The sequence below is a fragment of the Rhizobium sp. O111 genome (genome assembly GCF_055616315.1).
Genome location: NZ_JBSHXL010000003.1, coordinates 1071814 through 1126534, shown reverse-complemented (window position 1 = coordinate 1126534; position 54721 = coordinate 1071814). Strand labels below are relative to the sequence as shown.

General features: G+C 56.8%; 61 protein-coding genes and 5 pseudogenes (2 of these 66 running past the window's edge). 34 read left to right on the top strand and 32 right to left on the bottom strand.

All coding sequences use genetic code 11. From position 1 onward, the window contains the following. From ltrA to ACVTFQ_RS31415, 3 genes and pseudogenes are all read right to left on the bottom strand, one after another. A protein-coding gene (gene ltrA, locus ACVTFQ_RS31425) for a group II intron reverse transcriptase/maturase (protein ID WP_113177758.1) crosses the window boundary here: on the bottom strand, window positions 1-61 show its beginning. 1631 nt of this gene lie to the left of the window's left edge; the window shows 61 of its 1692 coding nt (coding positions 1-61); the start codon lies at window positions 59-61; its stop codon lies beyond the left edge, outside the window. A gap of 573 nt (window positions 62-634) precedes the next feature. Beyond that, window positions 635-886: pseudogene (locus ACVTFQ_RS31420) on the bottom strand (ArdC-like ssDNA-binding domain-containing protein); the annotation flags it as partial. Between the two features lie 218 nt (window positions 887-1104). Then, window positions 1105-1992 (bottom strand): LysR family transcriptional regulator, encoded by an 888-nt coding sequence (locus tag ACVTFQ_RS31415; protein ID WP_470424590.1) that lies wholly within the window; start codon window positions 1990-1992, stop codon window positions 1105-1107. 244 nt (window positions 1993-2236) lie between these two features. Between ACVTFQ_RS31415 and ACVTFQ_RS31410 the strand changes: the two genes are divergently transcribed. From ACVTFQ_RS31410 to ACVTFQ_RS31355, 12 genes are all read left to right on the top strand, one after another. Next, the gene (locus ACVTFQ_RS31410; protein ID WP_111565155.1) at window positions 2237-2437 is read left to right on the top strand and encodes a transcriptional regulator; all 201 of its coding nucleotides are present in this window, start codon (window positions 2237-2239) and stop codon (window positions 2435-2437) included. 790 nt (window positions 2438-3227) lie between these two features. Beyond that, window positions 3228-4301, top strand: a complete 1074-nt coding sequence (gene rfbB / locus ACVTFQ_RS31405) for a dTDP-glucose 4,6-dehydratase (protein WP_470424589.1) — start codon at window positions 3228-3230, stop codon at window positions 4299-4301. Next, window positions 4298-5182, top strand: coding sequence for a glucose-1-phosphate thymidylyltransferase RfbA (rfbA, locus tag ACVTFQ_RS31400; RefSeq protein WP_470424588.1), 885 nt, complete (start codon window positions 4298-4300; stop codon window positions 5180-5182). Before rfbB ends, rfbA begins: the two co-directional genes overlap by 4 nt. Next, on the top strand, window positions 5182-5970 hold the full coding sequence (locus tag ACVTFQ_RS31395; RefSeq protein WP_111565159.1) for an ABC transporter permease: 789 nt from the start codon (window positions 5182-5184) through the stop codon (window positions 5968-5970). Before rfbA ends, ACVTFQ_RS31395 begins: the two co-directional genes overlap by 1 nt. A gap of 5 nt (window positions 5971-5975) precedes the next feature. Beyond that, a complete protein-coding gene (locus ACVTFQ_RS31390) occupies window positions 5976-6728 on the top strand; it encodes an ABC transporter ATP-binding protein (protein WP_470424587.1) in 753 nt (250 codons plus the stop codon). 36 nt (window positions 6729-6764) lie between these two features. Further along, window positions 6765-8141, top strand: coding sequence for a glycosyltransferase family 61 protein (locus ACVTFQ_RS31385; protein WP_470424586.1), 1377 nt, complete (start codon window positions 6765-6767; stop codon window positions 8139-8141). A 193-nt stretch (window positions 8142-8334) separates the two neighbouring features. Then, window positions 8335-8754 (top strand): sugar 3,4-ketoisomerase, encoded by a 420-nt coding sequence (locus ACVTFQ_RS31380; protein WP_470424585.1) that lies wholly within the window; start codon window positions 8335-8337, stop codon window positions 8752-8754. Next, entirely contained in the window at window positions 8751-9842 is a 1092-nt protein-coding gene (locus ACVTFQ_RS31375; protein WP_470424584.1) for a DegT/DnrJ/EryC1/StrS family aminotransferase, read from the top strand. Before ACVTFQ_RS31380 ends, ACVTFQ_RS31375 begins: the two co-directional genes overlap by 4 nt. 156 nt (window positions 9843-9998) lie before the next feature. Beyond that, on the top strand, window positions 9999-11492 hold the full coding sequence (locus tag ACVTFQ_RS31370) for a hypothetical protein (RefSeq protein WP_470424583.1): 1494 nt from the start codon (window positions 9999-10001) through the stop codon (window positions 11490-11492). After that, the gene (rfbC, locus tag ACVTFQ_RS31365) at window positions 11489-12040 is read left to right on the top strand and encodes a dTDP-4-dehydrorhamnose 3,5-epimerase (protein ID WP_470424582.1); all 552 of its coding nucleotides are present in this window, start codon (window positions 11489-11491) and stop codon (window positions 12038-12040) included. The genes ACVTFQ_RS31370 and rfbC overlap by 4 nt, the downstream gene beginning before the upstream one ends. Further along, complete coding sequence (gene rfbD / locus ACVTFQ_RS31360; RefSeq protein WP_470424581.1) at window positions 12037-12924, top strand: dTDP-4-dehydrorhamnose reductase; 888 nt, start codon at window positions 12037-12039, stop codon at window positions 12922-12924. The genes rfbC and rfbD overlap by 4 nt, the downstream gene beginning before the upstream one ends. A 93-nt stretch (window positions 12925-13017) precedes the next feature. Continuing rightward, window positions 13018-13722 carry a galactosyltransferase-related protein gene (locus tag ACVTFQ_RS31355; protein WP_470424580.1) on the top strand — a complete coding sequence of 235 codons (705 nt, stop codon included), beginning with the start codon at window positions 13018-13020 and terminating at the stop codon, window positions 13720-13722. A gap of 4 nt (window positions 13723-13726) precedes the next feature. Here the strand turns inward: ACVTFQ_RS31355 and ACVTFQ_RS31350 are convergent, their stop codons facing one another. From ACVTFQ_RS31350 to ACVTFQ_RS31340, 3 genes are all read right to left on the bottom strand, one after another. Continuing rightward, the gene (locus ACVTFQ_RS31350; protein ID WP_470424579.1) at window positions 13727-14281 is read right to left on the bottom strand and encodes a GNAT family N-acetyltransferase; all 555 of its coding nucleotides are present in this window, start codon (window positions 14279-14281) and stop codon (window positions 13727-13729) included. A 154-nt stretch (window positions 14282-14435) separates the two neighbouring features. Further along, window positions 14436-15734, bottom strand: a complete 1299-nt coding sequence (locus ACVTFQ_RS31345; protein WP_470424578.1) for a CDP-glycerol glycerophosphotransferase family protein — start codon at window positions 15732-15734, stop codon at window positions 14436-14438. Continuing rightward, the gene (locus ACVTFQ_RS31340) at window positions 15691-16326 is read right to left on the bottom strand and encodes a methyltransferase domain-containing protein (RefSeq protein WP_470424577.1); all 636 of its coding nucleotides are present in this window, start codon (window positions 16324-16326) and stop codon (window positions 15691-15693) included. Before ACVTFQ_RS31340 ends, ACVTFQ_RS31345 begins: the two co-directional genes overlap by 44 nt. Window positions 16327-16506: 180 nt before the next feature. On the opposite strand from ACVTFQ_RS31340, the gene ACVTFQ_RS31335 reads away from it, so the two are divergent. After that, window positions 16507-16830, top strand: coding sequence for a hypothetical protein (locus tag ACVTFQ_RS31335; protein WP_470424576.1), 324 nt, complete (start codon window positions 16507-16509; stop codon window positions 16828-16830). Window positions 16831-17207: 377 nt separating this feature from the next. On the opposite strand, the gene ACVTFQ_RS31330 is transcribed toward ACVTFQ_RS31335, so the two are convergent. Both ACVTFQ_RS31330 and ACVTFQ_RS31325 read right to left on the bottom strand, forming a co-directional pair. Next, window positions 17208-17507: a type II toxin-antitoxin system TacA family antitoxin gene (locus tag ACVTFQ_RS31330; RefSeq protein ID WP_470424575.1), complete on the bottom strand. Its 300-nt coding sequence runs from the start codon at window positions 17505-17507 to the stop codon at window positions 17208-17210. Window positions 17508-18048: 541 nt separating this feature from the next. After that, window positions 18049-18519, bottom strand: coding sequence for an Hsp20 family protein (locus ACVTFQ_RS31325; protein ID WP_470424574.1), 471 nt, complete (start codon window positions 18517-18519; stop codon window positions 18049-18051). 571 nt (window positions 18520-19090) lie between these two features. On the opposite strand from ACVTFQ_RS31325, the gene ACVTFQ_RS31320 reads away from it, so the two are divergent. Together ACVTFQ_RS31320 and ACVTFQ_RS31315 are read left to right on the top strand one after the other, a co-directional pair. Beyond that, window positions 19091-19393 (top strand): hypothetical protein, encoded by a 303-nt coding sequence (locus ACVTFQ_RS31320; RefSeq protein ID WP_470424573.1) that lies wholly within the window; start codon window positions 19091-19093, stop codon window positions 19391-19393. Between the two features lie 240 nt (window positions 19394-19633). Then, complete coding sequence (locus tag ACVTFQ_RS31315; protein ID WP_112436819.1) at window positions 19634-19852, top strand: hypothetical protein; 219 nt, start codon at window positions 19634-19636, stop codon at window positions 19850-19852. A 10-nt stretch (window positions 19853-19862) separates the two neighbouring features. Here the strand turns inward: ACVTFQ_RS31315 and ACVTFQ_RS31310 are convergent, their stop codons facing one another. Further along, window positions 19863-21125 (bottom strand): MFS transporter, encoded by a 1263-nt coding sequence (locus tag ACVTFQ_RS31310; protein ID WP_470424572.1) that lies wholly within the window; start codon window positions 21123-21125, stop codon window positions 19863-19865. Window positions 21126-21230: 105 nt separating this feature from the next. On the opposite strand from ACVTFQ_RS31310, the gene ACVTFQ_RS31305 reads away from it, so the two are divergent. Beyond that, window positions 21231-21671, top strand: a complete 441-nt coding sequence (locus ACVTFQ_RS31305) for a winged helix-turn-helix transcriptional regulator (RefSeq protein WP_470424571.1) — start codon at window positions 21231-21233, stop codon at window positions 21669-21671. 652 nt (window positions 21672-22323) lie between these two features. Here the strand turns inward: ACVTFQ_RS31305 and ACVTFQ_RS31300 are convergent. Then, entirely contained in the window at window positions 22324-22527 is a 204-nt protein-coding gene (locus ACVTFQ_RS31300) for a hypothetical protein (RefSeq protein WP_146618566.1), read from the bottom strand. Between the two features lie 539 nt (window positions 22528-23066). Here ACVTFQ_RS31300 and ACVTFQ_RS31295 point away from each other — a divergent pair. Further along, a pseudogene (locus ACVTFQ_RS31295) lies at window positions 23067-23428 on the top strand (ArsR/SmtB family transcription factor). After that, on the top strand, window positions 23421-24632 hold the full coding sequence (gene arsK / locus ACVTFQ_RS31290) for an arsenite efflux MFS transporter ArsK (protein ID WP_470424570.1): 1212 nt from the start codon (window positions 23421-23423) through the stop codon (window positions 24630-24632). Before ACVTFQ_RS31295 ends, arsK begins: the two are co-directional and overlap by 8 nt. Before the next feature lie 2 nt (window positions 24633-24634). Here the strand turns inward: arsK and arsH are convergent, their stop codons facing one another. From arsH to ACVTFQ_RS31260, 6 genes and pseudogenes are all read right to left on the bottom strand, one after another. Next, complete coding sequence (arsH, locus tag ACVTFQ_RS31285; RefSeq protein ID WP_112950520.1) at window positions 24635-25345, bottom strand: arsenical resistance protein ArsH; 711 nt, start codon at window positions 25343-25345, stop codon at window positions 24635-24637. Next, on the bottom strand, window positions 25338-25766 hold the full coding sequence (arsC, locus tag ACVTFQ_RS31280; protein WP_470424569.1) for an arsenate reductase (glutaredoxin): 429 nt from the start codon (window positions 25764-25766) through the stop codon (window positions 25338-25340). The genes arsH and arsC overlap by 8 nt, the downstream gene beginning before the upstream one ends. After that, window positions 25681-26040 carry a GNAT family N-acetyltransferase gene (locus tag ACVTFQ_RS31275; RefSeq protein WP_162724704.1) on the bottom strand — a complete coding sequence of 120 codons (360 nt, stop codon included), beginning with the start codon at window positions 26038-26040 and terminating at the stop codon, window positions 25681-25683. The genes arsC and ACVTFQ_RS31275 overlap by 86 nt, the downstream gene beginning before the upstream one ends. Then, window positions 26028-26390 (bottom strand): ArsR/SmtB family transcription factor, encoded by a 363-nt coding sequence (locus ACVTFQ_RS31270; RefSeq protein WP_111565187.1) that lies wholly within the window; start codon window positions 26388-26390, stop codon window positions 26028-26030. Before ACVTFQ_RS31270 ends, ACVTFQ_RS31275 begins: the two co-directional genes overlap by 13 nt. Window positions 26391-27196: 806 nt before the next feature. After that, window positions 27197-27958, bottom strand: a complete 762-nt coding sequence (locus ACVTFQ_RS31265) for a thermonuclease family protein (protein WP_112950522.1) — start codon at window positions 27956-27958, stop codon at window positions 27197-27199. Window positions 27959-28203: 245 nt separating this feature from the next. After that, window positions 28204-29019, bottom strand: a pseudogene (locus ACVTFQ_RS31260) (radical SAM protein); the annotation flags it as partial. A 145-nt stretch (window positions 29020-29164) separates the two neighbouring features. Here ACVTFQ_RS31260 and ACVTFQ_RS31255 point away from each other — a divergent pair. The 6 genes and pseudogenes from ACVTFQ_RS31255 to ACVTFQ_RS31230 all read left to right on the top strand — a co-directional run. Continuing rightward, window positions 29165-29377: a DUF2249 domain-containing protein gene (locus ACVTFQ_RS31255; protein ID WP_470424568.1), complete on the top strand. Its 213-nt coding sequence runs from the start codon at window positions 29165-29167 to the stop codon at window positions 29375-29377. Between the two features lie 475 nt (window positions 29378-29852). Further along, a complete protein-coding gene (locus tag ACVTFQ_RS31250; RefSeq protein WP_112950045.1) occupies window positions 29853-30119 on the top strand; it encodes a hypothetical protein in 267 nt (88 codons plus the stop codon). A gap of 905 nt (window positions 30120-31024) precedes the next feature. Continuing rightward, window positions 31025-31384 (top strand): hypothetical protein, encoded by a 360-nt coding sequence (locus tag ACVTFQ_RS31245; RefSeq protein WP_112950048.1) that lies wholly within the window; start codon window positions 31025-31027, stop codon window positions 31382-31384. Window positions 31385-31396: 12 nt separating this feature from the next. Next, a complete protein-coding gene (locus ACVTFQ_RS31240; protein ID WP_470424567.1) occupies window positions 31397-31843 on the top strand; it encodes a pyridoxamine 5'-phosphate oxidase family protein in 447 nt (148 codons plus the stop codon). Window positions 31844-31894: 51 nt separating this feature from the next. After that, window positions 31895-32467: a DUF1003 domain-containing protein gene (locus tag ACVTFQ_RS31235; protein WP_112720532.1), complete on the top strand. Its 573-nt coding sequence runs from the start codon at window positions 31895-31897 to the stop codon at window positions 32465-32467. Window positions 32468-32634: 167 nt separating this feature from the next. Beyond that, window positions 32635-33195, top strand: a pseudogene (locus ACVTFQ_RS31230) (IS5 family transposase); the annotation flags it as partial. Here ACVTFQ_RS31230 and ACVTFQ_RS31225 read toward each other — a convergent pair. Both ACVTFQ_RS31225 and ACVTFQ_RS31220 read right to left on the bottom strand, forming a co-directional pair. Next, the gene (locus ACVTFQ_RS31225) at window positions 33173-33520 is read right to left on the bottom strand and encodes a hypothetical protein (protein ID WP_162724641.1); all 348 of its coding nucleotides are present in this window, start codon (window positions 33518-33520) and stop codon (window positions 33173-33175) included. The pseudogene ACVTFQ_RS31230 and the gene ACVTFQ_RS31225 sit on opposite strands and share 23 nt — an antisense overlap. A gap of 184 nt (window positions 33521-33704) precedes the next feature. After that, window positions 33705-35213: an integrase catalytic domain-containing protein gene (locus tag ACVTFQ_RS31220; RefSeq protein ID WP_470424566.1), complete on the bottom strand. Its 1509-nt coding sequence runs from the start codon at window positions 35211-35213 to the stop codon at window positions 33705-33707. 987 nt (window positions 35214-36200) lie between these two features. On the opposite strand from ACVTFQ_RS31220, the gene ACVTFQ_RS31215 reads away from it, so the two are divergent. Then, on the top strand, window positions 36201-36533 hold the full coding sequence (locus tag ACVTFQ_RS31215; protein WP_470424565.1) for an ArsR/SmtB family transcription factor: 333 nt from the start codon (window positions 36201-36203) through the stop codon (window positions 36531-36533). A 191-nt stretch (window positions 36534-36724) separates the two neighbouring features. Here the strand turns inward: ACVTFQ_RS31215 and ACVTFQ_RS31210 are convergent, their stop codons facing one another. The 3 genes from ACVTFQ_RS31210 to ACVTFQ_RS31200 form a co-directional block, all read right to left on the bottom strand. Next, on the bottom strand, window positions 36725-36895 hold the full coding sequence (locus ACVTFQ_RS31210; protein ID WP_162725335.1) for a hypothetical protein: 171 nt from the start codon (window positions 36893-36895) through the stop codon (window positions 36725-36727). Window positions 36896-37547: 652 nt separating this feature from the next. Beyond that, window positions 37548-37754, bottom strand: coding sequence for a hypothetical protein (locus ACVTFQ_RS31205; RefSeq protein ID WP_470424564.1), 207 nt, complete (start codon window positions 37752-37754; stop codon window positions 37548-37550). Between the two features lie 30 nt (window positions 37755-37784). Continuing rightward, window positions 37785-37982 (bottom strand): hypothetical protein, encoded by a 198-nt coding sequence (locus tag ACVTFQ_RS31200; RefSeq protein ID WP_112950055.1) that lies wholly within the window; start codon window positions 37980-37982, stop codon window positions 37785-37787. Between ACVTFQ_RS31200 and ku (ACVTFQ_RS31195) the strand changes: the two genes are divergently transcribed. From ku (ACVTFQ_RS31195) to ACVTFQ_RS31180, 4 genes are read left to right on the top strand one after another with little or no spacing between them, the layout of a single operon-like run. Continuing rightward, window positions 37981-38895, top strand: a complete 915-nt coding sequence (ku, locus tag ACVTFQ_RS31195; protein WP_470424563.1) for a non-homologous end joining protein Ku — start codon at window positions 37981-37983, stop codon at window positions 38893-38895. The genes ACVTFQ_RS31200 and ku (ACVTFQ_RS31195) overlap by 2 nt on opposite strands. 11 nt (window positions 38896-38906) lie before the next feature. Further along, window positions 38907-39716: a non-homologous end joining protein Ku gene (gene ku / locus ACVTFQ_RS31190; RefSeq protein ID WP_470424562.1), complete on the top strand. Its 810-nt coding sequence runs from the start codon at window positions 38907-38909 to the stop codon at window positions 39714-39716. Window positions 39717-39747: 31 nt separating this feature from the next. Continuing rightward, complete coding sequence (locus tag ACVTFQ_RS31185) at window positions 39748-39933, top strand: hypothetical protein (RefSeq protein ID WP_111563680.1); 186 nt, start codon at window positions 39748-39750, stop codon at window positions 39931-39933. Window positions 39934-39976: 43 nt separating this feature from the next. Next, window positions 39977-40273: a DUF2934 domain-containing protein gene (locus tag ACVTFQ_RS31180; RefSeq protein ID WP_470424561.1), complete on the top strand. Its 297-nt coding sequence runs from the start codon at window positions 39977-39979 to the stop codon at window positions 40271-40273. A 55-nt stretch (window positions 40274-40328) separates the two neighbouring features. On the opposite strand, the gene ACVTFQ_RS31175 is transcribed toward ACVTFQ_RS31180, so the two are convergent. From ACVTFQ_RS31175 to ACVTFQ_RS31160, 4 genes are all read right to left on the bottom strand, one after another. After that, entirely contained in the window at window positions 40329-42110 is a 1782-nt protein-coding gene (locus ACVTFQ_RS31175; RefSeq protein ID WP_470424560.1) for a glycoside hydrolase family 15 protein, read from the bottom strand. Beyond that, the gene (locus tag ACVTFQ_RS31170; RefSeq protein WP_470424559.1) at window positions 42110-43009 is read right to left on the bottom strand and encodes an SDR family oxidoreductase; all 900 of its coding nucleotides are present in this window, start codon (window positions 43007-43009) and stop codon (window positions 42110-42112) included. Before ACVTFQ_RS31170 ends, ACVTFQ_RS31175 begins: the two co-directional genes overlap by 1 nt. A gap of 74 nt (window positions 43010-43083) precedes the next feature. Next, window positions 43084-44019 carry an alpha/beta fold hydrolase gene (locus ACVTFQ_RS31165; RefSeq protein WP_470424558.1) on the bottom strand — a complete coding sequence of 312 codons (936 nt, stop codon included), beginning with the start codon at window positions 44017-44019 and terminating at the stop codon, window positions 43084-43086. 153 nt (window positions 44020-44172) lie between these two features. Beyond that, the gene (locus tag ACVTFQ_RS31160) at window positions 44173-44355 is read right to left on the bottom strand and encodes a hypothetical protein (RefSeq protein WP_112436796.1); all 183 of its coding nucleotides are present in this window, start codon (window positions 44353-44355) and stop codon (window positions 44173-44175) included. Window positions 44356-45363: 1008 nt separating this feature from the next. On the opposite strand from ACVTFQ_RS31160, the gene ACVTFQ_RS31155 reads away from it, so the two are divergent. Next, on the top strand, window positions 45364-45549 hold the full coding sequence (locus tag ACVTFQ_RS31155) for a hypothetical protein (RefSeq protein WP_413393905.1): 186 nt from the start codon (window positions 45364-45366) through the stop codon (window positions 45547-45549). Between the two features lie 133 nt (window positions 45550-45682). Next, window positions 45683-47206 carry an aldehyde dehydrogenase (NADP(+)) gene (locus ACVTFQ_RS31150; RefSeq protein WP_470424557.1) on the top strand — a complete coding sequence of 508 codons (1524 nt, stop codon included), beginning with the start codon at window positions 45683-45685 and terminating at the stop codon, window positions 47204-47206. A 63-nt stretch (window positions 47207-47269) separates the two neighbouring features. Here the strand turns inward: ACVTFQ_RS31150 and ACVTFQ_RS31145 are convergent, their stop codons facing one another. The 4 genes from ACVTFQ_RS31145 to ACVTFQ_RS31130 all read right to left on the bottom strand — a co-directional run bounded on the left by ACVTFQ_RS31145 (window position 47270) and on the right by ACVTFQ_RS31130 (window position 50090). Further along, window positions 47270-47689, bottom strand: a complete 420-nt coding sequence (locus ACVTFQ_RS31145) for a hypothetical protein (RefSeq protein ID WP_470424556.1) — start codon at window positions 47687-47689, stop codon at window positions 47270-47272. Between the two features lie 276 nt (window positions 47690-47965). Beyond that, window positions 47966-48856, bottom strand: a complete 891-nt coding sequence (locus tag ACVTFQ_RS31140) for a hypothetical protein (protein WP_470424555.1) — start codon at window positions 48854-48856, stop codon at window positions 47966-47968. Window positions 48857-48891: 35 nt separating this feature from the next. Continuing rightward, entirely contained in the window at window positions 48892-49485 is a 594-nt protein-coding gene (locus ACVTFQ_RS31135) for an alpha/beta hydrolase (protein WP_283193822.1), read from the bottom strand. Window positions 49486-49637: 152 nt separating this feature from the next. Continuing rightward, on the bottom strand, window positions 49638-50090 hold the full coding sequence (locus ACVTFQ_RS31130) for a DUF892 family protein (RefSeq protein WP_470424554.1): 453 nt from the start codon (window positions 50088-50090) through the stop codon (window positions 49638-49640). Window positions 50091-50280: 190 nt separating this feature from the next. Here ACVTFQ_RS31130 and ACVTFQ_RS31125 point away from each other — a divergent pair, with 190 nt between their 5' ends. From ACVTFQ_RS31125 to ACVTFQ_RS31115, 3 genes are all read left to right on the top strand, one after another. Further along, window positions 50281-50850, top strand: coding sequence for a type 1 glutamine amidotransferase domain-containing protein (locus ACVTFQ_RS31125; protein ID WP_111563689.1), 570 nt, complete (start codon window positions 50281-50283; stop codon window positions 50848-50850). Between the two features lie 96 nt (window positions 50851-50946). After that, complete coding sequence (locus tag ACVTFQ_RS31120; protein ID WP_470424553.1) at window positions 50947-51207, top strand: hypothetical protein; 261 nt, start codon at window positions 50947-50949, stop codon at window positions 51205-51207. Then, window positions 51204-51578 (top strand): GFA family protein, encoded by a 375-nt coding sequence (locus tag ACVTFQ_RS31115; protein WP_111563691.1) that lies wholly within the window; start codon window positions 51204-51206, stop codon window positions 51576-51578. Before ACVTFQ_RS31120 ends, ACVTFQ_RS31115 begins: the two co-directional genes overlap by 4 nt. 70 nt (window positions 51579-51648) lie before the next feature. Here the strand turns inward: ACVTFQ_RS31115 and ACVTFQ_RS31110 are convergent, their stop codons facing one another. The 3 genes and pseudogenes from ACVTFQ_RS31110 to ACVTFQ_RS31100 all read right to left on the bottom strand — a co-directional run. Continuing rightward, on the bottom strand, window positions 51649-53370 hold the full coding sequence (locus ACVTFQ_RS31110) for a sensor histidine kinase (RefSeq protein ID WP_470424552.1): 1722 nt from the start codon (window positions 53368-53370) through the stop codon (window positions 51649-51651). A gap of 186 nt (window positions 53371-53556) precedes the next feature. Beyond that, the gene (locus ACVTFQ_RS31105; RefSeq protein ID WP_470424551.1) at window positions 53557-53982 is read right to left on the bottom strand and encodes a response regulator; all 426 of its coding nucleotides are present in this window, start codon (window positions 53980-53982) and stop codon (window positions 53557-53559) included. Next, a pseudogene (locus tag ACVTFQ_RS31100) lies at window positions 53979-54721 on the bottom strand (PAS domain-containing protein); it runs 380 nt beyond the window's last position. The gene ACVTFQ_RS31105 and the pseudogene ACVTFQ_RS31100 overlap by 4 nt, the downstream one beginning before the upstream one ends.

The following is a 54721-nucleotide window of genomic DNA, read 5'->3' as shown; positions in this document are numbered from 1 at the left end:
GCCAGTTGACGGCATTCCAGTCGGTCTGTCCCTTGGTTCCGTTTGCAGAAGAATTCCGCACCTAACTTTTCCCTCGGTTAGCAATCATCACAACGTCTTCGGGCGGTTCACCAAACCCACGTCAGCAGCCTTTCGGCTTGAGCATTGCTCTATCCGGCAGGTTATGGATTCCCTTGATCTTTCGATCTGCCGGCATTCGCTTCTTGGGTCTTCCTGTTCCCGCTGGGCATTCAGCTTCCCTTGCGGTCGGCCTACCGGCGTTGCCACCGGTTCCCATCGGGGTTTCCGTGTTCCACATGAAGGAGATGCGGTCGGGGCGGGCGCTCTCAGTACGCCGGGGCGCGGTGTTCGCGGTGGGGCCAAGCTCACCCCAGTTCGCATTTGCCCAGCTCGGCCGTGTCAACCAACGGTTACGGCCTTACTACCTCACGGCGCGTTTCGATGAGAATTCACTCGCGTTCGCCCTTCCGACCTTCGCCTCGCCCGACAAAATGCGTTGGCTGCATTTCCATCTTGGGCTTTCATTCCCGCTTCACACCACGCCGTTACCGACGTCGCATGGGGAATGTGGCGACAGAGTTGAACACTACTCATGGACCCATGGGGTCACTCCTTTCATGCGACTTTCACGTCGCACTGCCTGACGATAGGTCATCCAGGTCGAGGAGGAGAAGCCTCGGGCGATTGCCTCGGACCAGAGGAGAAGGACGTTGATGCCGGAATAAGGCTCGCCATTGTGGCGAAGTGGACGGGTGACGGTCGCTGATGGCGAGGCGCTGTGCCATGGCTGGATCCAGGGACGCACGCCGCGGTCGAGTTCGGCGATGATCTTGTCGGTGATGCGGCTATAAATATCGGATCTGTGGTTGCTGTGCTCTCTTGTCATGTCGGCCTCCGTTCGGGGTCGCGACCATCGCGACCTGCCACGGCGGTCCGAAAGCCAGGCTAGAAGCGTCGGCTGGCACCCGTAGGGCCGGAACGAAGAGCAGGACGGCAAGGCCGTTGCGGCCGGCGCGAGCCTGGCAGGACAAAGCCGGGGCAGGACGTGGTGATGCTGGCCTCGAAATGGCGGTGACGGGCGGGAGCAACGCCCGCCGCGACTGATTATCCTCGGCGCACCATCGACTTGGCGATCTCGACAATATCGTCTCGCGACGCCGTCGGATCCTCTTTCGACCAGGCAATGCCAAGCCCGATCTTGAAGTCGATCCCCCTCACCTTCTTGAGCACGAAGCTGCGGTTGGGGATATCGGTCGTCCACTCCGGTGCGAAGCCGATGCCAAGACCGGCGGAGACGAGAGAGACCAGCGAATAGGTGTCGTCGCAGCTGTAGGCGACGTTCTTAGTCAGATCGTATTCCTCGAACCTCTCATTGAAATACCGCTCGGTGTAGGAGAGGTTCTGCCGATTGAAGGCAATGATCTTCTGATCGCGGAGGTCCTCGATCGAGATCTCGTTCAGTGAAGCCAGAGGATTGCTCTCCGCAACCGCCAGCAGATAGCGTTCATGGGCAACGGAGAAGAAACGCAGCGATCCGATGTTCTCGACCGGCCTGATGAAGCCGAGGTTCAATTGTCCGGTCTCCAGTCCGCGTATAATGTCCCCTGTGTTGCCTGAAGCAATGTGAATGCGGACGTCGGGAAACTTGCGGGCGATCTTGCCGAGGAACAGGGGCAGCATGCCCATGGTGGCTGGATAGACGGTACCGATCTTGATCTGGCGGATGCGACTGCCGCCGGCGGCCCGCGTCAGCTCGGTCGTCAGTTCCATCTCGCTGAGGATGCGAACAGCACGATCGTAGAAGGTCTCCCCTGCCCTCGTCAGCTCGACCCGACGAGTGGAGCGAATGAACAGCGGACATCCGAGCTCCCTCTCCAGCGCCATGACATGGTTGCTGAGCGCTGGCTGGGCGATGTTCATCTTGATCGCGGCCCGCCCGAAGTGAAGCTCCTCGGCGACCGCTCGAAAAAGGGAAAGCTGGCGTAGTTCCATCTGAAGGTACCATTAAGACGTTCGACACGGTGAAACAATCGGTCGCCGCTAGCTGACCGACACACAAATATGAAATTGCTCACAGGAACAGGTGTTCAGCGCTGGAAGAATCAGCGCAATTTGCCTACGCGTGTAGTCGTACGACCTGCAGGACGCCGGGTCAAGTGTTTTCACTACGTGTGTAGTTATTTTTTGGTGGTTGATGGCAAATTTAACTCCAGAGGCAAACCGTGCAGCGCGAGCGATGCTGAAATGGTCCGTGCGCGAGCTTGCAAAAAATGCCGGTATTGCCTTCTCGACAGTTCATCGTTTTGAATCTACCGGCAGCGCCACCGAATCTACGAAGGAGAAGATAAAAGCTGCTTATGCCTCCTTTGGAGTTGAGATCACCAACGGGGACTACACCGGCGTCCGCCTACGGCTTTCATCCAACAGCGAGCAGTAACCTTGCGGCGTTCCGCAGTTTAACGACCGGCACGTGATAGCCGGCATTTTGAAGCGACTTCGGACCGATTCACCTTGAAGATGTCTCTGACCGCCACGACCGCACCCCTATCAGTTGTTTGTTCGTAGGCGAAGGCGTCTGTACAGTCATGATCAACAGCTGCGTTCATTAGCTCGCATCGCGCGCCAGCGGGAGGGCAATCGAGACGGAGGCCGCGTATGACGTTCCTCAGCGGCTTAACTACGATCGACGCATCTATCGATGCTTAGTGCCGTCCGATAGGTACCGACCTGACCCGGTGCCAACCGAATTACGGCAGCGTCGCCGAAAGATACCGGAAAAGGTGGCTTGCCAGAAGCAGGACAAGCCTGGTCCCTTATTGCGGCAAAACGGAATAGCAAGAAGCTATCACGTCAGTTCGCTGGTTTATTGTCAGCGAAATATGGTCGAAAGGCCACTTCGAAAGACCGAGGCAGCTTAGAGGGATTGTAACGAAATATGAGAAGGAGACTGCCTCAAAGCCCTTACACTAATTGCAACCGTATCTGCATGAAGGTCGTAGAGAGTCTAATCCCACCTAGGGTGAGCCTGATTTCGCACCGCGCAATTTACGCATACGTCGCAGCTGTATTCGTCTCGTAACGGCCGGCGTGAATGCACGTGCACACTTCAGTGGATTTGACCTGCTTGCCGGGGTGGTGTATGGCCCTGCCGATCGTGGGACCCAGAACAATCTGAACGCCATCCAGCGTGCCTCCAGGGCAAAACATTCTCGAAAGAAGCAGGATCAATGACCATTTTAGTCACCGGCGGCGCAGGCTTTATCGGCAGTAATTTTGTTCTCGATTGGATGGCCAGCAGCGATGAAGTCGTATTGAATGTAGACAAGCTAACTTACGCAGGAAATCTAAGCAATCTGCGCGGCATCGTCGATAATTCGCGCCATATTTTCGTAAAAGGTGATATCGGAGATGCGTCGCTGATGTCGAGATTGCTGTCGGATTACAGGCCGAGAGCAATCTTGAATTTTGCAGCAGAGTCGCACGTTGATCGGTCTATCCACGGACCATCTGATTTTATAGAGACCAATATTGTTGGTACGTTTCGACTACTAGAAGCTGCTCGCAATTATTGGAGCGCGTTGCCAGATACTGAAAAGTTAGCATTTCGTCTGCTTCATGTGTCCACCGACGAAGTGTATGGTTCACTTGAGAAAGGCGCTCCTGCGTTTCGCGAGGACACCCGATACGAGCCCAACAGTCCCTATTCAGCGAGTAAAGCGGCGTCAGACCATTTGGTCCGTGCGTATCATCACACTTACGGGCTCCCGGTGTTGACTACGAATTGCTCCAATAATTATGGTCCTTTTCACTTTCCGGAGAAGTTAATACCCCTGTGTATTCTCAACGCCCTCTCGGGAAAGCAGCTTCCAATCTATGGTGACGGCCAGCAGATTCGGGATTGGCTTTTCGTAAAAGATCACTGCGCTGCAATTCGTCGCGTTCTCGAATCCGGTGTTACGGGCGAGACATACAACATCGGTGGGTGGAACGAGAAGACCAATTTGGAGGTGGTGCAGGCGCTGTGCACTATACTCAATGAGCTGAAGCCGCTTGGGGATCGTCGCTCCTATGCCGATCAGATTGCGTTCGTACAGGACCGACCTGGACATGATCGCCGATACGCAATCGACGCGACGAAGATATCGAAACAGCTGGGATGGAAACCTTCAGAAACGTTTGAATCAGGGTTGCGTAAGACGGTTAAATGGTATCTTGACCATCAAGAATGGGTTAATGACGTATCCAGTGGCGCATACCGAAGCTGGATAAAGGCGCAGTATGAAGGGGAGCGTCGATCATGAGTCGCAAAGGTATAATACTCGCTGGCGGATCAGGGACTAGACTCTATCCAGCGACAACCGCCGTTAGCAAGCAATTGCTACCCGTCTACGACAAACCAATGATTTATTACCCGTTAACTACACTAATGCTAGCCGGCATAAATGACATACTGGTTATATCGACGCCCCAGGATACGCCACGCTTTGAACAGTTGCTTGGAAGCGGTGCGCAGTGGGGAATAAATCTGCGCTATGCGGTCCAGCCTTCGCCGGATGGCTTGGCGCAAGCGTTTCTGATCGGCAAGTCGTTCATCGGAAATGACCCTTCCTGTTTAGTGCTGGGTGACAACATATTTTATGGTCATAACCTTTCCAACTTGTTGTCTAGTGCATCGTCGCGGCAGGATGGAGCAACGGTTTTCGCCTATCGCGTGACGGACCCAGAACGTTATGGAGTCGTTGAATTTACCGCCTCAGGTAAGGCTGTGAGCTTAGAAGAAAAGCCCAGTTCGCCCAAATCAAACCATGCGGTAACTGGATTGTATTTCTATGATCAGAAGGTTGTCGACTACGCTGGATCCTTGCGGCCATCTGTGCGAGGTGAACTTGAAATAACCGACATCAACCGACTTTACTTGGAAGAAGGCAAGCTTGAAGTCGAAATAATGTCACGCGGATATGCTTGGCTCGATACCGGAACCCACGAATCCCTATTGGAGGCAAGCCAATTCATCGCGACTCTCGAGCACCGTCAAGGACTTAAGGTTGCATGCCCGGAAGAGGTCGCGTTTAAAAGTTCTTGGATTGATCGCGAACAGCTCTTAAGACTTGCCGCACCACTGGCTCGAAACGCCTATGGTCGATATCTCTTGAATATTGCTGAAGAGAAGCTACCGTCTTGATGGCCAGAACGCAAAATCTTTTGATTGAGGCTTATCGTAGCCGAAACGTCATACGCCAATTGATCGCTCAACAACTCATTTTGCGATATAGAAGGACTTTGCTAGGATATCTTTGGACGCTAGTTAGCCCACTTCTAATGATGTCAGTGATGGCCGCTGTCTTTTCGGGACTGTTGAAATCAGACTTGAAGGATTTCGTAGTGTTTCTATTCGCTGCGATGATACCCTGGAATTTTTTTAGCGCCGTCGTCAGTCAGTCCGGGGGTTGTTTCATCAATAATGAGGGTCTCATTAAGAAAATATACATACCAAAGTTGGTTTTCCCGATCAGTCTTGCGCTAGCACTACTCGTCGATAGCCTTCTTTCATTCGTGGCACTGTTTGTTATAATTGTAGCCATAGGTGCTAAAATATCGATCGCGCTTCCCTTTGTGGTGGTGGGCTACATCCTTGTTTTCCTTTTTTCTTTTGGTGTCGGCCTCATAATGTCTGTCGCGACCGTTTTTTTTCGCGACCTGCAATACGTGACGGTTATTGCAATGCAAGGACTGTTTTTCTTGTCACCCATTCTTTACAAGCCCGAGGCGCTCGCCGGTGGCAGCGTAGGGTGGCTCGTTTCGTTGAATCCGATAGTACCATTTATCGAACTGTTTCGAATGCCACTCTACTACGGGAGCGTGCCAGCCGCTGACGTTTTGGTCCAGGCGTGCGTGTTCGCTTTGAGCTCCACCTTGCTGGGCTTGATTGTGTTCATGCGCAATGAGAAACAAATAGTATTCAGGCTGTAACAGATATGTCGTACATCAATGTCAGCGACCTCTCGATCAGATTTCGAGTCTACCATGACAGGTCTCCATCGCTAAAGGACTACTTTGCGAGTCTGCTACAAAAGAGACAAGCGAAATCGTATTCAGATTTTGCGGCAGTCAACGATGTGACGTTTTCGATTGTAGCAGGAGACCGTGTCGGTATCGTCGGACATAATGGCGCGGGGAAGAGCACCCTGCTGAAAGCGCTGTGTCGAATTTACGAGCCTTCAAGTGGGACGTTGAACGTAAATGGCAAGATCGCACCACTTCTCGAGATTGGAGCGGGATTCCATCCTGAATTTACGGGCCGTGAGAATATTTTCTTAAATGGTGCCATACTTGGCTACAATCGAGAAAGTTTGGAAGAGATATCGCCGGAGGTCATCGCTTTCTCGGAGCTGGAGGACTTTATCGATACGCCAGTGAAATATTATTCCACGGGGATGTACATGCGTTTAGCGTTTTCTCTGGCTACTGCGATGCATCCGGACATATTGGTACTCGACGAAATATTCGCGGGCGGCGACGCTGCATTTATGGCGAAAGCACGAGCCAGAATGACAACCATGATCGACAAAGCAAACATCATGATCATGGTCTCGCACGACCACAAGCTGGTTGAGACGCTTTGCAACCGTGTTTTGTGGGTAGACCACGGCCGGCTGGTAGCGGATGGATCGCCAAAAGAGATCGTTGCACAATATCTTGACAGCCAAAAGCTGGCGTCGAGCTCGTAGTGTAGATTTTCAGATCGGCTCACGATATTATCTCGAATGGAAATTTTGATGCCTAAAGGTGAGCTTCAAATAATATCCGTATCACCTCATCCGGCAAAACTGCGGTCAATGAGGACGTCGTTTCACTGGTTAGTAAAATGGTATCGTCGCTTCATTAAGCCCATCGCTCCCTTGCGTGCCGCAGCGCTTTTTTCGTGGAAATACGCATTACCACTGTATCTATCGATGGTATCGAGTTGGAGTTCCGACCCTGAGGTTCGAAAGTGGCGGCGCCTTGTGCCAAATCACTCATATAAGGACAGCCGTTGTGATGAGATCGATGCAAAGCTCGCAGAAGCTGCCTATGTGCAGACCAGAGCGCCAATCGTCGTCCCTAATGAATATCAGAGCTACATAACTTCTCAAGATGGCTACTTGGCGCCAGAAGTTTGTACCCGTCTATTGATGAATGCTAGGATCAATGGTGGATCCAACTTAATTGAATGTGGTGATACAGTCGTTTGTCACGACCTTTTCGATCTCCAGCGAGACTACACCAGCGAAGAATTACACGGTCGTCTACTAGTGTCGGCGGCTTCTTCGCGTGTCAGGTGGCTACATCGAGATGATGAACCGGTAGCTATTGATGTGGCCGCATCGTTTGTGGATGCATGTGCCCCGAATTATGCTCACTGGCTGACCGAAGTCCTACCACGCTTAGCTCTCTATTGTGCGCAAACGAAGTTCGAGGCCGTCCCCATCATCATAAATGCGGGCCTCCACGCAAATATTCTTGAATCGCTGTCCTATTTCGTTACATCCGATCGTAAGATAATCGCTCTGTCTACGGGGCGGGCATTGGAGGTAAGAGAGCTACATGCGACCTCCGTTGCAGGGTATGTCCCGTTTGGCAAGCGCAAGCGAAGGGGAGCTACGCTCCTAGGGCATTCCCAAGGACAGTTTAATCCAAATGCTCTTGAACATTTAAGAGCCGTGCTGTTGCCGGAAGTTCTGTCTGGACCTGCGGGCACAGTCCCCGAGAAATTCTACATCCGTCGAAATTCAGGCAGTCGCCGAGTTACTAATGCCGCCGAACTAGAGGCTGCTTTAGTAACGGGCGGCTACACCATAGTCGAACCAGAGAAATTAAGTTTTATTGAGCAAGTCCGTTTATTTGCGAACGCCAAAACGATTGTTGGTTCTTCGGGCGCAGCGCTCGCGAACATCGTCTTCGCCCCGAAATCGGCCAAAATTTACGTGCTGATCGGAAGGTTTCAAGACACCAGTTTTTGGTATTGGCAAAATATCGCGTCTGCTGTAGGTGGGACTGTCAATTACGTTTTTGGCGAGATAGAGGGAGATGCAGGGGAGGAAATACATGCCGATTTTGAGATCGACGTTCCTCTGCTGCTGAAGGCAATCGCTGGGGAGTAGCCGCTGGAACGGGAAGTCAAAGCTCCTGAGGTATGATGAAATAGAGTGGGTTGGTCTTTTTTAGCGTCCTATATGTGTGCTTGACAGATAATCTTTGCGTACAGGACCGAAGATCAAACCTTTCATACGCATTAACGCCCCTTTTGCGCCTTCCGTCGAAAATGCGAGGGCGAGCGATCATAGGAATCCATAAATGCAACTGGATAAGTGTAAGATTGTGGATTTGCCGCGGATCAATGATCCTCGTGGGAACCTTACGTTTGTCGAAGGAGGCAGACACGTCCCTTTCGATATTAAACGGGTCTACTATTTATACGATGTACCAGGCGGAGCGGAGCGAGGCGGTCATGCCCATAAAGGACTGCACCAAATGATAATTGCGATGTCGGGATCATTCGACATCCACCTTGACGACGGCTTCACCAAGAAGACGTTCCATATGAACCGGAGCTACCACGGCCTCTATGTTTGCCCAATGATCTGGCGCGAGATAGACAATTTTTCCTCTGGAGCTGTATGTATGGTCATGGCTTCTGCATACTATGATGAGCTTGACTATTACCGAAACTACGCCGCATTCGAAGCGGATGCTAAAGAAGCAACTGTGCCATGAAAATACCATTTCTCGACATCGCAAAAATCCATCACCCTATCCGTGCATCGCTAAATGCGGCATATGAACGCACCGTCGACTCCGCATGGTTTATCGCCGGCGCGGAGTTGAGTGCGTTCGAGGCTGAGTTCGCCCAATATTCGCAGGTTAAACATTGCGTCGGGGTCGGCAACGGTCTTGATGCACTCGAGCTGTTGCTGCGGGCCTACGGCATTGGTCCTGGTGACGAAGTAATTGTCCCCTCAAATACATTTGTCGCGACATGGCTAGCCGTAACGCATTGCGGCGCGTCGCCGGTGCCGGTGGAGCCCGACGTTCGAACCCACAATATTGACCCCTCGAAGATCGCCGACGCCATCACATCTAGGACGCGCGCAATAATGCCCGTGCACCTTTACGGTCAGCCGGCCGACATGGATCCAATCAACGCATTGGCTGCGGAATATGGTTTGATTGTGATCGAAGATGCCGCACAGGCTCAGGGGGCGCTCTACAAGAATCAGCGAGTGGGTTCGTTGGGACATGCCGCTGGCACAAGCTTCTATCCTGGAAAAAATCTTGGCGCACTGGGCGACGGCGGAGCAGTCTTAACTAACGATGATGATATCGCGGCCAAGGTTCGTGAACTTCGTAACTATGGCTCGATGGTTAAGTATAGGCATGATACTATCGGCTATAATAGCAGGCTTGATGAACTACAGGCAGCATTTCTTCGCGTAAAGCTCGGGAAGCTGGACGAATGGAACGAAGACAGACGTCGGATTGCCAATTGGTATACCGAAAAGCTGAGAGCCGCTAACGTAATCTTACCTGCACTGTTGGACGAGATCGCTCCGGTCTGGCATCTCTATGTGATTCGAAGCGAAGCACGAGATGCATTGCAAGCGCATTTAGCTCAGCTTGGAGTTGGCACCGTGATTCACTATCCTATCCCTTCACATAAGCAGGGATGCTACGCGGAGTATTCGAAGTTCGTGCTTCCTGTAGCGGACTTACTTGCATCGCAAGTGCTGAGCTTGCCGATGTACCCGGGTTTGACAGAGCAAGAAGTTGAGTATGTCGCTGATGCAGTTTTGAAATTCAGGTGACGTTGCTCACGGTCATACGGCGCCAAGGGGGTAAGAGCACCTTGCCCCGATCAGAAGCACGTCTAAGATCGTTAATAGATCACCTATATCTACCGCTGCACCCGTCGTAGGCCGAGTGCAGCTTTGGCGTATAATAGTACCAGAGGTGCTCCGTCCGTGTTTGGTCACTACCGCAACTTTGCAGATCTGTCTGCGCGCATTGATGCACAAATCAGGGAGCGTCGATTTGATGCCGCATTGCATCTAATTGAGGATTTTGTTGATGCGGTAATTTCTGAACCGATGCTTGTATCCCAAGTCTATGGATCAGAAGAATTAGATCAAAGATGCCGAAAACTTGGTCTGATATCCTATGATCAGCTCACAGCAACTTCACAGCCGCAGAGCACATCATCGACAGATAGCCCGTGCAACGTCTATGTTGTATCCAAGCTACAAACATCCGGTGGGCATACGAAGGTCATTAAGGATTTTATCGCGGCTAGACCCGACGAGCAGCATGCGATCTTATCGACTGAGCTCGCCGGGGTTTCAGAACTTGATACCGTCAATTCGAGCTTTTCGAATGGAACGCTTGCTCATTTTCAGGCAGCGCCAGGCGGCAACCATTGGGAACGGCTCTCTTGGTTACAAGCCACGCTACTGAAGATGAAGCCGAAGCATGTCTATCTTTTCAATCACCACCAAGATAGCGTCGCCGTAGCGGCCGTAGTTCCCGAAATGCGGATACCTACAACCTTCTATCATCATGGTGACCACCACCTGTGTCTGGGTGTGTTCCTCCGGGACATTGAGCACATTGATCCTCATCCCATGGGCTACTGCAATTGCAAGAACGTGCTCAAGATCCAGAACACATTCGTCCCGCTCGTCGCCGAAGATCGTCGCTCTATCAGAGCTTGGTTTATGGAAGACGGCTATTTGACAACCTGCACTGCTGCGCGTTTGAACAAGGTCGAGATACCGTATTACGTGAATTATCTCGATGTGGTGCCCGAACTTCTGAAGGAAGGTGGGGGACGGCACATCCATATCGGCCGACTTACCCCGTGGGCACTCTACCGCCTTCGCCGAAGGTTGCGCAAACTCGGGGTAGAGGAAACTAGGTTCGTATACATTCCTTGGGTGCCGAGCGTGTGGGACGCGCTTGTGGAGCATAAAGTCGATTTGTATGTGGCATCCTTTCCATATGGCGGTGGCTTAACATTAATCGAAGCCATGGGCGCCGGTATTCCGGTGGCGCTGCATCGGCACATGTATTCCCGCATTCTGAGCGGTCTCAGTCTCGGCTACGGATCTGCTTTCAGCTGGCACCGGAAAGAAGATCTAATTGAACACTGTAAGAATCTCAATCGCGACGCCCTAGCTGCAGAGTCGAAACAGTCAAGGAAGCACTATGAGCTATTCCACCGCACCGAGGTTCTCAAGGAGGTACTCAACAAGGAAGGCGTTTCCTTATTGGAGCCTTCGACGGAGGCTGATGATCTCGTCCAAGCTGACACGGACGAATTGGCTCAATGGTTCCTCAACAACAAGACCTTCGCTACCATATTCTACCAGCGAGTTTTCAGAGTCTTGAAAAAAATAAGGCGGTGCACAATCCGCGCAAATAAATCCGTATTTCAACGGTTGAAAGTGTTCGGTAAATGAAGCTGCATGAAGTCGACGGCCTTTTGGCCGGTATGTTTGTTTTGAAACCAACAATTTATACAGATGAACGTGGCTCTTTTTTCGAAAGCTGGAACAAGCGGGAATTCTCGCGACTGACTAATGTTGATTTGGATTTTGTCCAGGACAACTCATCTTTGTCCTGCTGCGGTGTGTTACGTGGACTTCACTATCAGATCGTGGCGCCTCAGGGAAAGTTGGTAAGTGCGGTTACGGGAGCAATATATGATGTCGCCGTTGACCTACGACGCTCATCTCCGACATTCGGGCAATGGTTTGGAATCGAACTAAGTGACGAGAACAAGTTACAGTTATGGATTCCACCAGGGTTTGCACATGGTTTTTTAGTCCGCTCGTCTTTCGCTCAGGTAAACTACAAGACGACGGATTATTACTTCCCTGAACATGAGCGGTGCATATCGTGGGCCGATCCGAGCTTAGGTATCCAGTGGGGGCAACAACGCGCTCCAATATTGTCTAGCAAAGACAGCGTTGGTACCAGCTTCGATCGCGCGGATTTCTACAAATGAAAATTCTCCTCATCGGCGCATCCGGTCAGCTTGGCTGGCAACTTTGGAGTTCTCTGGGTCGGCTCGGTGAAGTCATAGCACCTACACGAGACGTTTTTGATCTGTCGCAGCCGGAATTATTTGGGGCTGTGGTAAGGGCGGAGCGTCCTGATTTGATCATAAATGCTGCAGCGTATACGGCCGTGGACGCTGCTGAAACCAACTCCGACTTGGCGTTAGCACTCAATTCGGAGGCACCACGACATTTGGCGGTATTGGCTACCGAAGTTGGAGCTCTACTTGTTCATTTCTCGACTGACTATGTATTTGATGGCAACAAAAAAGGTGCTTACACCGAAATTGATCCAACAGGGCCGCTTAATGTCTACGGCGCCAGTAAGCTTGAAGGAGAGCGCGCGATAAGAAATTTTTGCGAGCATCACCTCATTTTTCGCACCTCCTGGATTTATAGTCGACGTGGAAGAAATTTTCTACTAACGATGGAGCGGTTGCTCTTAGAAAACAGTGACGTTTGCGTAGTGTCCGACCAGATCGGCGCGCCGACCAGTGCAGATGTTCTCGCGGTAGCGACGACAAGATCTATTGAGCACATATTCTTCAAGCGCAAGTGCCCCGATCTGATGGGGATTTGGGGTACATACAATCTTACCTGTTCTGGTGAGACTTCTTGGCATGGCTTCGCAGAAGCGATAAGAGACAAGATAGGGCGAACGGGAATGGTAGACGTGCGGCCGGTCTCGACGAAGGAATATAAGGTTGACGCGCGTCGGCCCCAAAACTCCAGGCTCTCTAACGATAAGTTTAATCGTGCGTTTGGCTTTAGCATGCCAACTTGGCAATCAGCGTTAGAGAGCTTTTATCAAGAACGTGCAAGTGCAGGATGAGCGGTGATGCTAAGCGTGACTCGACAAGGTTCTAGAGAGAGGAAGGTCACTGTCTCGGTTGTAAGTCACGGTCACGGGCAGATGATAGTACCGTTGATTGAGAAGCTGCTCGGTTTTCCTGAGATAGGCGCCGTCATAGTCACCCACAACATTTCCGAAGAAATCGATCTTCCTGATGACCCTCGACTTCTAAGGCGGTGGAACAGAATTCCTAAAGGCTTTGGGCAAAACCACAACGATGCGTTTCGCCTCTGCGTCGACGATTTTTTTTGCGTGCTTAATCCCGATATCGAGTTCATCGAAAACCCTTTCCCAGCTCTAGTCTCAGAGCTTGTAGCATCTGGATGTGCTATGATCGCTCCTAAGGTCGTGGACAAGACGGGATGTACCGAGGACAGCGCCAGGCACTTTCCGACCGTGACGGGGATTGTTAAAAAGGTCTTGGGTGTTTCTGACGACCGGCACATTGAGTTGGCTGCGGTAAACCCGTTCCATCCCGAATGTGTAGCAGGAATGTTTATGCTGTTCAGATACGAGCGCTTCGGAGAGCTCAATGGCTTCGACACCCGATACTTTCTCTATTACGAGGATATGGATATATGTGCTCGCATTTGGAAAGCGGGTGCTTCAGTCGTCTTACTTACACACGTCGTAGTCGTGCACGACGCGCAACGTAAAAGTCACAGGTCATTCAAATTTCTACGGTGGCATATTTTTAGTATGCTACTTTTCTTTCGTCTTCACATGTGGAGACTACCTCATGTGGGAACTGTATATCAGTCATCCAATAGCGGATGACCGTTTAGCCAGTCCCCGCTACGATCCGAAGCAACTTACTTTTCTCAACTTCGAAAGCGGCCTTAGTCAGCCGCATGTGTTGATCGTCACCCGAAATGTGAGTTTTGATAGCACCCATTCGTTCGTGGAATTTAATGACTCGCGTGTTATCAATACGCACATCGAAATGGCTTTGGACGAAATTTAACTTCTCAAATGCAATTTCATATACGAGCAAAGCTGACTCGACTGCGGCAAGCCGCGGCTTGTTCTGGTCGAGTATCCAACTACCCCAACAGAACGACGTTCCTTGAAAATCATAGAGCCGAACGGTGCCGCAAGGGCAGCCATCGCTGATGCGCTTTATGAGGAAGTAGAATTCTTCGCCCTTTTCCTCACGCGTGACATAGCCATCTATCCAGTCCCCTTGGCTCGCAGCCGAAGAGGGTGGCGCCGACAGATGGCGATTGTAATTTGGATTTGTCCGAAGCGAGAATATGTAGTCCTGATCCTCCCTCCGCACAGGCGAAAAAGTAATAGTGCCTAATTTCAATCCGTCGAACCATTTAGGTGATGACAACTTATCGTTCCCTTTCTCGTTCAGCTTAGGAGACCTATGCGTTGCCTTCTGCGCCGTACACGCTCCCGAACGAGCCTCTAACTGCAATAAGTGTGCTCGCTTACTACGTCATTGGCAAGTTCGGCAAGTGCAGAGAGCGAGGATAAGAAAAAACTCAACCAGAGTAGTAGTTGATCAGCTCGACTAGCCTTTCTGGCGAGGTGGAGCTTGGTGGAAGCATACTCGACTCGTGGGACAACTTGGCTAATATTTCAGCTCCAACCTCTGCGCTGTTTCTGAAGTTGTAAATGTGCTCATCACGTACAGCCCTGATACGTTCTACCCACTCTTCAGCTGTTGCTGAGAACGCGGCGATTATGCCGTCTCCTAGCCGATCGACACTTTCGACAACAACCCCAACTCGGTACCTCAGGCTATCCTCCACAGTTGGAATGCCGATTTCCAACAACTCTGCGGAGTTGACCTTGCGTGGTGCGTCGATGAAAACAACTGGCCGCTCAGTGGCGAACGCATACTCGAGAGCCACCCCAGACCAGTCCGAAATCATGATATCAGCACGCCAAAAAGAGTCGAATGCCTCGTTTGGGTTTTCTATGGTAATCAGACCATCGGATTGAGCCGCGACAGAGCGAAGTTTATCCATCGTGTCCGTATCCCGATCGTAGAGATGCGGGTGGGGACGGATGATCACCTCATGACCGAGCGCCAGGATTGAACGACACAGCTCCTCCCCGTGTAGCGTTAGAAGGTTAGTGGGGTGCCAAGATGGCGCGACGAGAATGGTTTTCCTAGTACCATGCGCTTTTGACTTTGCAGCGTAGGTGGCAGCCAGATCGTCTAGCTTTGGGTACCCGACCTTGAAAACGGTCGCGGCGGGCAAACCTCTTGCCATCTTGATGGCTTTCACTTCTTCTACATGGTGCGGGCCGCACGCGAGGAAGTGGGTGTAGGTGTCAAAGGCATCGTCACCATAGACGGCGTGCATGCTAACAAGCGAATGGTAGCTATGAATGACGCTCATATCTGATCTAACGGCACTGGGATGGAGATGAGAAGCCGGCGTAACGAGGTACGGTATCCGCAACCAATTCAGCGCAAAAGGCATCCACCTCCTGTCGAGCAGAAAAACGTGGACGTTCCTCGATGCTGCCTTGTCGCGATGTGCCGGGTGGTCCCCGTCTAAGACAAGCAAGATGACCGGTTTGGTTTGCGCTAGTTTTTCGATGATTTCTTTCGAAAAATGATAATGAGAGGGGAAGGCATCAAGAAAGCAAATGCGGGCGCCTGCATCGCCAAGTCTGTTGATTTGGTCCATTTGCCGATTAAACCGAGCAAGCAAGCGCCTCTGCTTGATCCGCTTACCCAGCTCGCGAATGGATATTTGGCCAAGCTTAAATCTTACGTTCAAATCAGACTGCCTTCCGTATAGCAATGCACCGTCCAACAACTGCATCTTCGGCCCTGTACTTCGCAAAGCCCTTTCCTTCGATTTGGTAACTGATATCGAAGCCCGCATTGGTCACGCGGCCGCAGAGATCACTGTGCTTCAGATAACGACGGAAATGCTGCCCGAACTCCTTCTCGACATGCTCATCTTCTGAGCAGCGATACTCTAGGGCGATTACAGATCCGACATCCACCAATTCTCTCGCGATGGAAAAGAAATTTTCCTCATCCTTGTCGGTGATAGCGTGCAAAAAGAAGCGAGCGTAAAGCAATGCTTTTCCGGTGGTCGGATGATCTCTATCAACAATATTGGCCATGTCATCGCCAAGCGCAAACTGTTTGAAACGCAGATTTTTGTATTGATTCCGCTTGTTACAAAGCTCGATCGCGCTTTCGGAGGCGTCCAACGCGGTGACATCTAGACCATATGAGGCGAAGAACTGGGCGTCCCTACCATTGCCACAGCCAAACTCAAAAACGCGGGAAGCATCGGGAGCCTCGCCAATTGCAAATGCAGCGAACTGCGAAGGATATAGGGGAGAGTTGAGCTTTTTGCCGCTGTAGAAACTATCCCAGTAGCCAATTCGTTCGAGGTTCAACTCTTCACTCCAATTCTCAAATAATAAAATCCGCTGGCAGGGTGCGTGTCCCTCCTAGCAATAATACGGGGCTTCATCAATCTCCCTGCGGGCCTGCTGGATCGCTCATTCGCCTCTCTCTGACAAATTGCCTTTGACGGAAAAGAGGTTCTACAACATATCAAATCATCGGAGACCATCATGAACCGAGCAAATTCCTTCGCTGTGGCGCGCACGTCGTTGTGCGGCGGCTCGCTCAGCTGGTCCCAGGTCAAGGGTATGGAGGCGCAGCTTGATGCATCGTCGGGCCTGGCCATCGACAAGATAGCCTACGTCCTCGCGACAGCCTTCCGGGAACTGCCGAGACCGTGCAACCCATTGCCGAGTATCGGACGGGCAAGGGCCGAAAGCACGGCGTGCCCGGACGAAACCGGGGGCTGGACGGCAAGGATTTGCGGCTCGCTGAATCTGCTCGTCTTCATCAAAATCTGCTCGATCATAAAGCCCGAGAAATTCTACTTTTGAAGCCCGTTAATTTGCCGGGGATTACCGGTTTAGCCGAAGACGTTGCCCGTTCCCTTCAAGATACCGGGATCTGGGCATCACGCAATTCGTGCTATCCGATACGCCCACCCCGTGGGGATCAGACGACAGGGCAGCCAATTGCTACCGCTTCCGCGCGGTTGAAGCTTTCGTCAAAAATCAGCCTTCAATGAACGTGCGTCGGGGTTACGCTTCCAGTATCTCCCTCTTTTCCGGCATCCCGGCCACAAAATCTCTTAAGGCCGGCGGCAACCTGTTTCCTACGGCGGCGTAGGAGCCTCACGGCGAATACTGCCACAGGAAAATTCGGAAATATCATGCGCCGCTGTAAGCGGCTCTGGAGCCGATAATGCCACGGCTTATTGCTTCGGCTTGTAACCGGCTTCCCACGGAGCGGGCCGCTTGGCCAGTTCAACCATCTCGGCAACAGGAGCTGTCGGTAGGGACAAGATACCCATGAAATCCGCAAAGCTTTCCGGGCTCATACGGATGAGCCCCTGATCCAGAATGACTTCTTCCGCGGCGCGCACAGCGGCCTCCCGCACGAAATCCGTTCGTGAGCGTCCCCGCAGGCTTGCCGCGCGATCGATCATCGCGACGTCTGCTGCAGGCATGCGCATCGAGATGGGGTATTCCTTGCGTCCGACATTGGCGGCCATGGCTTGTCTTCTTCACGAGGAAAAATAGCGACTCGTGGCGCAAAATGCCAATACGATAGTATCAACAGGTTCACACCCGCGCTGCCAGCGGGTCGCAAGTAAAGATGGTTGCGCGGGCAAGATCGAAGCTGCGGCCTTTAGGTATGAGAAACCGCGACCGCGTTGGATATAGAGACAGGCGCTCGCATCCGAAGTCGGGGCAAGATCCTCGACATTCCTCATCCCGCACTTCACAAGCGTCTGGGCGTACGGCAATTTCAGAGGCAATTGAAAGGTCTGAACCGCGTCCGCGCAATGAGATCTACGGAAATAGCACGCCGCCGAAGTCACCGTAACTGGAAGCCATCGAAGATCTGGTCGGGGACGTTGTTAGTCGCCACGTTGAACGATGTCTTGGTGGATCGCACACGCGGGTCTCGGAGAACCGATCATTGATCTGGTCAAGACCTCGGCGACCGACCTCGACGGAACCGGGTAACCGGGTGGCGGGCGAGCTTGAAGCGGAGGCACCACGCGCGGCGCCTCCGCCACCCTATCACCCCTACGCGGCCTGCTTTTCGCCTTCGATCTGGATCGGGGCGACAGACGCCTCGCCGCCGATGGCGATCTTGCGCGGCTTCATGGCCTCGGGGATTTCACGCTTCAACTCGATGCTGAGCAGTCCATTCTTGAGGCTTGCGTTCTCGACGCGAACATGGTCGGCAAGTTCGAAGCGGCGCTCGAACGCGCGGGCCGCAATGCCGCGATGCAGGTATTCACCCGTGTTCGGTTCCTCGGCCTTCTGCGCCTTCACGACGAGCACGTTGCGCTCCTGCGTGATATCGAGATCGTCTTCACCAAAGCCGGCGACCGCCATCTGGATGCGATAGCCGTCTTCCGAGGTCTTGACGATGTCATAGGGCGGCCAGGTCTCGACGGCCTGCAGCCGCTGGGAGTTGGCGAGCAGGTTGAAGACGCGGTCGAAGCCGATGCTGGACCGGAAAAGGGGTGCGAAGTCGAATTCGTTTCTCATGACCAAATCCTCCGTAAAGCGAGTTGGAAAAGACGCGGAAACCAGCGTCCACGCCACTTGTCGGCCCCTCCTTGGCGACCGACGCGAAATGATCTGGTTTTGCGTTTTTGTGGTTTCAAGAGCGGTGTTCAAATTTTTTTCGCAAGCTCCGCTCGTACATCTTGAACACCGGAAACGGACGAACAATCTCATCTGGTACCTCAAGATTTTCACACCATTGCTGAAGGTTTTCAGGAGACAAGAAATTGACGATCGAAAGGAACCAATTCGGGAACTCGTCCGGCCGCGACGCCATCTCCGCGGGGCGAATTTTTCAAAGGCGGCAGCGCTACGACCACCCACGCGACGTGCTCGCAACGGCGCTCGACCATGAGGAAAAGCGGGCGATCCTGGCCTCGTGGGCCTCCGACCTATTCGCTGTCGACTCGCGTCCACACTTGAGGAAACCTCCGGGCTTCCTTCGTCCCATTCGCTGCCAGGACATCCTCAACGCGCTGCGCAGTCTCGACGAAGGTGAAGACCTTGCTGGAGGCGAAACCCTCAGTGGGCGATCACGGCCGAGGAGAAGATCATGATCACGAGGAGCAAGGAGCTTCCCCCTCTCAGTGACGTTGAAGCATGCCAAGCCGGCGGGCAGATGATGGTTGCCTCGCGCTACGCCGAATGCCTGCACCGGCTGGCGAGACAGGCGAGTTATCTCAATCTTGGAGAGCTTGCAAAGAGGTTGACCGATGTGGCTGACCTCATCGAGGAAATGGCCGACGACTTCGTCGTGGACAAGCGTGGCGGGATCATGCTCCGGAAGGCCAGCGGGCTGATCGGCACGGTGGAGGCGGCGGTGGGCAGAGCGGCACGGCGGGCGACGCTTCACTGAGTTCCGTGGATGTTCAGGTCGTGCCGAGATCCAATCCGGGTCCGAGCACGCCAGACTGCCTCATCCGCCACCGAAGGGCGGGGTCGATCCATGTGTCGAAAAACATCAGTCCCGTGAGACCGCCAAGATGGTCGAGAGGAGCCGAGCGGTTATCGCGAGGATAATGCTGGAGCGAGCTTGAAATTCTCGAGGCCCCGACCATTTATGGCGTCGCATCCGCGCAGTGCTAGGGAACAAACCATGACATTTCAATTGAATAGGACATTTGGCTCCGAGGAGCTCAAGGTAATCGAAGCGGTGCTTGGTGGCTGGTGCGGCGAGCATCAGGTTGACCCGACGTCGGCGGACGGCGTCCTTGCTGGCGCGGTGCTTGTCAGTCTTTTTCAGGCCGGAAACATCACTATCCCAGAGCTGGAAAAGGCGGCACGGAAGCACAAATGGCTGTCTGAGTTCCGTTGACGCGCGTCGCTCATCCGCGAGGACATGTTGCGAGCAAGACCGTGGCAACGGCATCGCAAGTACAATTTGCACGCCGCACAGTGTTATTGCTCGCCTTATCCAATGAGTTTTCGCGACAACGAACCCTCGTTTCAGACATTCGAGCCATTAGTCGTGGCGACATCCGGCCAGGCGGTTCGTCAGATCCGCGCGCGTTGAAAACGCAGCTCGCGGTCCACGCCAAAAGCGCAATACCACTGAAAGCCCCTCCCAAGATGCAGATTCCGAGCCAGCCGTACCGCGCGTGGATCGCGGTAGCGGTGATCGCACCGACAGCGCTGCCGACCGAGTAGAAGACCATGTAGCCGCCAATCATGCGACCGCTCTTTCGCGGATGCAGGCTCACGACGACGCTGAGATTGCTCACATGGACAGCCTGCACCGCCAGGTCGAGCAGGAACACGCCCATAAACAATATTATGACTGAGCTGGGCAGGAAAGCGATCAGGCCCCAGGATGCCAGCAGGAGTGCCAGGGAAATCCCGGTCGTCCATCGACCATGGCCTCTATCGGCAAGTCTTCCGGCGCACGTCGCTCCAATCGCCCCCGCCAGTCCGACCAATCCAAAAAGACCTATCAAGGTATGGGAGTAGAAAAATGGCGGAGCGCTGAGCGGAAGCACCAACGCGGTCCAGAATGTGCTGAAGGATGCGAAGATCAGTAGCGCGAGCACGCCACGAAACAGCAGGGCCGGCTCACGCAGAAACGTGTGCGGAACCGAAAGGAGAGCGTTGAGATATGTTTCAGGATGGCGTTCGACCTCTTGTCGTGGCAGCGCCCTGACCAGGATACCGACCATCGCGATCGTGAGCAGCGCGGAAGTCAAATAGACCGTCCGCCATCCACCGTGGTCGGCAATGGTGCCGGCAACGGACCGCGCGGCGAGGATGCCGGTGACGACGCCGCTGGTGACCGTGCCGACCACGCCGCCGCGTTGAGTTGGCGTCGCCAACGCCGCGGCATGTGCAACGAGCGTCTGGACGAGAACCGCCAACAATCCTCCCGCCCCCATACCGGCAAGCAGTGTCGTTCTCGCTCCAGCCGTCGCGACGACGACAAGACCGATGCTGGAAGGCGAAATGCCGAGGTCGTTCGACATCAGATCAAGCAGGGGTTGGGCGTAATAGATATTGGCCACGCTCATGCCTGCCGCAGCCGCGACCAACAGCGTTTGCGCTCTCGATAGGCCTCGGGCCACGCCCCTATTCGCGGCATCCGCGGTATTTTCGCTCATCGGCGGCTCCTCGTGATCTCAACTCGGTCCGATGTTGAAACCACTTGCCTCACGTCAAATCTAGTTCTAAGATAGAACCAGATTAGAAATCGGAGGTCCGTACCAATGGTGAAACGGGTTAGCCTTTGGAATGCCGGCTGCCCTGTTGCGCGATCTCTTGATGCAATTGGCGACTGGTGGTCGCTTCTGATCATTCGCGACGCATTCGATGGCATTCGGCGTTTTGGCGAGTTCCAGAACGGGCTGGGCATAAGCAAGGGGGTATTGTCGACCCGATTGCGCGACCTTACGAAGCGAGGAATTTTCGAGACCGTGCCTGCCTCGGATGGTACCGCGTACCGCGAATACATCCTCACGGAAAAAGGGCGCGGTCTGTTCCCGGTTATCGTTGCGCTGCGCCAATGGGGTGAAGATCACCTGTTCGCCGAAGGGGAGGCTCGTTCATCGCTGGTGGACAGACAAGGACATGCGCCAGTCGCTCGGCTTGAGGTGCGGGCCGCCGATGGTCGCTCCCTTCACTGGAGAGACACTCAAGTGATAGGCTGATGGCTCTCGATGCGACCATCATCCGCGACGGCCGTTCCAATGAAGATAACACGGGTCCCTTGATTTAAGTCTTCCCGCCTCCCTTTCCGGGAGCGCCCGGCTTTCCACCGGCACCACCTGACCCGCCCTTCCCAGGATTTTGACCCTTACCAGGCTTACCTGGTTTCCCTGGCGCACCAGGCAATCCAGCCTTTGGAACTTCCGTCATATTCATGCTCCTCTACATCGGAAATTAGACCTCGGGGATGAGAATTTGGCGACAAACGGCGTTTGGCGTTGTTGGACCAATCGCCTTTTGCCGTCGCGTTGATCGATCGGCCCCAAGATCAGTGTAGCGACGTGATCGCGAATTCATGAATCGTGCCTTCGGGTCGACGTAGCGCGAATTCACTGAGCAACCTGAGGGCTTTTTCAACAACGTCGTCGCCACGAAGTGGGTCTGCCGCCACCTCTTCACAGCATCCTGCTAGTCGAACACTGAGTGCCAGCAGCGACTGGCAAACTGGATCGCAATCACGCTCAGCGACACGTGCGGAAATCTGTAGCCTATGAGCAAGTGCCCTGAGGATGGCCGTCCTCTCTTCGACAGACATACTCTCGAACGGTGGTGGGGTAGTCATAAAATTCTCCCACGCGTATTTTCGGGTACTGATCAGGCGTGCTTTTCCGGCCCACGCCGCAAATCACTCATCGAGTAAACCTTGGTGTGGACGCGTTCACCGGCGGGCACACCGCTAATTGCAAACTTATGCAGCCTGCTTTGTGCTGGTGGAGGATTGGAGATTTTCGCGTATGTCGTGACGGCTTGAAGACCAAAAATCGTTGGCGCGACATAGTTGCTCGAACTGGCACTCATCATAGGTACTCCTACCTTTAGGCAAGAGCACATGGAATCTCCCAATCGGCTCTGCCCGGAAGAATAGGCCGACAGCGAACCTTACGCTCTATTATGCTAATCGCCTAATCTTTAATGAGCCATTCGACATGATGAGTTCTAGGCGTCTCGGTGTCGGTTCAAGCCGCAATTGAACCGCCCCGGAAAAGTCCCCCTGAACTTCATCGAATACTCGCGATCTCAATAGGTCTTCCCCGGTTGGGAGATGCCGACGCTCATGGGGGATGTTACCGCCACGCAGTTTCAAGGAATTGCGGAAGCTTTCCTCGCGAATGACCGCGGTGGCGCTTCTGGGCCATGGCTGTAGTCGGCCGATACTGGCGAAAACCGAGGCCCAAAGCGGTCGCTCGGTCCACGCCCTCCTGGCTCGATGCGCAGCACGGGCCGGAAACGGCGATAATGCGTTAGAACTGTTCTCGGCATGTCGTGAGCCGTCAAAACACTATTGACATCGATGTCGTCGCGGATAATCAATTCAAAGCTTCAATGAATGTTGAATTATGGATGAACGTCAAGTCCTCACGTTGTTCGCGGCATTGTCGCAGGAGACCCGTCTAAGGGTCGTTCGCACCCTAGTTGTTGCCGGCCCCGAGGGCATGGCGGCAGGCACGATCGCGCGGAAAATGGGCGTCTCCCCGCGAACATTTCCTTCCATCTCAAGGAGCTTGAGCGCTCCGGATTGATCGCTAGGAGGCGGGTATCCCGCTTGATCGTCTACAACGCCAACTACGATGCGCTGTCGGGATTGGTGACCTTTCTCCTGCATGATTGCTGCGCTGGTCATCCTCGCGTCCCCGAAGTTTCCGAAGCCGAGCAGGCTTGCCGCGGCGCTGAAACGTCGGAAGCGGACCGGGATGCCTGAAGCCAGGAACGCGATTTCTCTCGCGACGATATCCGCCCTTGGCCTCACACAGATCATCGGCTACGGGACGCTCTACTATTCGTTCTCCATTCTTGCGCCCGCCATGGCCAAGGATTTGGGCATCTCGCTGGAGCAGGTGTTCGGTGTCTTTTCCGCTTCGCTTCTGGTGGGCGGGCTTTCGGCTCCGGTCATTGGGAGGCAAATGGACAGGATCGGTGCGGCGACCGTTCTGACCGTCGGCTCGCTGCTCTGCGCCCTGACGCTGGCGCTCTGTTCTTGGTCGCCATCCGTCGCCGTGTTCGCGCTCGCCATCGTCCTGCTGGAGATATCCTCGGGGATGGTCCAGTATCAAGCGGCTTTCGCGGCGCTCGTGGAAAGCGATCCGAAGACGGCTCCCCGAAGCATCACCTATCTGACGCTCATTGGCGGCTTCGCCTCCACGATCTTTTGGCCGATCTCAGCCGCTTTGATGGGCTACTTGTCGTGGCGGGAGATCTATCTGGCATTCGCGGCGCTCAATCTGCTCGTGTGCATGCCACTGCATTTCTGGATAATGCGGAAGGGAAAGGCGGCGAACGCCAACCGAGCAACTCGCGAACGCGCGCGGGTAATCGGAGCGATCCCACCGGAAGGACGGCGCGGCGCGATGATTGTCGTGTCCACCGCTTTCGCGCTCCTGGGCTTCACGCTGACATCCATTTTGGCGCACATGGTTCCCATGCTCGGCAATCTCGGTCTCGGCACTGCCGCGGTCGTGATCGGATCCGTATTCGGTCCGGCACAGGTTCTGAGCCGCCTGATCAACATGATCTTCGGCACGCGCCTGTCGCCGCCCGTGCTCGCCGTCATCTCCGCTGCGCTCATGGTGATCGGTATCGTCATCCTGGGCCTGAGCGGAAGCTGGCTGCCCGGCGCCGTGGCGTTTGCCATATGCCTCGGCCTGGGATCGGGGATCAATTCCATCGCGCAAGGCAGCCTGCCGCTCCATCTGTTCGGCAGCGATGGCTATGGCGTGATCACGGGCAAGATGGCGGCGGCGCGGCTCGCACTGGGAGCCGCAGCCCCTTTTGTCTTCGCGATGGAGATGGAGCAGTTCGGGATCGGCGTCTCCCTATTCGCCACCGCAGCTCTTGGAACCGTTGGCATGGCCGCCTTTGTCGGCGTGGCCATGGCGACGAAACGGAGCCTCCTCGCCTCTGGCTAAATTCAGATCGACTTCAACCGCACGCGCTGTTCTAGCTTGGCCGCGTCTTCCTTCCGTTCGCTATAGCGGTCGGTGAGATAGGACGAGGCGTCGCGGGTCAGCAGCGTGAACTTCACCAGTTCCTCGCAGACGTCGACAACCCGGTCGTAATAGGACGATGGCTTCATCCGCCCGTCAGCGTCGAATTCCTGATAGGCCTTGGCAACCGAGGACTGGTTGGGGATCGTGATCATCCGCATCCACCGTCCGAGGATGCGGAGCTGGCCAACGGCGTTAAACGATTGCGAGCCGCCCGACACCTGCATCACCGCGAGCGTCTTCCCCTGTGTGGGCCGCACGGAGCCGACAGCAAGCGGAATCCAGTCGATCTGGGACTTCATCACGCCAGTCATCGCCCCGTGGCGCTCCGGGCTGACCCACACCTGACCCTCGGACCATTCGGACAGCTCCCGGAGTTCCTGAACCTTGCGATGGCTGGCGGGCGCGTCGTCGGGCAAGGGGAGCCCCTTGGGATCGAAGACCCGGACCTCGCATCCGAGATGTTCCAGCAGGCGGCGGGACTCGTTGGCGAGCATCCGACTGTAGGAGACCTCCCGGATCGATCCATACAGGATCAGGATACGTGGCTTGTGGGTCGAGAAGGGCGGACGAAGGGCATCGAGATCGGGTTGGCGCAGATGTCGCTCTTCAAGCGCTGGGAATGCTTCAGACAATCCGTTTTCCTTTCTCGTCGAGAACCTTCTCGCCGTCTTCCTTGACGAACGCTCCCTTGTGAGTGTCCGGCAAGATATCGAGGACGGCCTCGGACGGACGGCTCAAGCGGGTGCCGATGGGCGTGATAACGAACGGACGGTTGATCAGGATCGGATCCTTGAGCATGGCGTCAAGCAACTGATCGTCGGTTAGGTCCGGATTGTCGAGGCCGAGTTCCTCGTAGGGTGTTCCCTTCTCCCGGATCGCCTCGCGTACCGTCAGACCAGCGTCTGCGATCATCCTCGCGAGTTCTGATCGGGATGGCGGCGTCTTGAGGTATTCTATTACGTCCGGCTCAATGCCAGCATTTCGGATCAATTCGAGCGTGTTGCGCGACGTCCCGCAGGCGGGATTGTGGTAGATCGTGACATCCATGATCATGTCCTTTCGGTGGCCGTATTTCAATCGTCGCCATGGCCAACTCGCGCCCGTATCCTCGCGATCTGAATTCCGGGAGGATCACCATGGAGCGGAGAAGGAAATCCGGTCCACATTCCTCCAGCCCCGAGTAGCCGATCAGCACGCCGTCACGATCCCGGCATTCGAAGTATTGCCGTCCCGGATCGGCGAGGTCGTCAACTGGAAGTCCAGCGGCAACGAGGGCCATCCTGAGGTCGATCTCCGCGGGGATAGGCCGAAGCGTCAGTTCACGCATGTCCCCGGTCCTCCCGGCGCGCGGCACGGCGTCAGATCGGCGATCAGTGGCGCGCAAAGCTCCGCGCTTCCACCGCAGCAGTCCTTGAGTAGGAAAAGGGTTAGGGCGCGAAAGCCCTCGAGATCCGCCCGATAGATAATGGAGCGGCTCTGTCTCTCGCTCTTCACGATTCCGGCTCGTGACATGGTAGCGAGATGCGCCGACATCGTATTTTGCGGCACGTCCATTATGCGTGCGAGTTCACCAGCCGGAATGCCATCCGGCTCGGATTTGACAAGCAGGCGGAAGGTTTCGAGCCTTGTGGTCTGCGCGAGGGCGGCTAGCGCCGCGATAGCATTCTTTGATTCCATATATCCAGAATAATAGATATATGGCTTTAGTCAAGCCATCGCATACATTCGATGACCCCTTGCGGCGCCATGTGGCCGTCAATTTTCAGCGATGGCTCCAGAAAGGTCGACCGCCCCTTTTGAGCGGGCGCGGGCGGCCGCGCTTGTTTCCCGCGCGGCTTCACTTCCAAGCAATTCACCTCCGTTGCGCGGGAGTATCGGTTTTGAGCTGCCTAGGATCGGGTCGATCTTGCTGTCGCCATCAGATCGGCTACCATGGCCGGGTCGCTTGGGAGTTTCTGAATACGCTTGAGTGACAGGCGAAGGGTTCGTTCCCCCAAAGCTCCGAAGCCCTTCGCCTCCCCCTTCAGCCGTCGATGCCGGGCGGAGCGGATTACGCCTGACACAGCCGAGGGTCCGTCGCACCAAACGGGACCGAGTGTGCCGCCGTCGTCACGGTGATTGTCCGCTTGTGGGTCGCCTTCCCCTCCAGAGGCCGCGGGCCGGATGTGAACCGCCGAATTGAGTGCCCTGCGCCGCTCGCATCGTACAGCCACCGCTCGGTGACGAGCGGGCGCATCCTCACGCGCAAGGCGGAAAGCTCGATATCCAACTCCGGCCCCGCGAACCATCGGCGATAACCCCGCCGCACTCTCATTTCGATTGGCGGCTCTCGGTCGACTCCTCGGCCCACTTGTACTCGCGGGCAGCTTCGTCCTCGTTAACCCGGCCTGGCAACGCCAACGTGAAGGGACTTCGAGATCCAGTTTGATATCGGTGACGGAGAGCTCACTTGGCACGCCTTTGGCCGCGCGGCAGCTCCGCGGTCAGCCACACCATGGTCGCGGAGTGGGAGGACAGCCAGACGGGGCGCAAACGAAGGGAACCGCAAGCCCTTCAGCAATCAGCGTCTGCCCCACATCTTGACCATTCACCTTTAAAATTCCACAGCTTCGGCCGTAGTTACACTTGTTTGTTCCTTCGGTCCCCGGCTTGCACGAGCAGGCAACCTTGGTAACCGCGGAACGCCCGGAGGAAACGATCTCGACCAGCCGCTTGCTTGCTCGGATGCCAAGCTGACGTTCCGTTTCACACCGGGGTTCGAACTTTTCGGGTGTATTGAAGCCGACCAACCTTATCCGGGTGCCATCGTCCATTCTGATCGTGTCGCCGTCGGTAATGGAGAAGTCGCGCGAGAACGACGACGCCTCCTCTCCTGTTGACCTGTAGGTGAGAGCGTAAGTCTCCCAAACTTGGCGACTAAAAGAGGAGATGGCGATAACAACCATAATCGTCGCGAATATCAGAAACTTCTGTTCTCGGTGGCTGAGCCCCCAGTAGCGCGCCCGACGCGGTTTTGCTGATATTGGACTGCTATGGACCAATCGGAGGTCAGCATTTCCTCTAACCGACGTCAGTCTCTTGAGCGTAGCGAGCTGCTTTTCGCTGAACCGCGTTCGCGTTCCGTAGCGCTCTATCTTCACACGCATGTCCAAGAGGAAGTTTCGCTGCCACTGCGTTACACGCCGCTGCCGAAGAACATCATCAATCCGGCTCTGGAGATGTTTGATTTCGAACTCTGACAGCATACCGGCCTCCGCAAATCGCAGTCAGCATAGGTCGAGCAAGCTAAATTCGCGTATTCGATGGAATTACAATTTTAGCGAGCCCCCTAGATCGAGCGTTCGTGAGATCGCGGCGATCGCAAAAGCGACCTCCGGTGGTCCACCGGTTCTTACTCAATGGGGCGGCAAGTCGAGTGCCGCGGCAGAGCCTGGTTTCAAGCTTGCGCGCCTCCGGCGCCGTGCGTCACGCGGAGCGGTCTTGCGCCGGCTTCTTCTTCTGTCTGGCCCGCTTCAGCAGAGCGCTCCTCGGCGTTTGGGAGCGAGGGTTCGTCGATGAGCCGCTGGTGCTTTTTGAAAGAAGGTACGTGGGCATACCCGAAGACCGCAAACCGATCGGGTCGCAATTCGACGGCCATTTCGACCGTCTCCACGCATGACGCTACTGTCTGGAACGGTAGACCGTAGATAAGATCGAAGTTGACGCTTTCGGTACCGTTAGCGCGCAGCCCAAACACGGCTTTTTTTGTTTCATTGAAAGTCTGAACGCGATTGATCGCCTTCTGCACGATCGGATCGAAGCTCTGAACACCGAGACTTGCTCGGTTGACCCCATTGCGACCTAGCGCACCAATCATCTCCCCGGACAGCGTCCGTGGATCGATCTCAACCGCGATACTGGCGTCGGATCCGAAGCGAAACGCACCGCGCAGCTTTTCCATCAAAGTCGCAAACTCTTGGGGCCGCATGATGGTGGGCGTACCGCCGCCGAAGTGAACATTGCGAACGGGCAGCACATCCCTGGACGATCCCGTGACGAGCTCGATCTCGCGCATCTTTACGTCAAGGTAGTCGGGGATCGGTGCGTCTTGCTTGGTAATCGTCGTGTGACAACCGCAGTACCAGCACATGGACCTGCAAAAAGGTATGTGCAGATACAATGAGACAGGATCACTGACGTCAAGCTCACCAAGAGCCCGCGCATAGTCCGATGGACCGATGGTCGGCGCAAACGCCGGGGCAGTTGGGTAGCTCGTATGCCGGGGGAGCCGGGTGTCACCCTATTTTTTCATCAAGGCGTCTGACATTACCTAATCCTTGCGGTGGTCATGCCTCCTTATGCTCGCGGGAGCGGTTGGGTTCCTTGTCTTATGTCAATGAAGCTTGCTGGAGATTGTCGGAAACCTCATTCGTCTTTGTTAGCTATCAAAGTCCGGTTTCGCTCGCAGGTTTATGTTCCGCAAACATTGGACGAGCCGCCGTCCACCGACGAACGAAATCTCGGATCAAAAAGGATCCGGCCAAATGACCGACGCGGCAACGAATGCAGGGCAAGTCCACCACATCGATGTAAGGGCGTTGCCCCCAGCGGAGCGGCACCCGCGTATTTTTGGAACGCTCCACACGCTGACGCCTGGCGGAATGCTGCGACATGCTTGCGTGTAACTGAGTGTGAATGGAAGCGAGCGGTTCGTAACCGGTGTTCCGCTCCCACGTTGTCCTCGCCGCCCTAATCTGTGATCGCCTATCTATGGAGATGATCGCTGTTCCCGTTCGTCAGGCTCTATCCATTATTCTGCAAGGAGCCGTTTTTCGCCTTGCAATTGCGTCCAGCCTCCCCATTTAAGATTTAGTAGCAGCTTCGGAACGGGCGCTGCTTTTTAGAGCCGCAAAAAGCTCTAGCCCCAAGCGGGAGGACGCGATGTCTTCCATAGCAAGAAATTCCAGACACGAACGCGCAATGCGATCCCTCCGCGGCTTGAAATACGGGGATGTCGTCATGAAATCGATCCCGCTCATGGCTTTCGCATTTATTCTGTACGTCATACTGCAAGGCACGTTCTGGTAGCATCCGGATTGCAGTTACAGAAATTGCGTGGTTTCCGGTGAGCGTCGGTCCAATCGACCAATTGGGGTTCCTATGTCAGAACGCACAACAGAATCTGAGATTACCTTTTCTAGTCCTTTTGCCCTAAGCGCTCTAGTCGTGCCGCTCGATGCGGGCACCTACCGAGTGATAGTAGATGAAGAACTGATCGAAGGACTGTCATTCCCCGCTTACCGAAGAACTGCAACGCATATCGAAATACCGGCCCTTGGCGTCAGTATCGGGACAAGGCAATTGTTGCAGGTTCATCCGCTGGACTTGGAGTCGGCAATCAAGAAGGATGCCGAGGGTAAGGAATAGCGAGCGGCCCGTAACGGTACCTTATTTACAAAGGATTGCGGCGTTATGGTTTCTCGGGGTGGTCGACGGATAATGGTGGCCGCTTTGGCAATTGGGCTCGCTCTTGCGGTCCTTTATGGATTGAGCAGCCCGTACGATGCTCATGGAGAAACCAATGGCACAGGCCTCTGGATCTCGCGTGCGACAGGACAGGTCCCGGCCACCGCGACGTTCAAGTGACGGCCGCAACTGAGGAGAGCAGCAAATGACTGCGACGAAGGCTTCACAGTCTCGTTCGTCCAGATTGGCCAGGGTCTGGACAATAAGTGAGTTTGCCAAACGCTTCCGGCTTGACCCACTTGAAGAGAAACGGCTGCTGAAGCTGTTGGGGCCAACTGCGACAGAGCGCCAGCTTCTTCTCAACGCCGGAAGAAGGCCGCTGAACCCCGCCGGGGACCTTGGATGAAGAAGGCACAAACGTGCATGCGATGAATATCGCGTCGGCAACGTCATCCAAGCCGAGATGGACAGCAATGTCGCATGTGCTCTCAATACTTGCGTCACCTAAGTCTGAAGGATCAGAATCGATGTGCCCCACGCCCGAGGAACGAAAAACACTTAGACGCGTCCTCAAGCGGGCTGATTACGCTACTTCAGAGATGCAAGCGACCGAAGGTGATCGGCATTTGCAGGAGGTCGCTGTAATTCGTCGGATTGAGGCCGCAACAATCCCGACCGTCAATTATCCGGCCTCCAAACGGCACAGACTGAACGCGGACTCTGCGGCTGTTTCAGCTTGGGAAAATGAGGGAGGGTCTGTGCTCCGATCGAAGCCAAAAATGTCCGCAAGAAGGCTAAGCCGTTCACACGGAGTAAATTCCGATGAACCGATACGATAAGCCGAACTTCACGAAAGGATTCCCAAAATGTACAATGCCAAGCGCGATGGTTACGGGAACGGCGCAAACCTTGCCATTCCGTCCATGGGCGAGATCGAAGGCCGTATGACGGTACTGGAGGTTGTCGCAATGACCTCGTTGAGCCTCCTCATCAAAGATGGTGACAAACATGCAGCCCAACAGGCGCTGTCAGCCATTCGCCGTGCGATGCGGTTGAAATGCGGAGACATCAAGCTGTCATCCTTGGATGCCGATTCCGCGATTGCATATGCGCAGGAGCTTTTCGAGGCAACTTTCGAAAACATGGGCCGGGAAGCAACGAAAAAAAATGCACCTTCGAGCAAACGCCGAGGTTCGCGCCGTTCCATACCCGCGTTTCAGAGCTAGGAGGATCATAAATTGGGCGTTCGTGAAATGACTGAGCGCGAAAGTCGGGAGGTCGTTGCCCACCGAAATGTCGGGCATCTTGCCTGTGTCCACGATAACCGACCTTACGTCGTGCCTGTCCACTATGCGTTCGATGGGGAAAAGCTTTATGTCTTTTCCCTGGCGGGGCAAAAGGTAGATTGGATGCGGAGCAATCCGAACGCTTGCCTTCAGGTGGAGGAAAGCGGGGAACATCACCATTGGAGGAGCGTCCTCGTTCAAGGCACCTACGAGGAACTGCCGGACACTTCGGAACGGCACGACGAACGTCTTCACGCCTGGTCCCTCTTGCAAAAGCGGCCATTGTGGTGGGAGCCCGGCTCCTCCAAGCCCGGCACCGACTCGGAAGGTAAGGAAACTCCGATCTTCTTCAGTATCTCGATTGCTCAGATATCTGGCAGGGAATTGGTTGCGTCTTGAACGGCGCTAACGCCTTGAAGTCGCGGCAAGTTTGTACATCTGGAGGAGATCATGTCTGCAGAGACAGGGCGCGAGATATCTGCGCAGGAAATTTCGCTTGGTGCCAATCGATACCTCGGAAAGCCCTTCGAGCTGCTGACGCAGCGAGAGCAAGCGGTATTCCGGCGACTGGTTTTACGAAGGGCAATCACCCGCGATTCAAATCAGTCATTCGACGAGAAGCTTACCTCGGCTCAACGATTGGCAGACCAGGTAGCGAAATTCGGTGGTTCTTGGACATTCATTGCAATTTTCGCCGCTGCGCTCGCCATCTGGGTAACTGTCAATTTGATCGCAGCCTCGCACGCCTTTGATCCCTACCCGTTCATATTTTTGAACTTGATCCTCTCCATGCTGGCGGCTGTTCAAGCGCCCGTTATCATGATGAGCCAGAACCGGCACGCTGCAAAGGACCGTGTCGACGCATCCCATGACTACGAGGTCAATCTGAAAGCGGAAATCGAAATCATGGCCCTCCACGACAAGCTTGACGAGCTACGAAGCACTGAGGTCAAAGCTCTGGTCGCACAGCAACAAGAGCAAATCGCTATGCTGACCCGACTGGTGGTGGCATCAACGAAATAGGGGCCCCTCCTGGCTGCAAGAAAGACGCAGTTCGGCACATCGACATGCTGACAGACATGCGTACGAGGTTCTGGAGGCTAGTGGTAGGCGCGCCAATCTAGCATCGAGAGTGACCGTCTTCGGCAGAACGTTTCAGTTCGGCGAATTCGTCTTCCTGGTTTTGATGTTGGGACGCCCTGCTTGAGACCTCGTCGAACTGGGACTGACGGTGACTGGCAGTACATGATCGACAGCACCACGGTTCGCGGCCACTCTCAGGCTGCGGGCGCTAAAGGGGGACTCATAAGGAGGCTTTTGGTCGATCACGCGGCGGCTTTACGACAAAAATCCACGCCCGATCAGACGGTCAGGGACGCCCTCTTGGCTTCGTCCTGACGGGTGGAGAAGCTTCCGATTACAATGCCGTTCCAGCCCTGCTAGCGATGTCGGTGGGCAAACCGAAATTGTTTCTTGCCGACAAAGGATATGACGGCGATGTCCTTCGCGAGGAATTGCTGATCCATGGTATCCGACCCGGGATCCCGCCGAAGGCCAACCGAAAGAACCCGCCAGCCTGCGACTTCAAGGCCTACAAAGACCGAAACCGCATCGAGCGAATGTTCAACCGCCTCAAGCAGTTCCGGCGGATCGCAACCCGCTACGACAAAACCCGAAAATCATTCGAAGCCTTCCTGGTGTTGGCCTCAGTCAAACTCTGGTTGCCGTTCATTCACGTGATGGCTTTTTAGGTCGCTCTTTTTCCGCGCCCCAAAAAACAAGGCGGGCGTCCGGGGCTTCTTTGACAACACGAATTTCCATCTGATCCTGAAGTTCTCTGCGAAATCGCGAAGCGTTGCGGGCTTCCCATACGCCGATCAAGCACTCACGCGTAGCTTCGTTTTTGAAAACGACCGCGCCACCAAAGGCTGAAGACAATCCGCCTTCACCGACTACGCCACCGTTGCCATACACCGACATCACCGCTTCTAGCGGCGCGACACTGATCACGGTATCGCCAGAAGGGGCGAAACCTGCACTTCGGAAAAGAAAAATAGGACACGGAGAATTTGCCATTCGGTGAGCATAGCTCGCAGATGTTCGTTCGCAACCTCATCATGACTTCGTCAACAGGGCCGAAGAGATGGGACTGTTGTGTCGCGGACAGTGGGACTTTAGCAGCGTGATTGACGCTGGCAACGTATTGCCTCATCGAAGAATGCTCCCGAACGGATAGCATATTGCCTCACCAGAATGCTCCCTATGCCCTGCTGAGCTTTGGTAGTTGTTGATCTTCGCCAGGCTCGTTTCCGAATATCATTCTATGCGCGCGATCGCGACGCCAGCCTTTCACCCGTCGTTGCACCGTACGGATTAGTCCATCAGGATACTCGCCGGGATAAATGCTTTGAAGTCGCTCCAGAAGCTCCCGGCCGGTTCTCCATGGCTCAGCTTCAAACCAACTGTAAAGATCATTCGTGACGTTAACCAGCGGGTCAGGCCGCCGACGCTCGCGTTTTAGTTTTGGCTTTGCTTTCGCGGTCGGACGAACTTCGCCCTCCGTCCACGCGATACGCAGGCTTCGCAAAAAGCTCTCGATATCGGGAGCCTCGCTTGAGGGTGTTCCCTGATGCGCAATTTCGGCAAGCCGCTGTTGTCCTGCACGAATGTTGCGGAGGAGCGTCACAGGGTCGAGTTGCTCACTCATGCGCACCAAGGGGTCGCGTACCTCCACCGCCGTCCTTGCATCCGACAATAGCCGTTGATGTGGCGTCGCGGGAGAAGAGTAGAGCTTCTTGACCATCGCTCCATTTCGCTGCTTTTCGAGCAATTTAAACGACGGTTGAAAGAAGTTCACGAACAAGCGTACCGAACGATAAAGCTCCGCAAGTGTCGCTGCAGCTTCAACACCCTCATACCGATGATAGCCAACAATTCGGCGGACGACCGATCCGTTTTTCTGCTCCACATAAGCCTGATCATTTTTGCGATATGGCCGACAGCGCGTGAATTCGATATCTGAATGAACGCAATAGTCCCGGATGGTCTCGTTGATGAATACGCTATCGTTGTCCGTATCAAAGCCAAGCAGCGGGAACGGCATCAAGCGGCGAAGCTCGGTCAAAACTTCCGTCAAGAGCTTCTGTTCGCGAACAATCAGAGGCGCGCATTCGGTCCAACCGGTCGCAATATCCGTAAGGACAAGAGTATGAATAAAGCTGCCGCGTGCGTTGGGACCGGAGTGCGACACCAGATCGGCCTCGATGAAGCCAGGTGCGGGATCACCCCAGTCGGAGAACTTTCGAATTGGGATACTCCGCTTCAATGCCGATGAAGCAACGGAACGTCGGCGTCGACGGCCGCCTGCTGTTTCTCGCACGCTTTTCAATGCACGGTCGATGGTAGCCGCACTCATCTGTAGCAGAAGTGTGCGGACCTGATCGTCTAACTTCAAATGGCCATGTTGTTCCATCAATGAGATCAGAATTGGCAGCAAGGGTTTCAATCGCTTGCCACAGATGCGGTCGGAGGCTTCCCACAAAACAATAAGAGCCTGTCGGGTCGCCTCGTCATAAATCTGCGCCCGCGTTCGCGATTGCGGTTGCCTATCCGCCCCCCGCAATAAACGCATCGCGTGTTTGCGATGCATCCCACTAATCGAAACGAACTGATCGAGGATCCGCGATTTTTCCTCCCGCTTTCCGGCCACATAGCGCTTTGCCAGAGCAGCAACCAATTCCTTCTTCGTCGTCACGCTGATCAGCCTCATCTGATTTGCTCCGCACCCACAAATGCTGGGAGCAAATCAGATGAGGCAACGGCCAACAATCAGGGAACATTTCTAGTGAGGCAATGCGGCAAGCGGTCATTGCTCTTCTAATTGTCGCGGATCGTCAATCTGTGTAGCGGAATTCCACGTTGATCGTCGCGCGGCAGAGATGAGCGGCGGCATGTGAACCTCCTGTCCCAACCTTGGAAAACGAACCTTCCTTGGGATGGTTCCCGACTGATCTGGATCAATTACCAGCCAGCATGCAGATGCGAGAAAGCAAAGATCACGAGGAGTATTCCATGGAACCTTTAGCTTTTGCCTTTACAGCATTCGCGCTTCTCGTTCTTCCGGGGCCGACCAACACGGTTCTGGCACTGAGTTCAGATGAACTTGGAGCGGCGAGAGTGCTTCAACGCGTCGCGATTGTCGTGTTTGGGTACGTGGTAATCGCAGCTCCCATCGCCCTTTTTGGCTGCTCCCATTTTACAAGACCATCCTATCATCGAAAAAGCGGTAAAGTTAGTATCAGCAGGTTGGGTGCTTTACCTTGGATATCGCCTTTGGATCCACCAGCAGACTCCCACGACATGGATCGTCGGCCCGCGGAGACTTCTTGTCACGACACTCCTTAACCCCAAGTCGCTCGTCATGGTTCTCACTATGATCCCAGCGGCTAATGATGGGCGCTTCCCGCTGACCCTGGCGCTGCTTGTGATCGTTGTATCCGGCACATCGACTATCTGGCTCGCGTTGGGTCGGCTGATCATCGGGACTGGCGCCCGCCGAGCCGAGATCGCAAGGAGGTTGGGTTCATCGGTCCTCTGGGCGTTTTCCGCCGTCTTGGCGACCAGCGTATTGACGTGACTAGCGGCCAGACAGCGCCCGATTTGCGCTAGTCCGCCGGATTATGCAATTTGCGCTATATCAATGACCAAAGTTTCAATGCGACTAATGTAGCGGTCATTCCCATTTGGAGGACTCCTGATGATCGCAGACGACAGTGAACTGGTCGAGTATCTCTCCGCGCTCGCGAACGCCAGGCGAATCGCGGTACTCCGCGCGTTGGCGGCCGGGGAAACATCGGTCAGCAACTTGGCCGAGTGCATAGGGATAAGCCAGCCGGCGCTCTCGCAGCATCTCAACATCCTCAGACGTCATCAGCTCGTGAAGACACGTCGCGAGGCACAGACGATCTACTATTCGCTGTCGCATCACCGTAGTGAGAAAGCCCTGGCCCTTGTCAAGGACATCCTCTTCCCTTACGGCATTCAGATGTCCATGTTCGGGTTCTCCGACCTCGCTCCGGCCGCAGCGTAGCACCCGACACTGATCGATGTCCTGGGTGGTGCTTGGCTAGGGAGTAATAGAGCCGACCCCGCGGAGCCATCGCCCGAGATTTGATCCCAACGGGCACGGCGCGGCTTTCTGGTTTCATTGGCCACAAATTGGCTCCAACCCCGCGACGATCGAATTCGCGGGGTCGATCGCGTGAACCGTGTGCCCAAGCGTTACCTGTTTGGCGTCATCGATTTCGCATCACGATGCTCTTGCTCGGCGATCGTGACGTCCCGAGGGTTCGATTTCCTCAGGTTCAAGACGTGGCGCGCGACCATGAGAAGTAGACAGATCATTGTCGTCAAGGTCACCGCGAGATAACCCATCATCAGCCACCACAGCATTGGATCTCCTTTCGTCTGGTGCTGGCGGTAATCTAAAGCGACATGGGCCGACGGCCATCGGACGAAGGTCCTATATTGGCCGGGAGAACCTACTACCCGTTGGGCGTATGGCGGCAACATTAGTTGTCGTTGTCACCCGAGCCATGGCAGCGGTTTGGCTGGCTGCCGCGCGAAGCGATTGTGAAGCGTGGCGCCTTCGCGATCCTCGCCACGCGCGGCTCCCAGCCACTCGGGACCGCCTCAACGGAGATCCAAGCTTGGGTGGACGCGCCGCGTTGAAGCTCAGGGACGTTCCACCGCGAGCGGAACTGAAGGATTGGCGGAGTTCGTCATCAAGTCATGGCCGATTTATCGCGGCGGGACATGGCCCATGACCGGGCTCTGTCTGGCTACCACCATGCCACAAGGCCGAGAGGGATGGCCGACATCGGTCTTTGGTACGCTAGCGCGCACGGATCAATGTTGAAAATTGACGACTTTCAGGTGAACATGAAGCTGGCTTTCCGAGCCGCTTCGAACTCATGGGTTTGTTTTGCCCCGCCCAGCAAGCGGGGCTTTTTTCCGAGAAAAACGGAAGCGAGCCTCGTCGCGAGCAGCGATCCCCGGGGAGAAGCCGGAGACCGTGTCCATGGCTGACCGCATGGCGCCCGCCTCAGGAAGCGGCCGGCCAGTCATTGGATGGTTCTTCCGGTACATCTGGGTCGTCGGCGGGATCAGGGTCGCGATCGTAATGCGCCTTTATATTTGCGATTTCAGCCTCGACCATCGATAGCACCTCGGGTGCCTCGACGCCCGTGACGACGAACTCGTCGACCAGCTGCTCCAGCTTGAGCCGCAATTTCCCAGCCAGCTCGTTCATGGTAAGCCTCCTCTCATTTGCCATTTCAGCTCAACGTTGGAACGGGCAAATGGATGCATCGTCGCCAACCTGGTCCCCACTCGCGCCCCAACCGACGGTGAACGTCTCGACCTGAATCATCTTCTTCAAAAGCCGGGATAACCCGTTGAAAATGATTCGCTTCGGCAGGGAACGAATCACGCGCTCAATGCTTGAGTCGCCAATCAGGTGATTCGGAGTATGCGTCATGGCAGCTGGCCACCGTGCCCAGTGGAAGGGTTTCATCAAGTTCGGAGAGGTGTCGTTCGGTGTGGCCCTCTACACCGCGGCCTCCACGTCCGACCGCATCACGTTCAACACGATCAACAAGGCGTCGGGAAACCGGGTCAATCGCGTCTTCATCGACAGCGAGACCGAGGAGCTCGTGGCCAAGGAACAACAGACCAAGGGCTTCGAGATCGAAAATGGCCAATACATAGTCATCGACCCGGAGGAGGTGGCGGCGACCATTCCCGAAAGCAACAAGACGCTGGAAATCGAGGCCTTCATCCCCTGCTCCGACGTCGACGACGTCTATTTCGACAAGCCCTATTATCTGACCCCCGACAAGATGGGCGGAGAAGGCTTCGCGGCGCTGCGCGACGGCATGAAGAAGTCCAAGGTCGCGGCGATCGCGAGGACGATCCTCTTTCGACGGATGCGAACCGTCCTCATCCGGCCCCATGGTCGTGGGTTGATCGCGACGACGATGAATTACGATTACGAGGTCAGGTCCTCCAAAAAGGCGTTCGAGGAGATGCCCAGGATCAAGGTCGAGGGCGAGATGCTTGACCTTGCGAAACACATTATTGGCACGAAGAAGGGCACGTTTGATCCGGCGGCGTTCGAGGACCGCTACGAGGCGGCGCTGGCCGAGCTCGTCAAGGCCAAGCTCGAGGGACGATCGCTTCCAAAACCGAAAAAGGTCGCGGTCTCCAAGCCAAACGACCTGCTCGCCGCACTTCGCCAGAGCGCCGGTCTGTTGAAGGCGGCGGCGGACAAGCCCAAACGCACGGCCGCCAATGCCAATGCCAATGCTGGCGCGGGTCGTCAGCGCGCCACGCGCGGATCGGCGTCAAACGCCGGGGCGGCGAAATCCGCTTCCCATCGAAAGGCTAGTTGAGGACATCCATCATGGCTCAGAAGTACTATTGGAAGGGCTATCTCAAGCTTTCACTGGTCACCTGTCCGGTCGCGATGACGCCAGCGACGAGCGAGAGCGAGAAGGTTCGCTTTCATACCCTCAACAGGGAGACGGGTAATCGGGTTGTTTCACAATATGTCGATTCCGTCACCGGAAAACCGGTCAAGGACGAACACGAGGCCAAGGGGTATGCCCGTGGCGAGAACGACTATGTTATCCTGACGGACGATGACCTTGACGCTGTCGCGCTCGACACCGTCAAGACCATCGATATCGAGAAGTTCGTGCCGGCCAACAGCATCGAATGGATCTATCTGGAAAAACCGCACTACCTGATGCCAAACGACGCCGTGGGCAACGAGGCCTTCGCGGTCATTCGTGACGCCATGAAGGCGGACAAGGTCCTCGGCGTCTCGAGACTTGTCATCGGCCGGCGAGAACGCGCCGTCGTCCTGGAACCCCGCGACCAGGGGATTGTTCTTTGGACACTGCGTTTCGGTGACGAGGTTCGCCCCGAGGAAGGCTATTTCGAGGACATTGGCGAGGAAGCGGACCCCGACCTTGTTCCGTTGGTCCAGCAGCTGATCAAGAAGAAATCGGCCAAATGGTCGCCCGACATGGTGAGCGATCCCATACAGGAGGCCTTGCTGAAGCTCATCGCCGAAAAGAAGAAACTCCTGAAGCCCAGTAAGGCAACGAAGGGCAAGGCAGCCTCGGCGCCAGCGTCCAATGTCGTCAACATCATGGACGCGCTTCGAAAGAGCGTTAACGCTGAAATCAAGGGCCGAAAGGCCGGATAGCCGCGAAAGCGGCGCAAGCATGGAGAAGACAATGGAACGCGACAAGAATTTTTCGGACCGAACTCCATCGCGCGAGCAAGAACCCGTGCCGCAGGCTGGCGGGCATCAAGGCGGAGCCGGGCGAGGCAAATCGGTGGAGGATGACACCGAGGTCGCCAAGGACACGAAGGAAGGAATGAAGGACGCGTCCGGAAAACTGCCTCGTGGCGATGTTTAGCCCGTCGCCGCGCGAAAATTTAGCCTAGCCAAGGGAAGCATTCATGGGACAGGACCTGCAAGAGCAAATCAGGATGCGCGCCTATCAAATCTGGATTGACGAGGGACAGCCAGAGGGCGCGGACTTGCGACACTGGCTTCAAGCCGCCGACGAGCTTGCCGGCGAGGACACGCACGAAACCTTCCAGGAACTGATCGACGAGGATGACCGCGAGGATGAGGTCAAGCGTCGCGATCCTCCAGCTGATCGACAGGCGACTTCATCCCCGGCGCCAGTCGTGGAGATCACCACCGGCCGGGAACCGGCCAGGAGAAAGGTTCGAAAAACCGAGGGACCTTGACTGGTTTCAAACCTTTGTCTTGGGGACGGCGTCCTGGTCGCCCCCAGGAGACCGATCATCGGTTTTCCTGGATCGAGAATATCGCGTGAAGCAGGGCAAGATGGCTCAGCCCCTGCGGAAGATTGCCCAATCCCTCGCCGGTCACCGGATCGATCTCCTCCGTGAGGATGCCGAAATTATTCCCGAGCTTCTCCAAGAGGGTTTTCAGCAAGGCCTCGGCGTGGTCCACCTTGCCCAGGAACGCGTACGCCTCCACCAGCCAGCAAGAACACGCGACGAAGGCGCCCTCTTGCCTGTCGGCGCCGGTAAAGCGGTACACCAAGGGACCCACGGCAAGATCGCGCTCGATCGCGACAAGGGTCTTAAAAAGTCTTCCGTCATGCTCGAAGCCAAACCGAGTGGTGAGCAAGAGCGAGGCGTCAAGCGTTTGGGATCCCGCGTGGCATGTATACGCCTGCAGTCTTTCCGACCAGCAATTCTCGTCCACCCAAGCCTTCACGCGTTCACTCTCGCGCTTCCACTTGTCCGCGTCTCCGGCGATGTGACCGTCTTGAGCGAGCTGCGCGGCCTTTGACAGGGCCAACCAACAGCCGATCTTGGAGAAGGTGTAATGCTGCTCGTCCTCTAGCTCCCAGATGCCGGAATCCTTGACTTTCCATCGTTCCATGCATTGATCGGCGAGCTTGGTCAGCAGCCTGGCGGCATCGGGACCGATGACATGCCCCATCCTGGCGAATAGCGAGGCGGTTTCGAGGATATCGCCATAACAGCTCAGTTGAACCTGCTCCTTGGCACGGTTGCCCGTCCTGACAGGGCGAGAGCCCTTGTAGCCTGGAACATCGATGATCCTCTCGTCGGGGACTTCGGCTCCATCCAAGGTGTAGACGACCTGGGGCCGGGGCCCGTCGTTGCCAAGGGTCCGGACGAGCCAGCCGAACGCGGCTATCGGTTCATCGAGAGAGCCGGCGCGCAGCAACGCCTTGATGGTATAGGCGGCGTCCCTGACCCAGGCGTAGCGATAATCATAATTCTTGTCGCCGCCAATTCGCTCGGGTAGTCCCGAGGTCGCGGCCGCGGCGATCGCTCCCGTCTTCGAGAACACGAGGAACTTCAAGGACAAGGCGCATCGCCTCAGGTCATCGGCGAAAGGCCCGTCATAGGTGAGCTGGCCCGCCCACCGACGCCATTCCCGGTCACTTGAATCGATACGGGCGTCAACGTCCGATAGGGTTGGGATAGCCAGCGGTGCTCTATCCGACACAAGAAGCGCAAGGCACGTCCGTTGGCCAGCGCGCGCCGTCCATCGAGCGATGGTGCGTGCATCCTCGTCCACGGTGATCTCGAGTTCCGGATCGTGGCGGAATGTAGTCACGAGATCGCCAATATAGCGAATGTCGGCATTCGGATGATTGACGCGGCGCGCTGGCCCGGCGGCGCGGACCGGTTCAAGACGTACTTCGAGGTCGACATGACCAGAAAGGCCTTCCACCCGACGCGCCAACTCGCACCAGGGCAGACGCCCGGCCACACCGCTGTTCAGCGATTCCGTGACACGCGCCGAGCCGGTCCTGGTGACGAAAACCGTCTCCAACACGTTGCTGCTTTCACGGTAGCGCCGCTCGATGCGGAAAGGCTCCGTTGGCGTGATCGAGAACCTGCCCCCGGACGCGTCATGCAGTCTGTTGAAGAGAGGCGGTGAGTCCATGTCGGGAGCGCACCACCAGTCGATTGATCCATCCGCTCCAACGAGCGCGACCGAGCGGCCGTCTCCAATGGCGGCGTAGTGCTCCAGCGGGAGAAAGTCGTCGGTTCGTCGAGGGGTCAGGGACGTCAGCATCAGGGCAGCGTGTTGCCGCCTGTCACGCCGAACACCTCGCCGGTGATGTAGCTCGATTCCTGCGAGGCGAGGAAGACGTAGATCGGCGCGCATTCGGCTGGCTGTCCGGGCCTCTTCATCGGGACTTCGCTTCCGAACTTCTCAATCACGTCCTGGGTCTGGCCACCCGACCTCTGAAGAGGCGTCCAGAAAGGTCCTGGGGCGACCACGTTGACCCGGATGCCGTTTGGCAAGACCTGTTTGGAGAGCGCCTTGGAAAACGCCACGATGGCGGATTTGGTCGGCGCATAGTCAAGGAGCGTTTCCGACGGCTGATAGGCCTGGATCGACGCGGTGTTGATGATCGTCGCGCCGGCCGGCAACAACGGCAAGGCGGCCTTGCAAATCCAAAAGAGCGCGTAGACGTTGGTCTTGAACGTCTCGTCGAATTGCTCCGTGGTCAAATCCTCGATGCTGTCGATCGCCTTCTGGCGTCCGGCGACGTTTGCAATCAGATCGAGGCCGCCGAGTTCGCGATGCGCCGTTGATACCAGCTCCTTGCAAAATTCCTCGCTTTTCAGATCACCGGGAATGGCCACGGCCTTTCGACCCTCGGCCTCTATCAGTTTAACGACGTCATCGGCGTCCGACTGTTCCTCGGGAAGATAGTCGATGACGACGTCGGCCCCTTCGCGCGCATAGGCAATGGCCGCGGCGCGACCTATACCGGAATCGCCGCCCGTGATGAGGGCCTTTCGGCCTTTCAGGCGGCCAAGACCCTTATAGCTCCGCTCACCGTGGTCGGGGACGGGCAGCATCTTTTTGGCGAGGCCCGGAACGGGCTGTGGCTGCTTCGCAAACTCGGGGCGCGGATACTGAGTAAGGGGATCTTGAATATCGAACTGGTTGGCGGAAGCCATGAGCGGACACTTTTCGTAATGGGACACACCTAGAATTTGCGTCGGCGAGGATGGTTCCGCCCGCCCCAAGGTATTCACGTGCGGTCTTGGGTCGGCCCGACACCGTCGTGCCCGCACGGGCGCCGCTGACGTGGACAATCCCGCTCGAGGGTCCGTCCGATAAACCGGGATATCGCGGCCGCCAGATCAACTGGATTTTCCTCAGCGACGTGGTGCCCACTCTCGATCCCGAAACCTTGGACGTTTTTCGCCCATCTTCGCCAGATCTCCAATGGATCACCGACGGTGTCGACCAAGTCGTCCTTCGTCGACCAGAGACATAGCAAGGGACAGTTTATCTTCCGGCCGGATGCACGGGCGTCCATCTCATCGCGTCTGTCCACGGTAAGCCCGGCTCGGTAATCCTCGATCATGCCATGGATGACACGCGGGTCGGATACCGCCGCGACGATGTCCTGGTAAGCGTCCTCGCCCATCAAGCTCGGCGACAGTTTGCCGTACCAAGCCAGCGGGTCGACGCTGATAGCTCTTTCCGGTTTGTCGGGTTGCGCGAAGAAGAACCAGTGATACCAATCTCGAGCAAAGCGCCAGTCCGTCCGCTCCAGGTGTTCGATAATGGGAACACCGTCGATCACCACGACATTTTCGAGTGCATCCCCGTGATCCATCGCCAAGCGAAACGCCACGTAGCTACCGCGGTCATGGCCGACGGCGGAAAAGCGTTCGTGGCCTAGGCTCCGCATCAGCGCCACGCAATCATTCGCCTTCGCGCGTTTGGCCGAATTGACGTGGTCGTCGGCATCCTCGGGCAAGAACGATTGTCCGAAGCCTCGAAGGTCCGGGCAGATAACCGTGAAATTCGGGGCAAGCATATCGGCGACCTGCCCCCACGTCATGTGCGTTCGAGGATGGCCGTGAAGCAGGAGAACGGGTGGCCCCGAGCCGCCGTGACGCACCCTCAGCTTGCCGGGGCCAACATCAATGAAATCAAGCGCGAATCCCTCGAACACCAAACTCCTCCAAGGTCCCCATTCCAAGATACAGGCCATCGGTTTCACGCGCCGAGGCGGTACGAACCTAAAAAGCCGCAACCTAACGTACGCTGTCTGTCGCGCCTCTTCGGCGTCCGCCGGTCAGCCTTGCCGCGCGGGACTAATCTAGCGTCAGCGTGGTGGCGTCGAGGCCTCCCGCGCCGCCCGAAGCTTTTCGGTCTTTCTTCGTCGCGCCTCGGCCTCGGCTTCGATCGCGGCCATGGCGGTCTCGTGCGTGGCTTGGAATTGTTCGCGTCGCTCCTGATTGGTGAAAGACTTTCTGGAGCGGTGATTGATCTCTTTATCGTCAGTCATCCGCGTTAACTTGTGAGGTCGCTAGCGTTCGGCAAGGAATTGGTATGGGACCGTACAAAGCGCACAAGGAACGCCCTAAAGCGCGTCGCGATCTTTCAGATTCGCTCGTTGCGCTTTAGGTCTTTCTTTTACCGCATGTCTTCATCGCAAAACCGCTTCACACTTTTGCGCGACATGCTCTAGACCCGCGCCAATGGTTCGTTACCTCTCTCGAGTGCTGGTCGTTTCCAGACCGCCGCTAACGGCTTCCAAATTTTCCGTGCCGCGACGCGGCATCCGCGCGTGGAGATGAAGGGGCCGCCGGGAGATCATGGTCACCGTTCCGCGATCAGGCGGCCCCCGCGTGCACGGACGCCGTGCCGGTGAGCATCAAACAACATTCCTGTCCCCTGGAGCAGTTTGATATGTGCGGCCCCCTTGGCTTGACGCGCTCGCCGCCGACCAAAGCGAGGTCCTCACTCCATCGCACTGGAACGCTTCGCCGGGACGGAGAGCCAGCGGAACAAGCATACCCCGCACCATCGTCCGCTGGCTGACAAGCCACGTACGCGCGAAGGCGGCAAGCCACCTATATGTGCGGCATGGTCGAGGGATATTCGATCGGCATGAAGCCGCGCCACCACTCGGCGGCTTTTCGCCTCCAGGCTTGGTCTTCAGCCAGCCCGCGTTGTTGGGGTGGACTGTCGATTTCAGCCGGAAACGAGCCGGTGGTGGCCGCCGAGCCACGGCTTCTCAGTCGAGGCCTTGCGGCCGGCCGCCGAACTGGACGAACTGGTCGGCGGACGCAGAAAGGCTTCACGGCATTTCTCGCGAGAAGCTTGCCGATGAAGGCGTCCCGATATCAATCGTTGTGCAGGAGATGATGGCCACGCTTTCGAATATGATCTCTTCGCGAGCTCGCCGTCATGGGATGGGAAATGGCTCGGCGTCCTGCTTCGGGCCGGAGGGGTTCCACGACATGCTCTTCGAGTCCGTAAGTCGGACGACCTCTTCGTCGAAGGTGCCTTGATGTTGACTGAAGACCGCGATGTTCGTGGCGTGGACGCGGCTGCGCTCGTCGCCAATGTCATCGCCCGGTCCGAGCCTGCCGTGCCTGCCCACCGCGCACTTCCGGACGCCGCACTGGAACTTGAGAGATTGCGCCTGGTACGGGAGGCTGTCGAGAGCTTGGCTACCGCGCAGTCTCACACCTGAAAGCCTAAAGGCAACCAGCCGGTTACCGGTGCATTTCGCCCAATACATGAACGCCTGTGTTCGGAGCGGGTAGAAATCCGCACAGAGAGCACCTATATCGAAAAGTATTACTTTTCATCGGAGGCATTCCATCATGACCATCAACGGCAGCCTGCTGATCGCGGGATCGGAAAGACGTGGTTCTAACGGCGAATTTACAGGTATCGAAGCGGCGACAGGAACCGCCCTGCCCGTTTCGTTCGGTGGAGCTTCGGCTGCCGACGTCGAGGAGGCCACCCGTCTCGCATGGGAAGCTTTCGACGTCTATCGCGAGACCGACCTTGAAACGCGGGCCGCCTTCCTGGAGGCGATCTCCACCGAGATCGAGGGCGTCGGCGAGGAGCTGGTCGAACGCGCCATGGCCGAGACGGGCCTTCCCCGCGGAAGGCTGGAGGGAGAGCGCGCCCGTACGACCGGCCAGCTCCGGCTGTTCGCCAAGGAAGTCCGCGAAGGCAGGTTCCAGGAACTTCGCTTCGATGCGGGCGATCCCTCGCGCAAGCCGGCGCCGAAACCCGACCTTCGTCTTCGCAACATCCCTGTCGGCCCCGTCGCGGTTTTCGGCGCCTCCAACTTCCCCCTCGCCTTCTCCGTGGCCGGCGGGGACACCGCCTCCGCTCTGGCCGCTGGCTGCCCTGTCGTGGTGAAGGCACACTCCGCGCATCCGGGCACCTCCGAGCTCGTCGGACGCGCAGTGCAACGCGCCGTGCTGAAGGCCGGCCTGCCTGCAGGTACGTTCGCTCTCCTGTTCGACACGGGCTTCGACATCGGGCAGCAGCTCGTCGCCGACCCGAAGATCCGCGCGGTCGGCTTCACCGGTTCGCGCAGAGGCGGAACGGCACTCATGGAGATCGCGTCCAAACGCAAGCAGCCGATCCCCGTCTATGCCGAGATGAGCAGCATCAATCCCGTCATCCTGTTTCCGGGTGCGCTGGAGAACCGCGCCGAGGAGATCGCGACGTCCTTCGTATCATCGCTTGCGCTAGGCGCCGGACAATTCTGCACGAACCCCGGCCTTATACTGGCTGTCGACAGCAACGGGCTAGAGGTCTTTATCACCAAGGCCAGCGAGCTTCTTCCGGAAACAGGAGCGCAGACCATGCTGACGCCGTCGATCGCCAAGGCGTTTCGTGAGGGCGTTGGCCGCCTCGAACAGCATTCCGAGGTGTCGATGCTCGCCAAGGGAAAGACCGGCGGGGACTACGACGGAGTGGCCGCGCTCTTCGAGACGTCGGCCGCCTCGCTCCTGGCACATCATGAACTGCAGGACGAAGTCTTCGGCGCGGCAGGGCTGGTGGTGCGCTGCAAGGACTTCGAAGAGCTGGAGCAAGTAATCGACGCCCTCGAGGGCCAGCTTACCGTCGCGTTGCATGTCGACGCCGGCGATCTCGACGACGCTCGCCGACTCGTCCCGAAACTTGAGATGCTCGCCGGCCGGCTGCTGGTGAACGGGTTCGGAACAGGGGTAGAGGTCTCGCACGCCATGGTTCATGGCGGCCCGTATCCGGCGACAGCCGATGGGCGATCCACCTCCGTCGGTACGCTTGCGATCTACCGGTTCCTGCGACCGGTGTCCTACCAGGACTTCCCGGAGGCGATCCGTCCGGCAGCGCTGCGGTAGCAATCGGCGCGCGGTGCGGGACAAAGTACCGCGGGAAACCTGCTAGAGCAGCCCTGCTCCCGGTCAGCCGGTTCGCCCGGAAACCGCATCCGCAAACATCGAAGCCATGAGCGCCGGCTTCATATGCATTAGCAGGAGGCCCGGCCTCTGCAGGTCGAACGACTTGTACGCCAGACCTCCTGTGAAGCCCATCGTTTCCAGATGGCCCTCGTTCCCCTTCAGCAAGGCTTCGTCGCCGATTCGACGCCCTTGAAACGAGCGGGATTGTAGGCGACCTCGAACGACGCTCCGGCCTCCTTTATATGCTGGGTCATCCCTGCCCTCCGGACGCAAGAAAGACGTCGGCACTTTCACCAGCACATTTGTCCCGTCCGGCGATGTTGACTTGTCCCACCCTTGCCGATGCGCAGTCTTGCGAGCCGTGTCGACTTTCCAACCCTGGCGAGCTGCCAGCTCGCGATGGGAAAACAGTGCGAACTCCATGATCTACTCCCGGCGTGATTGGACAGCCGGAGGATCGTCCCAGCGCATGCATGGGACAACTGCGGTGCGATCCCTGGGACGTTCCGGAAGGTTCGTCTCGCCTGACCGCGGCAAACAAAAAAGGCCGGGGCGAAATAGCGCCGACCTTTCGTTCGTCTTCCTATCCCTGCCAGTACATCCGTGGTCAAAGCCGGTAGACGGGGTATCGCGAGCGGCACTCTCTGAAGCGCATCAGCAATCCCGATGAACAAGTTGTAGTCTCGCAATCCGTCGATATCAAGGCGACGGTCCAACGGCATCGCGATTGGTCCGTCGCCGTTCCCTGGATTTCGCGGAACTCCTCGCGACACGCAACTCCTCGAGCGTCGGCTGCCACCACCCTCGAGCCCGCTCGTATCCTCCCGGTTCCGCGCGAGCCGGCCAGGTATGGACGAGTTCTTCCAACGTGGCGGCACGCCAGCCCGCCCAGACATACTCGTCGTCGGCGTCCGGATGGTGCTCGGCAACCTCTTCGGGGTCGACGAGTTCTCCGGTGATCTCCGTGATAACGACAATCCCGAAAGCGACTGTCGCCACAGGCCGAGCGAGCGGCGGGAGATCGTCGCTCGGCACAGGCAGTCGCTTCTTCCTGCGCTCGGACAGCCGCCGCTTGGTTTTCGCCTCCTCTTCGGTACCCTTGCGGGCCTCGGCACGTTTCCTGCGCTCCTCAGGCTCGGCTCGTTTCGCGGCCTCCTCGATTGCTTCCCATCGCTGCTGGAGGTCGTCGTAGGATGCGTACGGCACCTCCCAAACCTTATCGTCGCCGTCCCATCGGGCGAAAGCGATCTGCCGGAGCTCGTCGACGACCGTCCGCGAGAAGGGTGTCTTGATGCGGAAGCCGCGGTCGTAGACCTGCAGATAGGGGCTGAGGATGGGTTCAAACTGGTAGGCGTCGCGGCCGCGCTCCTCTTCGTAGGGCGCCCTTCGATCCGCTTCGGAGGCGAGCCATCGATCGATGCGCTTTCGAGCGGTCTTGCCGGGAACCGTCCAGGCCTGAAGACTGTCCGACCACCGGGCATTCGGAAAGGTCTCGCGAAAGCGCGCGACAGTCATCCGGTCAAAGGGGAAGGATACCTTCTCCCGCGGAGGGTCGGTGTCCTTGGTCTCTTCGTGGTTGTCTTCGGTCATAACAAGGAAACGGTCAGGTGATCGTCGGGTTTCGGTTAGGAAAGCGATTTCTGCAGGAAGGATAACGCCGTCCGAGCGCCGGTGCTAGAAATCGTATGTCCGACGCCGGGTTCGACATCGAGTTCAACTTTGAAGCCTGCCGCTCCAAGCCGCGCCGCCGCGAGCGTCGAGGCAGCCGCAGGAATCGTCGCGTCGGCCCGACCGTGTACGAGCAGGATCGGCGTGTCCTTGCTGGACGGCGAGATGGGCTGTGGCGGGAGAAGCCCCGCGAAGGACACGAGCGCGCCGACCTTCCATCGGCCGGAAGCGACCGCGTCGAGGGCTACTATCGCACCCTGTGAGACGCCAACGAAGGCGATCCTGTCGTGGCTTTCGGCGAAGCCCTCGCGCCGGACGACGTGGTCGATCAGTCCGTCGAATGCTTCTCGGGCAGCCATTACCCTCGCCGGATCAAGCGGGTTGCCTTCGGTCGAGAACCATTGGTGGCCGCGCCAGTGATGCACCGGAGCGTCCGGGGCAGCAAACCGGGTGTTCGGAAGACCAGCGCGCCAGGAAGAGGCCATCGGCATAAGCTGAGCGCCGGACGCGCCAAAACCATGCAGAAAGATGACAAGCGAACCATGGATCATTGAAACTCCTCGTTAAACACACAGAGGGCGCTCGACGTCTTCATGACGGAGCGCCCTCTTCACCGCGCGGCCGTGCAGGGCGACAATCATGTCGCGATACTCGGCCGAGCTTTTCGGTGGTGACCCTTAGATGTTAATGCGGGCCTTCGGTTTCAAGACAGCGTGTCGGCAGTCGTGCTCATCCAGGCACGGTGACGTTCCTCGTCCTGGTGCGCCTTCATGAAGAACGCCTTTGACTCAGGAATCGCGTCCTCGTGGCGCGACGCGCGCTCGTAAGCCGTGACCGTATCGTCTTCGTTCGTCTTCATTGCCTTCAGGATCGCGGAATCACCCATGAGGTCGGCGAGCGCGATCTTGCCGGTCGTTAGCATCTGCTTCATGTCGCCTTCGGTCGGGGCTTCGATACCGAGTTCGCGAGCCATCTCGGTCAACGTCGCGACGTGCCGCAGGTGGTCTTCCTTGAAGGCTGAAATCTGGCTTGCGAGTTCACGGCTATCGAGCCGCTCGATACAGGAATCGTATGCGGCGATCGCATCGTGCTCCAAGTAGAGCAGATTTTTGACAAGACCTTTGATGTCGTATTCGTTGCCAACCATCGTGACCATATCGTTCTCCTTGCTGGGTTTGAGGAGACCGGGGAACGAGATGCCTGCAGGGTTGTTCCGCCGCCGGGCGGACCGTCCTCTATCGTACATTCTGAGGATGACACGGCACACTTGGCCGGAACTTCGACGGTACACGCGGGTTTCAACCTAGACATTGCGTTCCAACCTCAACCCAAATTGGAGAGATGACATGACCCTCGAAGGGAAAAAGATCGCCGTTCTAATCGCGCCGCGCGGCACCGAGGAGCCCGAATTCAAGAAGCCCAAGGAAGCAGTCGAAGCCGCAGGCGGGACTGTGACGGTCGTCGGGATCGAGGCCGGCGAGGCCAAGACGAACAATGGCGATCTCGATCCCGGCGGCAGCTATGTCGTGGACAAGACCGTGCAGGATGTTTCGGCTGGCGACTTCGACGGACTGGTGATCCCCGGCGGGACCGTCGGCGCCGACAAGCTTCGGGCGGATGACGATATCGTTTCGTTCGTGCGTTCCTTTTTCGAGCAGGGAAAACCGGTCGGCGTGATCTGCCACGGCCCCTGGCTTCTGGTTCAGGCCGACGTTCTGAGGGGACGCACTGTCACGTCCTATTCTTCGATCCGGAAAGACATTGAGAATGCGGGCGCTACCTGGGTCGATGAGGAGGTCGTGACCGATCAGGGGCTGGTCACAAGCCGGAAACCCGATGACCTTCCAGCTTTCTGTGCGAAGATCGTCGAGGAATTTGGTGAAGGCAGACATCCGGAACAGGCACGCAGCGCCTGATGGAATATACAAGGAAGCGTCGGTTCCCCCCGGCGCTTCACGCCGCATCATGGGAGCGCATCGAGCACTCACTTTCTTAGTTCAGGAGTAGGTCACATGACAAAGATCACCTATCACGTTGCCGAGCATGACGGAGGTTTCGCGTATCGGCTCGGGGACGTATGGTCTGAGTCCTTTCTCGACCATGACGCCGCGCTTGCCGCGGCAAGATCGGCTGCCGAGCGGCAGCACCTGGAAGGCCGCGACGCCGAGATTTCTTATCAGCTCGCCAACGGACGCTGGCAGACGGAACATGCTTCTGGCGGAGACCGTCCGGAGACCGACGTCGTCGACGATGCGGCGGAGAAGTCGGCATGACCACGCTGGTAGGGTCTTGCTCTTGTGGTGATGTGAAGGTGGCGGTTCGCGGGTTGCCTCTGCGCATCGGCATCTGTCACTGCACGGACTGTCGTCAGGAGAGCGGATCAGCGTTTACGTTCTACGCAGTATGGCCAGCAAGCGAGTTCGAGACGACAGGTCAGACCCGCGAGTTTCGCGGACGATCTTTCTGCCCGAATTGCGGATCGCGGCTGTTTTCGGCCGATGAGCAGGAGGCCGAGATCAAGCTTGGCATTCTTTCCGACGCGCCGACGCCGCTGAAGCCGACATACGAACTCTGGGTGAAGCGCCGGGAATCATGGCTGGCTCCGATCGCAGGTGCCGAGCAGTTCGACGAAGATCGAACATGATCCGTTCATCGACCGGGGATCGGCCAACGCTTCCTCGCTTTATCACACCGAGGCTCGGACGCTACGTTTTCTAGCGTCCCCTCGGCATCTTGAAGGTGAAGCAGGTTCCTGTCTCATCCGAAGAGACGTCGATAGTGCCGCCGTGAGCCTTCGCAATTTCCAGCGCGATGTAGAGTCCGAGACCCAGCCCCTGCCCGCCGCGGGAGGCAGCGCCGCGCTTGAACGGCATGAACAGCCTTTCGAGGTCTTCCTCGGGGATTGCAGAACCTGAGTTGCGCACGCTGACTTCGATGCCGTCCGGGCCATGGCGCCCCGTGATGTGGACGGGATGATCTTCCAATCCGTGGGTGACCGCGTTTGACACGATGTTCGAGAACAACTGTGCGACCCGGAGACGGTCGACGACTGTCGGCTGCGGGAAGTCCAGTTCGAGACGAATTTCGCGGTCAGGATGCGCCGAACGGATCTCGTCGGCGACAACTTGCAGCGTCTCGACAAGGTCGGCTTCCGCCAAGTCAAGGGAGATTCCGCCGCCAAGACGCGCGCGTGCAAGGTCCATGATGTTGTCGACGAGTCCGGTCATCCGTGAAATGCTCGCCTTCATCAGGTTGAGGACGAGCGGGCTTCGCTCGGTCCAACCTTCCTTGAGAAGACGGTTCGTCCCAGCGTCGATCGCTGCGAGCGGATTGCGAAGGTCGTGCCCGAGCACTGCGATGAACTGCTCCCGGAGCTCCGAGAGTTCGCGCTCGCGCTCCAACGACGCCTCGGTTGTCCGGAGGCGGTCGCCAGCGTCCAGATGATGTGCGATCAATTCCGCAAAAAGCTTGAACGTTCCGATGACTTGCGGGTTGTCGACCTTCGCGGGATTCGGATCGATCGCACACAACGTGCCCCAGAAGGTGCCGCCCGCACGGATGATCGGCATGGAGATGTAGCTTCTCAAGCCGTAGATACGGGGCGTGTGATGATCCCTGTAGCGATCATCCGCGGACGCGTCATCGAAGACGATCGGCTGTCGGTGATCGCGGATTTCGTCGCAGAGCGTGCTCTCGATCGGCAACTCGTCACCAGCCTTCAGCCCGAAGCCCACATGATCGAGGGAGCTACAGGTGATCCACCGCGTCTCGGTGACCCGAGCGATGGCTGCGAAGCCCATCTTGGTCATTCGGAGCGCGACGTCGAGCATGGTGGGAACCGCCGCGATCCCGGCGATCGCCTCGATGTCGGCTCGATAGTCGCCCGGTACGGCATCTGGAGATAAAGAAGCCGGAGATCTGTCCAACTTCAACTTCCCTGTGAAGCCGATATTCTCAACGGCAGTCGCCGCTGCCTCGGCCAACGCCTCCAGCGTTTCGACTTCCCACCGCGTCGGCTCGTATGCCTGCGACCAGTATGCGCCGATCGCGCCGACGGGGTCTTCGCGACGGATAGGAGCCATTGCAACGGCCCGGACGAACGTGCCGTCATAGCGTTCGTGCGGGATACGGTCGTCCTGCCGGAGGTCGGGGACGACAACCGTCTGGCGGTTGATCATCGACCAGCCAGAAATGCATGCGGACGCTTGAAACTTCTCGCCCTTCCAGAGCGGTGCGATCGAGTCTTCCTCGACGTAGTGACAAAGGTCGCCCTCGCGCCGAACGACGGTTATCCCTTCGCATCCGACGAGAGACCGCGCGCTTGCGCGTATCATCGCGACCACCTCGTCGAGGGTGCGCGCACGTGAAATGGCGGAGGTCGCTTTCGTCAGATTGGCGAGCGGCGTCCTGAATTCGGTGGAATCGGCTATCAGCACCACCGCGGTCCTTTCGACTGCATGAGGATGCCCCCATATACGGTAGCGGACCTTCGCATACTCCGCGCCGATATAAAAGGTGGATGTGAACTTACGCGGAACATTAACCTGACTGCCTGGCCTGAGGGCTCGTCAGGCCGAAGGCAGGGTACGTGGCGTCGCCAGGAGAAAACGTCGGCAAAATCTTCAAAGGCCGCGGGGCGTATACGCTACGTCTTCCGCGAGCACCAGGCTCGCAGGAGGCAGACGGCCTTCGTCTCCACGAACCAGGGCGTCGATGTATGCAAGCGCGTTCTGCATCCCGTTCATCGTATATGGCTTCTCGATCGCGCCGAGAGCCCCAGCGAGATCCGGTGGCAACTTCTTGATGTTGCCGCTGACGAAGATGTGGGGAATCCCTTTTCCGGAAAGCATCCGCCCTACCTCGATGCCCGTGGGGCCATCCTGCAGGTGGATGTCGACAAACGCGAACACTGGGCCTCTTTCACAAACCATATCAGGAACCTGATCGCTGCTTGACGCCATTCCGACCACGGCATGCCCGGCGGCTTCGACTTCGCTCTCCAGCTCCATGGCGAGCAGCATCTCGTCTTCGACGATCATCACTTTCACTGCGGTGTGTCCTTGTCTACGAGAAGCGTGACGTCCACGACATTGCGCCGACCTTCCATCTTTTGTTCGATCGTTGCGCCAACCTGCCTGGCCGACGCCTCGAGCATGCGCCGCCCGAGTTCGGCGCTGCCGGGGTCTGGCTCCACCGGCTCCGACGTGTCCTCTACTCGGATGAGAAAGTGTCCGTTGAGCCTTCGCACGACGACATGGATTTCGCCACCGCCGTCGGCCAGCCCTCGTCGGACGGCGTCGCCTACCAGCTCGTTGACGATCAGCGACAAAGGCGTCGCCTTCACCGCGGGAACGAATACGGGCGACACGTCCATCGTCAGCCTGACGTCGTCGCGCTTTAGCGCTTCAAGGAGATCGGTCACGAGCTCCCGCGCGAAATCCCCGATGTCGAACCTTGCGACGTCGTTCGTGGTGAACAGCTTGCGCTGCACGGTGCTGATCGCCTCGATCCTGTTTAGGACCGAAAGAAGAGCCTGACGCTGCGCCTGGTCTTCGGTCAGCCGCACCTGCATATTCACGATCGAGGCAAGCGTCGCAAGGTTGTTCTTGACCCGATGGTCGACCTCGTGAACGAGAAGCGTCCTGGCCGCGAGCGACTCCTGAAGGTCGCCCGTCCGCTCGGCGACGGCCTCCTCGGCCTGATGTCGCGCGGCGGCAAGTTCCGCTTCCTTGCTCTTGATGTTCGTGAAGTCGGGCTGCGAGGCGAAGAAGTAGATGATGTCGCCGT

Coding starts and splice junctions, on each gene's coding strand:
- ACVTFQ_RS31415 (WP_470424590.1), bottom strand. CDS start 1,992: ATGGAACTACGCCAGCTTTCCCTTTTTCGAGCGGTCGCCGAGGAGCTT.
- ACVTFQ_RS31410 (WP_111565155.1), top strand. CDS start 2,237: ATGCTGAAATGGTCCGTGCGCGAGCTTGCAAAAAATGCCGGTATTGCC.
- rfbB (WP_470424589.1), top strand. CDS start 3,228: ATGACCATTTTAGTCACCGGCGGCGCAGGCTTTATCGGCAGTAATTTT.
- rfbA (WP_470424588.1), top strand. CDS start 4,298: ATGAGTCGCAAAGGTATAATACTCGCTGGCGGATCAGGGACTAGACTC.
- ACVTFQ_RS31395 (WP_111565159.1), top strand. CDS start 5,182: ATGGCCAGAACGCAAAATCTTTTGATTGAGGCTTATCGTAGCCGAAAC.
- ACVTFQ_RS31390 (WP_470424587.1), top strand. CDS start 5,976: ATGTCGTACATCAATGTCAGCGACCTCTCGATCAGATTTCGAGTCTAC.
- ACVTFQ_RS31385 (WP_470424586.1), top strand. CDS start 6,765: ATGGAAATTTTGATGCCTAAAGGTGAGCTTCAAATAATATCCGTATCA.
- ACVTFQ_RS31380 (WP_470424585.1), top strand. CDS start 8,335: ATGCAACTGGATAAGTGTAAGATTGTGGATTTGCCGCGGATCAATGAT.
- ACVTFQ_RS31375 (WP_470424584.1), top strand. CDS start 8,751: ATGAAAATACCATTTCTCGACATCGCAAAAATCCATCACCCTATCCGT.
- rfbC (WP_470424582.1), top strand. CDS start 11,489: ATGAAGCTGCATGAAGTCGACGGCCTTTTGGCCGGTATGTTTGTTTTG.
- rfbD (WP_470424581.1), top strand. CDS start 12,037: ATGAAAATTCTCCTCATCGGCGCATCCGGTCAGCTTGGCTGGCAACTT.
- ACVTFQ_RS31345 (WP_470424578.1), bottom strand. CDS start 15,734: ATGCAGTTGTTGGACGGTGCATTGCTATACGGAAGGCAGTCTGATTTG.
- ACVTFQ_RS31335 (WP_470424576.1), top strand. CDS start 16,507: ATGAACCGAGCAAATTCCTTCGCTGTGGCGCGCACGTCGTTGTGCGGC.
- ACVTFQ_RS31330 (WP_470424575.1), bottom strand. CDS start 17,507: ATGGCCGCCAATGTCGGACGCAAGGAATACCCCATCTCGATGCGCATG.
- ACVTFQ_RS31325 (WP_470424574.1), bottom strand. CDS start 18,519: ATGAGAAACGAATTCGACTTCGCACCCCTTTTCCGGTCCAGCATCGGC.
- ACVTFQ_RS31320 (WP_470424573.1), top strand. CDS start 19,091: ATGATCACGAGGAGCAAGGAGCTTCCCCCTCTCAGTGACGTTGAAGCA.
- ACVTFQ_RS31315 (WP_112436819.1), top strand. CDS start 19,634: ATGACATTTCAATTGAATAGGACATTTGGCTCCGAGGAGCTCAAGGTA.
- ACVTFQ_RS31310 (WP_470424572.1), bottom strand. CDS start 21,125: ATGAGCGAAAATACCGCGGATGCCGCGAATAGGGGCGTGGCCCGAGGC.
- ACVTFQ_RS31305 (WP_470424571.1), top strand. CDS start 21,231: ATGGTGAAACGGGTTAGCCTTTGGAATGCCGGCTGCCCTGTTGCGCGA.
- ACVTFQ_RS31300 (WP_146618566.1), bottom strand. CDS start 22,527: ATGAGTGCCAGTTCGAGCAACTATGTCGCGCCAACGATTTTTGGTCTT.
- arsK (WP_470424570.1), top strand. CDS start 23,421: ATGCCTGAAGCCAGGAACGCGATTTCTCTCGCGACGATATCCGCCCTT.
- arsC (WP_470424569.1), bottom strand. CDS start 25,766: ATGATCATGGATGTCACGATCTACCACAATCCCGCCTGCGGGACGTCG.
- ACVTFQ_RS31275 (WP_162724704.1), bottom strand. CDS start 26,040: ATGCGTGAACTGACGCTTCGGCCTATCCCCGCGGAGATCGACCTCAGG.
- ACVTFQ_RS31270 (WP_111565187.1), bottom strand. CDS start 26,390: ATGGAATCAAAGAATGCTATCGCGGCGCTAGCCGCCCTCGCGCAGACC.
- ACVTFQ_RS31265 (WP_112950522.1), bottom strand. CDS start 27,958: ATGCTGTCAGAGTTCGAAATCAAACATCTCCAGAGCCGGATTGATGAT.
- ACVTFQ_RS31255 (WP_470424568.1), top strand. CDS start 29,165: ATGTTCCGCAAACATTGGACGAGCCGCCGTCCACCGACGAACGAAATC.
- ACVTFQ_RS31250 (WP_112950045.1), top strand. CDS start 29,853: ATGTCAGAACGCACAACAGAATCTGAGATTACCTTTTCTAGTCCTTTT.
- ACVTFQ_RS31245 (WP_112950048.1), top strand. CDS start 31,025: ATGTACAATGCCAAGCGCGATGGTTACGGGAACGGCGCAAACCTTGCC.
- ACVTFQ_RS31235 (WP_112720532.1), top strand. CDS start 31,895: ATGTCTGCAGAGACAGGGCGCGAGATATCTGCGCAGGAAATTTCGCTT.
- ACVTFQ_RS31225 (WP_162724641.1), bottom strand. CDS start 33,520: ATGGCAAATTCTCCGTGTCCTATTTTTCTTTTCCGAAGTGCAGGTTTC.
- ACVTFQ_RS31220 (WP_470424566.1), bottom strand. CDS start 35,213: ATGAGGCTGATCAGCGTGACGACGAAGAAGGAATTGGTTGCTGCTCTG.
- ACVTFQ_RS31215 (WP_470424565.1), top strand. CDS start 36,201: ATGATCGCAGACGACAGTGAACTGGTCGAGTATCTCTCCGCGCTCGCG.
- ACVTFQ_RS31210 (WP_162725335.1), bottom strand. CDS start 36,895: ATGCTGTGGTGGCTGATGATGGGTTATCTCGCGGTGACCTTGACGACA.
- ACVTFQ_RS31205 (WP_470424564.1), bottom strand. CDS start 37,754: ATGAACGAGCTGGCTGGGAAATTGCGGCTCAAGCTGGAGCAGCTGGTC.
- ku (WP_470424563.1), top strand. CDS start 37,981: ATGGCAGCTGGCCACCGTGCCCAGTGGAAGGGTTTCATCAAGTTCGGA.
- ACVTFQ_RS31200 (WP_112950055.1), bottom strand. CDS start 37,982: ATGACGCATACTCCGAATCACCTGATTGGCGACTCAAGCATTGAGCGC.
- ku (WP_470424562.1), top strand. CDS start 38,907: ATGGCTCAGAAGTACTATTGGAAGGGCTATCTCAAGCTTTCACTGGTC.
- ACVTFQ_RS31185 (WP_111563680.1), top strand. CDS start 39,748: ATGGAACGCGACAAGAATTTTTCGGACCGAACTCCATCGCGCGAGCAA.
- ACVTFQ_RS31180 (WP_470424561.1), top strand. CDS start 39,977: ATGGGACAGGACCTGCAAGAGCAAATCAGGATGCGCGCCTATCAAATC.
- ACVTFQ_RS31175 (WP_470424560.1), bottom strand. CDS start 42,110: ATGCTGACGTCCCTGACCCCTCGACGAACCGACGACTTTCTCCCGCTG.
- ACVTFQ_RS31170 (WP_470424559.1), bottom strand. CDS start 43,009: ATGGCTTCCGCCAACCAGTTCGATATTCAAGATCCCCTTACTCAGTAT.
- ACVTFQ_RS31160 (WP_112436796.1), bottom strand. CDS start 44,355: ATGACTGACGATAAAGAGATCAATCACCGCTCCAGAAAGTCTTTCACC.
- ACVTFQ_RS31155 (WP_413393905.1), top strand. CDS start 45,364: ATGTTGACTGAAGACCGCGATGTTCGTGGCGTGGACGCGGCTGCGCTC.
- ACVTFQ_RS31150 (WP_470424557.1), top strand. CDS start 45,683: ATGACCATCAACGGCAGCCTGCTGATCGCGGGATCGGAAAGACGTGGT.
- ACVTFQ_RS31145 (WP_470424556.1), bottom strand. CDS start 47,689: ATGGAGTTCGCACTGTTTTCCCATCGCGAGCTGGCAGCTCGCCAGGGT.
- ACVTFQ_RS31140 (WP_470424555.1), bottom strand. CDS start 48,856: ATGACCGAAGACAACCACGAAGAGACCAAGGACACCGACCCTCCGCGG.
- ACVTFQ_RS31135 (WP_283193822.1), bottom strand. CDS start 49,485: ATGATCCATGGTTCGCTTGTCATCTTTCTGCATGGTTTTGGCGCGTCC.
- ACVTFQ_RS31130 (WP_470424554.1), bottom strand. CDS start 50,090: ATGGTCACGATGGTTGGCAACGAATACGACATCAAAGGTCTTGTCAAA.
- ACVTFQ_RS31125 (WP_111563689.1), top strand. CDS start 50,281: ATGACCCTCGAAGGGAAAAAGATCGCCGTTCTAATCGCGCCGCGCGGC.
- ACVTFQ_RS31120 (WP_470424553.1), top strand. CDS start 50,947: ATGACAAAGATCACCTATCACGTTGCCGAGCATGACGGAGGTTTCGCG.
- ACVTFQ_RS31115 (WP_111563691.1), top strand. CDS start 51,204: ATGACCACGCTGGTAGGGTCTTGCTCTTGTGGTGATGTGAAGGTGGCG.